General features: G+C 69.0%; 52 protein-coding genes, 1 tRNA gene and 1 other RNA gene (1 of these 54 cut by a window edge). 40 read left to right on the top strand and 14 right to left on the bottom strand.

From position 1 onward, the window contains the following. Window positions 1-251 precede the first annotated feature (251 nt). The 7 genes from RF646_RS07245 (at window position 252) to RF646_RS07215 (ending at window position 4,500) form a co-directional block, all read left to right on the top strand. Window positions 252-536 carry a hypothetical protein gene (locus tag RF646_RS07245; RefSeq protein ID WP_368835603.1) on the top strand — a complete coding sequence of 95 codons (285 nt, stop codon included), beginning with the start codon at window positions 252-254 and terminating at the stop codon, window positions 534-536. A gap of 375 nt (window positions 537-911) precedes the next feature. Further along, a complete protein-coding gene (locus RF646_RS07240) occupies window positions 912-2,537 on the top strand; it encodes a recombinase family protein (RefSeq protein ID WP_368835602.1) in 1,626 nt (541 codons plus the stop codon). 95 nt (window positions 2,538-2,632) lie between these two features. Next, a complete protein-coding gene (locus tag RF646_RS07235; RefSeq protein ID WP_094067118.1) occupies window positions 2,633-2,857 on the top strand; it encodes a hypothetical protein in 225 nt (74 codons plus the stop codon). Further along, window positions 2,829-3,239 (top strand): TadE/TadG family type IV pilus assembly protein, encoded by a 411-nt coding sequence (locus tag RF646_RS07230; RefSeq protein ID WP_240505730.1) that lies wholly within the window; start codon window positions 2,829-2,831, stop codon window positions 3,237-3,239. Before RF646_RS07235 ends, RF646_RS07230 begins: the two co-directional genes overlap by 29 nt. Beyond that, a complete protein-coding gene (locus tag RF646_RS07225; protein WP_368835601.1) occupies window positions 3,217-3,675 on the top strand; it encodes a hypothetical protein in 459 nt (152 codons plus the stop codon). The genes RF646_RS07230 and RF646_RS07225 overlap by 23 nt, the downstream gene beginning before the upstream one ends. 8 nt (window positions 3,676-3,683) lie before the next feature. Continuing rightward, the gene (locus RF646_RS07220; RefSeq protein ID WP_368835600.1) at window positions 3,684-4,256 is read left to right on the top strand and encodes a pilus assembly protein TadG-related protein; all 573 of its coding nucleotides are present in this window, start codon (window positions 3,684-3,686) and stop codon (window positions 4,254-4,256) included. Between the two features lie 106 nt (window positions 4,257-4,362). Next, window positions 4,363-4,500, top strand: a complete 138-nt coding sequence (locus RF646_RS07215) for a hypothetical protein (RefSeq protein ID WP_368835599.1) — start codon at window positions 4,363-4,365, stop codon at window positions 4,498-4,500. A gap of 192 nt (window positions 4,501-4,692) precedes the next feature. Here RF646_RS07215 and RF646_RS07210 read toward each other — a convergent pair whose 3' ends face one another. Together RF646_RS07210 and RF646_RS07205 are read right to left on the bottom strand one after the other, a co-directional pair. Then, window positions 4,693-4,854, bottom strand: a complete 162-nt coding sequence (locus RF646_RS07210) for a hypothetical protein (protein WP_156523380.1) — start codon at window positions 4,852-4,854, stop codon at window positions 4,693-4,695. A gap of 27 nt (window positions 4,855-4,881) precedes the next feature. Beyond that, window positions 4,882-6,054, bottom strand: coding sequence for a glucose-1-phosphate adenylyltransferase family protein (locus RF646_RS07205; protein ID WP_368835598.1), 1,173 nt, complete (start codon window positions 6,052-6,054; stop codon window positions 4,882-4,884). An 80-nt stretch (window positions 6,055-6,134) separates the two neighbouring features. On the opposite strand from RF646_RS07205, the gene prfB reads away from it, so the two are divergent. Together prfB and smpB are read left to right on the top strand one after the other, a co-directional pair. Beyond that, complete coding sequence (gene prfB, locus RF646_RS07200) at window positions 6,135-7,253, top strand: peptide chain release factor 2 (protein ID WP_368835597.1); 1,119 nt, start codon at window positions 6,135-6,137, stop codon at window positions 7,251-7,253. 110 nt (window positions 7,254-7,363) lie between these two features. Then, on the top strand, window positions 7,364-7,852 hold the full coding sequence (gene smpB / locus RF646_RS07195) for an SsrA-binding protein SmpB (RefSeq protein WP_055085472.1): 489 nt from the start codon (window positions 7,364-7,366) through the stop codon (window positions 7,850-7,852). Between the two features lie 10 nt (window positions 7,853-7,862). Here the strand turns inward: smpB and RF646_RS07190 are convergent, their stop codons facing one another. Continuing rightward, window positions 7,863-9,674, bottom strand: a complete 1,812-nt coding sequence (locus tag RF646_RS07190) for an ABC-F family ATP-binding cassette domain-containing protein (protein ID WP_368835596.1) — start codon at window positions 9,672-9,674, stop codon at window positions 7,863-7,865. Between the two features lie 205 nt (window positions 9,675-9,879). Between RF646_RS07190 and ssrA the strand changes: the two genes are divergently transcribed. The 3 genes from ssrA (at window position 9,880) to RF646_RS07175 (ending at window position 12,108) form a co-directional block, all read left to right on the top strand. After that, window positions 9,880-10,247, top strand: a transfer-messenger RNA (tmRNA) gene (ssrA, locus tag RF646_RS07185). 199 nt (window positions 10,248-10,446) lie between these two features. Next, a complete protein-coding gene (locus RF646_RS07180; RefSeq protein ID WP_368835595.1) occupies window positions 10,447-10,959 on the top strand; it encodes a DUF3237 family protein in 513 nt (170 codons plus the stop codon). A 330-nt stretch (window positions 10,960-11,289) separates the two neighbouring features. Further along, the gene (locus RF646_RS07175; protein WP_368835594.1) at window positions 11,290-12,108 is read left to right on the top strand and encodes a hypothetical protein; all 819 of its coding nucleotides are present in this window, start codon (window positions 11,290-11,292) and stop codon (window positions 12,106-12,108) included. Between the two features lie 73 nt (window positions 12,109-12,181). On the opposite strand, the gene hisN is transcribed toward RF646_RS07175, so the two are convergent. Genes hisN through RF646_RS07155 form a run of 4 tightly spaced genes read right to left on the bottom strand, consistent with a single transcriptional unit; the run spans window position 12,182 to window position 16,007 of the window. Continuing rightward, window positions 12,182-12,988 (bottom strand): histidinol-phosphatase, encoded by an 807-nt coding sequence (gene hisN, locus RF646_RS07170; RefSeq protein ID WP_144930673.1) that lies wholly within the window; start codon window positions 12,986-12,988, stop codon window positions 12,182-12,184. 4 nt (window positions 12,989-12,992) lie between these two features. Further along, window positions 12,993-14,108: a ribosome small subunit-dependent GTPase A gene (gene rsgA / locus RF646_RS07165; RefSeq protein ID WP_368835593.1), complete on the bottom strand. Its 1,116-nt coding sequence runs from the start codon at window positions 14,106-14,108 to the stop codon at window positions 12,993-12,995. Window positions 14,109-14,112: 4 nt separating this feature from the next. Further along, window positions 14,113-15,453, bottom strand: coding sequence for a 3-phosphoshikimate 1-carboxyvinyltransferase (aroA, locus tag RF646_RS07160; RefSeq protein WP_368835592.1), 1,341 nt, complete (start codon window positions 15,451-15,453; stop codon window positions 14,113-14,115). 17 nt (window positions 15,454-15,470) lie between these two features. Beyond that, a complete protein-coding gene (locus RF646_RS07155; RefSeq protein WP_035964701.1) occupies window positions 15,471-16,007 on the bottom strand; it encodes a DoxX family protein in 537 nt (178 codons plus the stop codon). Between the two features lie 210 nt (window positions 16,008-16,217). Here RF646_RS07155 and RF646_RS07150 point away from each other — a divergent pair, with 210 nt between their 5' ends. Beyond that, a complete protein-coding gene (locus RF646_RS07150; protein WP_368835591.1) occupies window positions 16,218-16,898 on the top strand; it encodes a sigma-70 family RNA polymerase sigma factor in 681 nt (226 codons plus the stop codon). Window positions 16,899-16,901: 3 nt separating this feature from the next. Next, window positions 16,902-17,168, top strand: coding sequence for a mycothiol system anti-sigma-R factor (gene rsrA / locus RF646_RS07145; protein ID WP_064845835.1), 267 nt, complete (start codon window positions 16,902-16,904; stop codon window positions 17,166-17,168). Between the two features lie 454 nt (window positions 17,169-17,622). Here the strand turns inward: rsrA and RF646_RS07140 are convergent, their stop codons facing one another. Beyond that, the gene (locus RF646_RS07140) at window positions 17,623-18,222 is read right to left on the bottom strand and encodes a GDSL-type esterase/lipase family protein (protein WP_144998073.1); all 600 of its coding nucleotides are present in this window, start codon (window positions 18,220-18,222) and stop codon (window positions 17,623-17,625) included. A 131-nt stretch (window positions 18,223-18,353) separates the two neighbouring features. Beyond that, window positions 18,354-22,304 (bottom strand): multifunctional oxoglutarate decarboxylase/oxoglutarate dehydrogenase thiamine pyrophosphate-binding subunit/dihydrolipoyllysine-residue succinyltransferase subunit, encoded by a 3,951-nt coding sequence (locus tag RF646_RS07135; protein ID WP_368835590.1) that lies wholly within the window; start codon window positions 22,302-22,304, stop codon window positions 18,354-18,356. A 235-nt stretch (window positions 22,305-22,539) separates the two neighbouring features. Between RF646_RS07135 and RF646_RS07130 the strand changes: the two genes are divergently transcribed. The 4 genes from RF646_RS07130 (at window position 22,540) to RF646_RS07115 (ending at window position 26,920) form a co-directional block, all read left to right on the top strand. Next, window positions 22,540-23,997 carry a GuaB1 family IMP dehydrogenase-related protein gene (locus tag RF646_RS07130; RefSeq protein ID WP_144930681.1) on the top strand — a complete coding sequence of 486 codons (1,458 nt, stop codon included), beginning with the start codon at window positions 22,540-22,542 and terminating at the stop codon, window positions 23,995-23,997. Between the two features lie 115 nt (window positions 23,998-24,112). Beyond that, window positions 24,113-25,072 (top strand): metal ABC transporter solute-binding protein, Zn/Mn family, encoded by a 960-nt coding sequence (locus RF646_RS07125; RefSeq protein WP_144998079.1) that lies wholly within the window; start codon window positions 24,113-24,115, stop codon window positions 25,070-25,072. 4 nt (window positions 25,073-25,076) lie between these two features. Then, complete coding sequence (locus RF646_RS07120; protein ID WP_368835589.1) at window positions 25,077-25,928, top strand: metal ABC transporter ATP-binding protein; 852 nt, start codon at window positions 25,077-25,079, stop codon at window positions 25,926-25,928. Continuing rightward, entirely contained in the window at window positions 25,925-26,920 is a 996-nt protein-coding gene (locus RF646_RS07115; RefSeq protein WP_367403771.1) for a metal ABC transporter permease, read from the top strand. Before RF646_RS07120 ends, RF646_RS07115 begins: the two co-directional genes overlap by 4 nt. Here the strand turns inward: RF646_RS07115 and RF646_RS07110 are convergent. Then, entirely contained in the window at window positions 26,842-27,792 is a 951-nt protein-coding gene (locus tag RF646_RS07110; RefSeq protein WP_368835613.1) for a diacylglycerol kinase family protein, read from the bottom strand. The genes RF646_RS07115 and RF646_RS07110 overlap by 79 nt on opposite strands. A gap of 5 nt (window positions 27,793-27,797) precedes the next feature. Then, the gene (locus tag RF646_RS07105) at window positions 27,798-28,259 is read right to left on the bottom strand and encodes a Fur family transcriptional regulator (RefSeq protein WP_064845348.1); all 462 of its coding nucleotides are present in this window, start codon (window positions 28,257-28,259) and stop codon (window positions 27,798-27,800) included. Window positions 28,260-28,364: 105 nt separating this feature from the next. Between RF646_RS07105 and RF646_RS07100 the strand changes: the two genes are divergently transcribed. After that, the gene (locus RF646_RS07100) at window positions 28,365-29,027 is read left to right on the top strand and encodes an MBL fold metallo-hydrolase (protein WP_368835588.1); all 663 of its coding nucleotides are present in this window, start codon (window positions 28,365-28,367) and stop codon (window positions 29,025-29,027) included. A 46-nt stretch (window positions 29,028-29,073) separates the two neighbouring features. Then, window positions 29,074-29,502: an HIT family protein gene (locus RF646_RS07095; protein WP_368835587.1), complete on the top strand. Its 429-nt coding sequence runs from the start codon at window positions 29,074-29,076 to the stop codon at window positions 29,500-29,502. A gap of 79 nt (window positions 29,503-29,581) precedes the next feature. Here RF646_RS07095 and hrpA read toward each other — a convergent pair whose 3' ends face one another. Beyond that, complete coding sequence (gene hrpA, locus RF646_RS07090; RefSeq protein WP_368835586.1) at window positions 29,582-33,709, bottom strand: ATP-dependent RNA helicase HrpA; 4,128 nt, start codon at window positions 33,707-33,709, stop codon at window positions 29,582-29,584. A 165-nt stretch (window positions 33,710-33,874) separates the two neighbouring features. On the opposite strand from hrpA, the gene RF646_RS07085 reads away from it, so the two are divergent. Genes RF646_RS07085 through RF646_RS07070 form a run of 4 tightly spaced genes read left to right on the top strand, consistent with a single transcriptional unit; the run spans window position 33,875 to window position 37,115 of the window. Continuing rightward, a complete protein-coding gene (locus RF646_RS07085; protein ID WP_368835585.1) occupies window positions 33,875-34,861 on the top strand; it encodes an ABC transporter substrate-binding protein in 987 nt (328 codons plus the stop codon). Between the two features lie 5 nt (window positions 34,862-34,866). Further along, complete coding sequence (locus tag RF646_RS07080) at window positions 34,867-35,826, top strand: ABC transporter permease (RefSeq protein WP_368835584.1); 960 nt, start codon at window positions 34,867-34,869, stop codon at window positions 35,824-35,826. A 4-nt stretch (window positions 35,827-35,830) separates the two neighbouring features. Next, window positions 35,831-36,739: an ABC transporter ATP-binding protein gene (locus RF646_RS07075; protein ID WP_368835583.1), complete on the top strand. Its 909-nt coding sequence runs from the start codon at window positions 35,831-35,833 to the stop codon at window positions 36,737-36,739. 4 nt (window positions 36,740-36,743) lie between these two features. Continuing rightward, the gene (locus RF646_RS07070; protein WP_064845341.1) at window positions 36,744-37,115 is read left to right on the top strand and encodes a hypothetical protein; all 372 of its coding nucleotides are present in this window, start codon (window positions 36,744-36,746) and stop codon (window positions 37,113-37,115) included. Window positions 37,116-37,212: 97 nt separating this feature from the next. On the opposite strand, the gene RF646_RS07065 is transcribed toward RF646_RS07070, so the two are convergent. Beyond that, window positions 37,213-37,288: transfer RNA gene (locus RF646_RS07065), tRNA-Arg, on the bottom strand. A gap of 123 nt (window positions 37,289-37,411) precedes the next feature. Between RF646_RS07065 and argS the strand changes: the two genes are divergently transcribed. The 9 genes from argS to RF646_RS07020 all read left to right on the top strand — a co-directional run bounded on the left by argS (window position 37,412) and on the right by RF646_RS07020 (window position 49,826). After that, entirely contained in the window at window positions 37,412-39,082 is a 1,671-nt protein-coding gene (argS, locus tag RF646_RS07060) for an arginine--tRNA ligase (RefSeq protein WP_318541250.1), read from the top strand. Between the two features lie 4 nt (window positions 39,083-39,086). Then, on the top strand, window positions 39,087-40,517 hold the full coding sequence (lysA, locus tag RF646_RS07055; RefSeq protein WP_368835582.1) for a diaminopimelate decarboxylase: 1,431 nt from the start codon (window positions 39,087-39,089) through the stop codon (window positions 40,515-40,517). Window positions 40,518-40,687: 170 nt separating this feature from the next. Continuing rightward, entirely contained in the window at window positions 40,688-42,004 is a 1,317-nt protein-coding gene (locus RF646_RS07050; protein ID WP_052160870.1) for a homoserine dehydrogenase, read from the top strand. Window positions 42,005-42,066: 62 nt separating this feature from the next. After that, a complete protein-coding gene (gene thrC, locus RF646_RS07045; protein WP_144998093.1) occupies window positions 42,067-43,176 on the top strand; it encodes a threonine synthase in 1,110 nt (369 codons plus the stop codon). 95 nt (window positions 43,177-43,271) lie between these two features. Continuing rightward, window positions 43,272-44,234 (top strand): homoserine kinase, encoded by a 963-nt coding sequence (thrB, locus tag RF646_RS07040; RefSeq protein WP_240505590.1) that lies wholly within the window; start codon window positions 43,272-43,274, stop codon window positions 44,232-44,234. Between the two features lie 291 nt (window positions 44,235-44,525). Next, window positions 44,526-46,661, top strand: coding sequence for a transcription termination factor Rho (gene rho / locus RF646_RS07035; protein WP_085106353.1), 2,136 nt, complete (start codon window positions 44,526-44,528; stop codon window positions 46,659-46,661). 48 nt (window positions 46,662-46,709) lie between these two features. Continuing rightward, window positions 46,710-47,816: a peptide chain release factor 1 gene (prfA, locus tag RF646_RS07030; RefSeq protein WP_368835581.1), complete on the top strand. Its 1,107-nt coding sequence runs from the start codon at window positions 46,710-46,712 to the stop codon at window positions 47,814-47,816. Between the two features lie 6 nt (window positions 47,817-47,822). Then, window positions 47,823-48,689, top strand: coding sequence for a peptide chain release factor N(5)-glutamine methyltransferase (prmC, locus tag RF646_RS07025; RefSeq protein ID WP_368835580.1), 867 nt, complete (start codon window positions 47,823-47,825; stop codon window positions 48,687-48,689). Between the two features lie 108 nt (window positions 48,690-48,797). Further along, the gene (locus RF646_RS07020) at window positions 48,798-49,826 is read left to right on the top strand and encodes an L-threonylcarbamoyladenylate synthase (RefSeq protein ID WP_368835579.1); all 1,029 of its coding nucleotides are present in this window, start codon (window positions 48,798-48,800) and stop codon (window positions 49,824-49,826) included. Window positions 49,827-49,953: 127 nt separating this feature from the next. Here the strand turns inward: RF646_RS07020 and RF646_RS07015 are convergent, their stop codons facing one another. Then, window positions 49,954-50,922 (bottom strand): NAD(P)-dependent oxidoreductase, encoded by a 969-nt coding sequence (locus RF646_RS07015; protein WP_085106384.1) that lies wholly within the window; start codon window positions 50,920-50,922, stop codon window positions 49,954-49,956. Window positions 50,923-51,166: 244 nt separating this feature from the next. Here RF646_RS07015 and RF646_RS07010 point away from each other — a divergent pair, with 244 nt between their 5' ends. The 7 genes in view from RF646_RS07010 to atpB are tightly spaced (at most 30 nt apart) and all read left to right on the top strand, a layout consistent with a single transcriptional unit that may run on beyond the window. Beyond that, the gene (locus tag RF646_RS07010) at window positions 51,167-52,099 is read left to right on the top strand and encodes a glycosyltransferase (protein WP_131332675.1); all 933 of its coding nucleotides are present in this window, start codon (window positions 51,167-51,169) and stop codon (window positions 52,097-52,099) included. After that, window positions 52,086-52,943, top strand: a complete 858-nt coding sequence (locus RF646_RS07005) for a glycosyltransferase (RefSeq protein WP_368835578.1) — start codon at window positions 52,086-52,088, stop codon at window positions 52,941-52,943. The genes RF646_RS07010 and RF646_RS07005 overlap by 14 nt, the downstream gene beginning before the upstream one ends. Window positions 52,944-52,969: 26 nt before the next feature. Beyond that, window positions 52,970-54,928, top strand: coding sequence for a polysaccharide biosynthesis protein (locus RF646_RS07000; RefSeq protein WP_368835577.1), 1,959 nt, complete (start codon window positions 52,970-52,972; stop codon window positions 54,926-54,928). Next, on the top strand, window positions 54,925-56,055 hold the full coding sequence (locus RF646_RS06995; RefSeq protein WP_368835576.1) for a glycosyltransferase family 4 protein: 1,131 nt from the start codon (window positions 54,925-54,927) through the stop codon (window positions 56,053-56,055). Before RF646_RS07000 ends, RF646_RS06995 begins: the two co-directional genes overlap by 4 nt. After that, window positions 56,052-56,645, top strand: coding sequence for a hypothetical protein (locus RF646_RS06990; protein ID WP_368835575.1), 594 nt, complete (start codon window positions 56,052-56,054; stop codon window positions 56,643-56,645). The genes RF646_RS06995 and RF646_RS06990 overlap by 4 nt, the downstream gene beginning before the upstream one ends. Further along, a complete protein-coding gene (locus RF646_RS06985) occupies window positions 56,642-57,022 on the top strand; it encodes a hypothetical protein (protein WP_368835574.1) in 381 nt (126 codons plus the stop codon). Before RF646_RS06990 ends, RF646_RS06985 begins: the two co-directional genes overlap by 4 nt. A gap of 30 nt (window positions 57,023-57,052) precedes the next feature. Continuing rightward, window positions 57,053-57,402, top strand: the 5' end (the start) of a protein-coding gene (atpB, locus tag RF646_RS06980) for a F0F1 ATP synthase subunit A (RefSeq protein WP_144930710.1). It continues 442 nt past the right edge of the window; only the first 350 of its 792 coding nucleotides appear in the window; the start codon lies at window positions 57,053-57,055; its stop codon lies beyond the right edge, outside the window.

The following is a 57,402-nucleotide window of genomic DNA, read 5'->3' as shown; positions in this document are numbered from 1 at the left end:
GGGGGTATGGGGGTCTGTTCAATGGATAGGGACCCACCGGCCACCCAGGAAGGGGCCGAAGGCTTTTCGTCCAGATTTTCTAACTCCCCCCCCTGGTGTCCGTGGCCGTGGTGTTTGCCGTGGTCACGGGCACCGGCGTGGGGAGGCTCACCCGCCGAAGGTTCTTGCCAGAGGGCAAACCTGAATATTTCCATGGAAACTAACGCGGCGAACGCGCCGCGCACCGACCACCAGGAGCACCCGGAGGAATCATGACGAAGAAGCGCAGCACACAGCCGACCACCGAGGCGAGCACGGTCGCCCACTGTCTGTGCGGGTGCGGGCAGGAGGTCACCCGCCGTTACAAGCCTGGCCATGATGCGCGGCACGCTTCGGCGCTGTTCCGTGAGTGGGAGGCCGCGAGCGCACCACAGCGTGTGATGGTGGCCGAGCGTGCGTCGCAGGTGCTGAGCCCCGCGCTGATGGCGAAGTTCCGCGCCTCTGCCGCGCGCGCCCAGGCCAAGGCCGAAGCCCAGGCCCGGGCGGTGGCGAAGTGAGGGTTATGACCGTAAAGCGCGCACGTTGCGCATGCGTGCAATCTGGGTGTACAAATGAGACCAGGCGTGAAAGAAGGAAGGCCCCGCGTCAACGAGACCTTCCTCCTTGTTGCACCCGCCTACTTCTTGGGCGTGGTCTTGAACGTCGTGTCCGGGTGGGACTTCGCGTACTTGGCCGTCACGAACCTCCCGGTCTTGGCGCTTTGGTAACGGCCAGACGATTTCTTCGCCATATGATTTCACCTCCTGGGGGTGGGATCGGAGGGTCGAACGTTTGTTCGAGCCGACAATATTATACCCACCCTGCTCACAGAATGTGCGCGGGGTATTGGTATTTCTCTAAGGGCGTAATCCCCCCTGGTTCGGGGGTGTCCCATGTCTAAGCGGGCCGTCATCTATCGCCGGGTATCCACCGTCGGGCAGGTTGAGGGCACCAGCTTGGGGGAGCAGCTGGCCCGGTGCCAGACCTACGCCGACGAGAACGGCCTGGCCGTGGTGCGGGACTACTGCGACGCGGGGCTGTCCGGCGCTTCCCTGGACCGCCCACAGTGGCGGGAGATGCTCGCCGCCGCCGTTGCCGGTGAGTTCGAGGTCCTGCTGATCCTGCGCCTGGACCGCTTCGGACGCGGCACCGCCTTCGCCGGGGAGATCGAACGGCTGATCGCGCTGGGCGTGGACGTGGTCTCGGTGGACGGTGGGATGGACTACACCACCGACGAGGGTTCCCTGATGCTGGGGATCAGTAGCACCATCTCCGGCTACGAACGTCGCCTGACCTTCCGGCGCACCAACTCGGGCCGTCGTGCCAAGCTCCGCAACGGTGGTTCCTATGCCGGTGGTGATGTGCCGTACGGCTATGAGGTGGCAGGGCAGGGGCGCGAGTCTCGCGTGGTCCCGAGCATCCGGGAGCGTGAGGTGCTGGCCCTGGCCTATGACCGGATCGTGAACCAGGGGGTGAGCACCCCAAAGGTCTGCGAGGAGCTGGACCGGCTGGGGTACCGGCCACGCAAGGCCGCGCGATGGTCGCCTCAGGTTCTGCGTCGCGCGTTGCGTCACCGGGTGCTGGTCACGGGCGAGAACTGGTGGGGTTTGCCCGCCGAGCAGGACGACACTGCCCGGGCCTCCGGTCGTGACACGAAGGTGACCGCCGACGGCACCCCGGCCTACGGCGAACCGATCAAGGTCGCCTACGGGAACCCGATGTTCTCCCAGCAGGAGTGGGAGGCACTACAGGCCGCGCTGGACGGCAAGCAGGCCAAATACAACCCGGCGGGGGAGTACAGCCGCACCGCGCAGTTGCTTACGGGCCGGGTGCGCGCGGTGGACTGCGACCGGACCTACACCGGGGTGGACCTGCGGAAGGCCACCAAGGGGCGGCAGTCGCACGTCTACCGGTGCGGGGGTCGTCGTACCTCACTGCCGAAGGAGCAACGGTGCTCCCATTCCCAGCTGGACGGGCCGTTGCTGGACCAGAAGGTCTGGGAGGAGGTCGTGGGGTTCCTGGGGGACCGTGAGCGGTTGGAGGCCATGGGCCGGGACTGGCTGGCCGGGCAGGAGGTCGAACCCACCCAGCTGGCGCACTTGGAGCAACAGTTGGCGCGCCTGACTGCCCAGCGCGAGCGCGCGGTGGACCTGCTGTTGGAGTCCACTCAGCTGACCGAGACCCTCACCGGGCGGGTGGCGAAGCTGGACGAGCAGATCGGGCAGTTGCGCTCGCAGATCGCCGGGGCGCAGGCCACTCAGCAGGAGAGGCAACAGCGCCGCGCCCAGGTTAGTGACGTGCTGGCGGTGGTGGCCCAGGCTCATGAGTGGCTGGCCGGGATGGGGCCGCAGGAGCGGGCTGAGGTGGTGCGCCTGCTGGATGTCCGCGTGACGGTGGAGGGGGTGTACCGGGGCTACCCGGTGGGGCTGGCGGTGACCTTCGAAGCGGATGGCCTTGCCTTCTCCGAAACACCGGAACCGGCGCACTCGTCCCGGTCGTGTTCTCCATCCTGCCGTTGAGCGTGATGTTCGCGGTGTTCCCCGGACTCGCGGTCCTGGACCTGGGGTTCTGACGGATCGGCTCCCGAACCCACTGACGACACAAGGAGAAAATCATGAAACACCTGATGCGCTGTCATGCGGCCACCGTGTGGCTGCTGACCGTCTCCCTGCCCGCCCGGCTCGCACCGAGTGATGACCACCCGGATCGGGGGGACGTACCCGGCTGGGTCATGCTTACGCTCATGTCCGCGGTGCTGGTGGCGGGGTTGTTGCTGATCGCCCGGCCCGCCTTGGAGGGGCTGTTCCAGGATGCCATCAACCGCGTCTCGGGCCTCTGACCCCGCGCTCGACCTGGACGCCGGCAACGCGGTGGCCGAATACGTCATGGTCCTCGCGCTCGCGATCGTGCTGTTCGGCCTCATTCTGCAGGTGGGATTCGCGCTGCACGTGCGCAACACCCTGATCGACGCCGCCGCGGCCGGGGCCCGGTACGCGAGCCTCGCGGACCGCACCGACGAGGACGGCATCGCCCGCACGCGCGGGATCATCACCGACACCGTGGGCGCGAGTTATGCGCGGGACATCTCCGTGTCCCGTACCAGCGTGGGGTCACTGCCGGCGGTCGAGATCCGTGTGGTCTCGCCCCTGCCGGTCGTGGCCACGCTGGGCCCGCCGCGCGCGCTGGAGGTGAGTGGGCATGCGGTCGACATGGATTCGTGAGGTCCTCGCGCGGCGCGGTTCCGGGGACGATCCGGACCGGGGGAGCGCGATCGTGGAGTTCATCGGACTGGGCCTGCTATTGCTCGTGCCCGTGATGTACCTGGTGGTCACGGTGGCCCGGGTCCAGGCGGGTTCCCTCGCCGTGGTCGCGGCGGCGGACCAAGCGGCTCAGGCCGTGTCTGTTCTCGAGGCCAAGGGCCTCAATCGCGTAAGGGTGCATGACGTCGCCGCTGTCGCGGCCCAGGATCACGGTTTCAACCCGCGGGACCTCGCTGTCACGGTGAGCTGTTCGGACGGGACGTGTGAGACACCCGGTTCGGTGGCGCGGGTCCACGCCACCGTCACCGTGGAGCTCCCCTTGATGCCGGGGTTCGTCACGGCCAGGATCGCCACGCTGTCCTCGGACGTCACCGTGATCGCGGGGCGGTACTCATGATGCGCGCGATGCTATCCAGCCTCGACGTGATGCGGCCCCTCATCGGTATCGCGACTGCGCAGATCGACGACCTCGACGGGCCGCGGCTACACGAGTGCCCGGCGCAGGGGACGAGCCAGGACCGCGATGAACCGCATCGTGCGAACCCCGAGGATCCTGACTCCGGACAGACCACGATCGTGCTGATCGGTTTCGCCCTGGTGACTCTGCTCCTGGTGGTCACAGTCATGGCGATCACCAGCGTGTACGTGGGGGAGCGGCAACTGCAATCGCTCGCCGATCGGGCGGCGGGGGCCGCCGCGGACACGTTCACGAACGTGGACCGCTCCGGTTCGGGTCCGCCCACACCCATCCTCACGAACGGGGCGGTGGCCGCCTCGGCCACGAGTTACCTGGGGACCGTGGGGGCTTTCCACGATGTCAGCGGGCTGTCCCTCGCGGCGCCCACGGGATCGGCGGACGGGACGACCGCCCAGGTCACGCTCTCGGCCGTGGTGCATCCGCCGGTGGTCAACGTATTCATCCCCGCGGGTGTCCCGATCAGCGCCACGGGGGACGCGCGAGCCGTCATGCAGCGGTGATTCACCTCACCCGGTTTGCCGTCTGACCAGCGGTTTCACAGGTGACGTGTTGTGTACCGTTGACGCGTCACTGGCGGAGTTACTTTCAGCGATAAGTAAGACTGCCATGACCGACGCTCCGACCACCACGATCGACACCAGACGCGCAACCTCCTGGGCCGTCGTCCAGCACGACGGTGCTCCCTCGGTGTCCGTGGGCCTCCTGATCCTGCGCCTGGGCCTGATGCTCCAAACGGCCCGATGACGGGTGCCGTCACGAGTGACGCTCCGCCATGAGCGAGGCCCCGCTACAAGCGAGGTGTCGCTATGAACCACGCACCGCTCGGAGCACGGCCACGCTACGCGTGAGGCACCGCACTGAACGAAGCACCGATATGACGAAGACACGGCCGGGAGATTCCCGGCCGTGCCTTCGTCACATCGCAGTAGGCATGACTCAGCGGCGCAGCATACGCAGCAAGCGACGGGCGGTGGCCACCCGGCGGTATGCGGCCACGGGAGGCACCACGCCGATGAGGCGGCGGGTGGCCTGGCGGCGCACGGTGGAGCGCAGCACCTGACGCAGCACGGGGCCCAGGGTGGATCGGGAACGGCTCATGACAAGACGACCTTTCGAAGGAGGGGATCAGTACTGTTCATGGTTCCGCGGCAGGACCGCGGAGGTGTCGAACGCTTCTCGCTGGCTCACGGTACCGGTGCGGTCGATCACCGTGACGTGCTGCGCGGAACCGCGCTGCGAACCGCCGGTGATGTCCGCACCCGAATCGGCGACCACGTTGATGAGCTCCACCGTGGGACCCACGTGCACGTCGTCGAGCAGCACGGAGTTGCGCACCACGGCCCCGGCCTCGATCACGCAGTTCTGGCCGATGATCGAGTGTTCCACGGTGCCGGCCACCCGCGCCCCGGGGGCCACGTACGAGCGGGAGACCGCGGCGTCGTCGGTGATGAACGCGGGCGGGGGAGCAACCTGGCCGCTCCAGATGGGCCATGCGGGATCGTCGAGGGTCGCGCCGTCGCCGTCGATCAGCTGCATCTGCGCGGTCCAGTAGGACTGGACGGTCCCGAGATCCATCCAGTACCCCAGGTGTCGGTGCTCGACCACCCGGTGGTGTTCCAGGACGTAGGGGATGAGGTCCTCGCCGTAGTCGCCCAGCTCGCCCAGTTCGGACTGCAGGGTGTCCAGCGCCGACAGCAGCACGTCCGTGGAGAAGAGGAACATCTCACCGGCCACAAGGTTGCCCTTGGGCTCCTCGGGCTTGTACGCGAACTCGGTAACCTGGCCGGCTTCATTGGTGCGTACCACGCTGTAGCGGGAGGGATCCTCGGGGACCTCGGTGGTGACCATGGTCAGATCAGCGCGCTTGGTCAGGTGGGTGTCCACGACGGACCGGAAATCGATCGTGTAGAGGTGGTCCGCGGAGAGCACGAGGACCAGATCCGGGTCCGCCTCACGGATGATCCTGCTCTGGCGGTAGATGGAGTCCGAGTTGCCGCTCGCGAAACCCTCGCCGTGGGACCCCTCGTAAGGCGGCAGGATCTGCAGCCCGCCGTGGGAGCGGTCCAGGTCCCACGGGCGACCGCCGGCCATGTAGGCGTTGAGGTCGTGGGGCAGGTACTGCTGCACCATCCACACGTCCGGGATGTGCGAGTGCGCCAGGTTGGACAGGGACACGTCGATCAAGCGGTACGTGCCGCCCACGGGCAACGCGGGCTTGACCACGAAATCGGTCAGGGCGCCCAGTCGAGACCCCTTGCCTCCCGCCAGGATGAGTGCGAGTACGGTGGGGCGTTCCATCGGCGGGCTCCTCAGCAGCGGTGTCGCAGGGAATCCTACCGGCTCACGGACCCGGGGGCCATGACGTAAAGTGATGTGTCATGGCCTCCATTGACTACGCTGCAGAAATCCGTGCCCTCCGAGCCACCTACGACTCCGTGGCGGCGGTCAGCGACGTCGAGTCCATGAAGAAGCAGATCGCCGTCCTGTCCGAGCAGGCCGCGGCCCCGGACCTGTGGGACAACCCGGACGAGGCCCAGAAGGTCACCTCGCAGCTCTCGCACCAGCAGAGCAAGCTGGACCGGCTCAGGAAGATCTCCGGGCGCATCGACGACCTCGAGGTCATGGTGGAACTCGCGGAGGAAGAGGACGATCAGGACACCCGGGACGCCGCCGCGGAGGAACTCGAGTCCATCCGCAAGGCGCTGTCCGAACTGGAGATCCAGACCCTGCTGGCCGGCGAGTACGACGAACGCGAGGCCGTGGTCACCATCCGCTCGGGCGCCGGTGGTGTGGACGCCGCGGACTTCGCGGAGATCCTCATGCGCATGTACCTGCGCTGGGCGGAGCGCCACGGGTACCCCACCAAGGTCCTGGACACCTCCTACGCGGAAGAGGCGGGTCTGAAGTCGGCCACGTTCGAGGTCAAGGCGCCCTACGCGTTCGGGACCCTGTCCGTGGAGGCGGGTACGCACCGGCTCGTGCGGATCTCTCCGTTCGACAACCAGGGGCGGCGCCAGACGTCCTTCGCCGCGGTGGAGGTCATCCCGCTCATCGAGTCCGACGACACGATCGAGATCCCGGAGTCCGAGCTGAAGGTGGACGTGTTCCGCTCCTCGGGTCCCGGTGGTCAGTCCGTGAACACGACCGACTCCGCGGTGCGCATGACCCACATCCCCACGGGCATCGTGGTGTCCATGCAGAACGAGAAGTCGCAGATCCAGAACCGCGCGGCCGCGCTGCGCGTGCTGCAGTCCCGCTTGCTGCTGTTACGCCAGCAGGAAGCGGACGCCAAGAAGAAGGAGATGGCGGGGGACGTGAAGGCATCCTGGGGTGACCAGATGCGCTCGTACGTGCTCAACCCCTACCAGATGGTCAAGGATCTGCGCACCAACTACGAAGAGGGCAATCCCAGTTCCGTGTTCGACGGCGGGATCGACTCGTTCATCGACGAAGGCATTCGCTGGCGCGCGGACGCCCGCCAGCACAACGAGGACTAAGGGCTCCACGCCGCACGACGACGCCGCCCCGCCCGGCAGGTGCCCCGCGCACCCCGGGCCGGGACAGCGGCGTCGTCCCCGGCGGGACCCGGTGAAGGAAGAACAGGCCGATGGCCAAGAAGAACGCTGATGACGGCCGCCAGATCGTGGCCAACAACAAGAAGGCGCGCCACGACTACAACATCTACGACACCTACGAGGCCGGACTGGCGCTCATGGGGACCGAGGTGAAGTCGCTGCGCATGGGACGGGCGTCCCTGGTGGACGCGTTCTGCCAGTTCGACAACCGCGGCGAGCTGTGGCTCGAACACGCCCACATCCCGGAGTATCTGCAGGGCTCGTGGACCAACCATTCCGCGCGGCGGCGGCGCAAGCTGCTGTTGCACCGCTCCGAGCTGGATAAGATCGCGGGCAAGACGCGCGAGGCCGGTTACACCATCATTCCGCTGTCCCTGTACTTCGTGCACGGCAAGCGCGTGAAGGTGGAGATCGCGGTGGCCCGCGGCAAGCGCGAGTACGACAAGCGTCAGACCCTGCGAGAGAAGCAGGACAACCGCGAGGCCCAGCGCGCCATGCGCTACCGCAACATGCGCGGTTGAGCCCTTCGACTCACGGCGTCCCGGCCGGTACCTCCAGTGCGAGGTGCCGGCCGGTCCAGTTCCTGCGCAACCAGCGATCGTGGGAGGCCACGAGCACGGTCCCCGGGTAGTCGGGCACCGCCGCCTCGAGCTGCGTGGCGAGCACGAGTGAGAAGTGGTTGGTGGGCTCGTCCAGCAACAACACCTGCGGCGGGTCCGCGAGCAGCACCGCCAGGGCGAGCCGACGCCGCTGTCCCACGCTGAGCTCACCGACCCGCCGGTTCTCGTCCCGCCCGGCCAGCAGACCGAACGTCCCGAGAGGAACGGTCTCCGCGCGATCCTCTCCCACGAGCTCATGGTAGATATGGGCCGCCGTGTGCTCCGGGTCGGCGCCGGGCAGTGTGGCGTCCTGGTCCAATAACCCCACGCGTACGCCGGGTGCGACGTGCACGGAACCGCGCGTGGGTTCCAGTCGCCGGGCGAACAGGCTCAGCAGGGTGGATTTGCCCACACCATTGGAACCCGTGATGAGCCACGACTCACCCGCGCTCACGGTCAGGGACACGGGTGCCATCCGTCCCGCGACCTCGGCCGCGGAGGCGGTCAGTACCGGACCCGTGCGGTGCAGTGCGGCTTCCGATCCGGACAAACCCGCGGTGAGTCCCTGGAAGTACAGCTCCCGGGGTGGCTTGCGGATCTGCTCGTCCTCGACGGTGGCCAGGCGGGTCCGCGCGTCGTTGACCCGTCGGGAGACCACCGTGGCGTTGCGGTCCGCGTAGAACTTCTTCGCCGCACGACCCTCCGTCTTGGGGGACCGGTCGCTGTGGCCCACGGTCTGCTGCTCCCGCACGGCCGCGCGGAGCTTCTTCAGTTGCGCCTGTTCGTCCCGATACGTGCGTTCCCAGCGCTCGCGGGTATCCATGCGGGCGAGCACGTACTGGGAATAGGTGCCGCCGAAGCGGGTCACGCCGATGCCCGTCCCGGTGCCGTCACCCACGAGATCGGAGGTGACGGCATGCGGTCGGGGTGCGGGGTCCAGGTCCACGAGCGAGGTCACGGCGGTGTCCAGGAATGCGCGGTCATGGCTCGCCAGCAGCACCGGTCCGTGCCACGACCGCAGGGTCGCGCGCAGGAAGTCCGTGGCGGCGTCGTCCAGGTGGTTCGTGGGTTCGTCGAGCAGCAACACGTCCGGGGTGGAGAGCAGCAGCCAGGCCAAGGACAGCCGTGAGCGCTGTCCGCCGGACAGGGCACCCGTGGGCCGGTCACGACCCACGCCTCCCAGGCCGAGCCCGCCCAGAGTGACGTCGATGCGGGTGTCCACGTCCCACGCGCCGATCCGTTCGGCAGTGTCCAGGGCGGCGGCGTACGCGGTGGCTGCGCCCTCGTCCTCCGGGGCGCGGGCGAGGGCGTCAGCTGCGCGGTCGACGACGGATGCTGCGTCCCGCACGGTCCGCACCGCTGCCTCCACCGCTTGGGCCACGGTGTCGTGCGGCGCGAAGGGGGGTTCTTGGTGCAGCAGGCCCACGCGCAGCGAATCGACGGGGCCGACGGCGCGGACCTCACCGGTGTCGGGCGCGCGCAGGCCCGCCATGATGCGCAGCAGGGTGCTCTTGCCGGAACCGTTCTCTCCGATCAGACCCGTGGGATCACCCGCGGTCACGGAGAAGCTGATGTCCGTGAGCACCCGGTGGGAGCCGTAGGAGGCGGAGATGCCGGACACGCGGATGTGCGCGGCCGTATTAGGGGTGGCGGGAGAATGCGGGGGATGAGCCATGGGTGTCCTCGGATAGCCGGGGTCCCCGCCGGGCAGCGGCCACGGGCGCGGGGAGGTCGAATGGCTCATCGGAACATGCGTTACACCCTAGGGCATCCCGCGGGGGAGGGCCAGGGTAGGGCAGCACGGGTGGAGCCGGCGCGGTCCGAGGAGCCCGGTCCGCGGCCCCTGCCGATTTGACGGTGTGGCTAGGGTGGGCGTAATCTGATGTGTCCATGAGCGGGCGAGTCACTGAGATCCGCTGGCACGTGGAAGCTCATTGAAAAATGAATACGGGGATGATCGGTTTCGACGATGTGAGTTGAGACAGGGGAAGCGGGTCGAGGACGCAGAGTTATCTCGTAAACGCTCTCTGTAAAACAATAAGTGCCAAATCCAAGCGCACTGACTTCGCTCTCGCTGCGTAAGTAGCGACAGCAGTCTGGCAGCCCAGGTTCACCTTCGACCTGGATCCTGCCATCAGCTAGAAGGTCACTGCTGCGGACGCAGGTTACGGGCGTTCGTGGGACTCTTACGTAACTGAGTTCGGCGGTCACTCGTGTGCGAGATGACCGGAACTGAGAAACCTGTAAGCACACTGCACCCGGAGAAGCCCTGACAATGCTGCATCGGACGGGGGTTCAATTCCCCCCATCTCCACTGTCGTCCTGTCCCAGGACGTGAGAAGACCCTGAACCAATGGTTCAGGGTCTTTTTGTTTGCCTGAGCCCGGGAACATCTGAGTCCCGAAAAAGCACGCGGCCGATGGCTCCGAGTGCGTTATCGGGACATATTTGTGTCCAGGGGTCCGCGTTCGGAGGGGCAAGCACGGGAGCCCGGCGGACCCGAGGCCCATGTCCGCATGCGTGCCCGACCGGCGGGAGTCCTCGGGCCTAGGGTGGAGGCAGGACGGACCCCACAGTCCCCAGTCCTTCGGCACGCGTTCACCGTGCGGGTGGAAATGGCCGCACCCCTGACCGTGGGCCGGACCGCCGCCGGGACACGCAGGGTCGCACCGATCACCGGCGGCGCAGTGACCGGTCCTCGCGGCTCCGGGCGTGTGCTGCCCGTGGGAGCCGATTACCAAGTGGTTGGTACCGAGATCCCCTGGCTCGAGGCCAAGTACGTCCTGGAACTCGCCCACGGTCACCTGGTCTACGTGGACAACCGCGCCGTGCGGGTGACCAGCGCGGAGGACTCCCGGGCCATCGCTCAGGGGATCCCGGTGGACCCACAGCGGGTGTACTTCCGATGCGCGCCCGTGCTCACCGCGGACGAGGACGGGCCGTGTGCGTGGCTCAACCGCACCGTGTTCGTGGGATCGGGGGAGCGGGACCCGGACTGTGTCCGCCTGGAGATCTCTGCGGTGCATTGAGGCGTGGAGAAGTGCGGTGAGGTGGGCCGACCTTACCTGGGGGCGGAGGTCCCTGGCAGGGACCTTCCGCACCTTGCAGCGGTGGTCCCGGGCCTGTGCAGTCCGCACATGGAACGAGGACCAGGACCCACGCCCGCGTCCCGGGAACGTCTGTGCTGCGATAAAACCGTGTACCGGCCGGTACATGTGCGTGGTGCAGCACAGTGGTTCAAGGCGGCCGGAAGGGGCGTGCCCGAGCGGGGTGGGCTGGGGCGTCCCCCGGTGTTCCCGGCGCGATGTGGAAGACTTGAGCCGGAAACCCATCATCGAAACCGAGAGGTAGGCGCTTCCATGAGTGAGCGGTCCAACGATCAGTCGGGTTCGTCCTCGGCCTCCCACCGGGACCAGCCGCAGTACGGTCAGTACTCCGACGGCCGGGTTCAGAGTGCGGGCGGGACGCAGCAGCCCGAGTACCGCCAGTACAGCGATCCGTCCGCTCAACAGGGCGGCCAGGGCTACGGGAACAACGCCTCCCAGGCCGGCGGCTACGGCACCACCGGCCAGTACGGCACGTCCGATCAGTACGGCTCGTCCAACCAGTACGGCGGTGACGACCAGTACGGCCAGTCCGGTCAGCAGTCCTATGGCGGCCAGGCTTACGGTAATCATGGCTACGGCAACCAGGGCTACGGCGCCGGCGGCTACCCCCAGCAGGGTTACGGCGTCCAGGGCCAGGACACCCAGGGTGGCTACCCCACGCACTACCAGAACGAGTACAACCAGGGTGGTTACGACAACCAGGACGGCTACGGCAACCCCTACGCTCTGGTGCCGGGCCGCGGGCTGGGCATCGCCTCACTGGTGCTCGGTATCCTGGGCATCCTCACGTTCTGGCTCGCCGGTCTGGGCGGTGTACTGGGCCTCGTGGGCCTGATCCTCGGCATCATCGGCGTGGTCAAGATCCGTAAGTCGCGCCGTGGTTCCCCGGCACTCGCGGTCGTGGGCATCGTACTCTCCGCACTCGCGCTGCTGGGAGGTATCCTGATGGCCGTGCTGTTCGCCTGGGTCTTCGGTCAGGCCGCCGACTGCATGGACCTCGCGGTGGCCGGAAACGACGCCGCGTACCAGGAGTGCGTGGAGAACGCCCTCAACGATTCCTTGAACTCCTGAGGTCCCCGCGGGTGATCCCGCCCCTCGGATGAGACGAACGAGCCCGGTGTCACGCACGTGACACCGGGCTCGTTCAGTCCTGGGGGGCGCCGGTACCGAGGACGTCCAGAGCGGCGTCGTGCAGGAGACCGTTGCTGGCCAGGGCGTTGTCCCCGAAGGGACCGTCCTGCCCGGCCAGGGACGTGAAACGCCCGCCGGCCTCGGTGACGATGGGCACGAGCGCGGCCATGTCGTAGAGGTTGAGTTCGGGTTCGCACGCGAGGTCCACCGCGCCCTCGGCGACCATGCAGTAGGACCAGAAGTCCCCGTAGGCCCGCGTGCGCCACACGGAATCGGTGAGCTCGATGAACTGCTGGCGTACACCCAGATCCCGCCATCCGCTCAGGGACGAGTAGGACAGCGATGCGTCCGAGAGCTGGGTGACTGAGGAGACCGACAAGCGCGTGGCCTGCGAGAGTGAGCGCCCCGTGAAGGCCCCCGACCCGGCGGCGGCCCACCAACGGCGGTTGAGCGCCGGCGCGGACACCACGCCCAACACCACCTCACCATCCTCGATCAAACCGATCAGCGTGGCCCACACGGGTACGCCGCGCACGTAGTTCTTGGTGCCGTCGATCGGGTCGATCACCCACTGGCGGCCGCCCGAACCCGTGGTCCCGAACTCCTCACCGATTACGGCGTCCCGATTGCGTACGCGCCCCAGTTGCGCGCGGATCACTTGTTCGGCCTCGCGGTCCGCGTCCGTCACGGGTGTGAGATCGGGTTTGGTCTCCACGGTGAGGTCCTGGGACTTGAACCGTTTCATGGTCAGTCCGTCCACGGAATCCGCGAGGATGTGGGCCAGGCGGAGGTCGTCCGTGTAACTGCTGGGTGCACGCATGCGTCTACGTTATCGCTTGTCCGAGCTGCTTCTCGCTGTCCCCCCGCTGTGTCTGCCCGCGCGACGCCGCGAGCAATCTGCGTAGCGATTCGAGCCGCTGCGGGGCCGCCGGGGAGGCCCCCGGGCGGTGCACCCACGCGTCCAGCGCGCACCCGGGGGAATCCTCCGTGTGCAGGCACCCGCGAGGACAGTCCGCGGTGGCGGGGACCAGGTCGGTGAACGCGTTGAGCAGTTCCTCCTCGGGCACGTGGGCCAGACCCAGGGAACGGATCCCGGGGGTGTCCACGACCCAGGTCCCGGGGCGGGTTCCGGGCACCGTGAGGGCACGCGCGGAGGACGACGTGTGCCGGCCACGGCCCGTGACGTCGTTGACGCCGCCGGTGGCCCGCTGCGCTCCCGTGAGGGCGTTGACCAGCGTGGACTTGCCCACGCCGGAGGGCCCCAGGAACACGCTCACATGACCGTTCAGCAACGACCGCAACCGCTCGAGGGAATCGGGGGACACGGCCAGGGACTCCTCGTGGATGCCGGCCTCGGGCCGTTCACCGCGGTCGGTCGCGCGCTGCGTGCTGAGGGTGATCACGTCCAGGTCGTGGAGGTAGTCCAGGAACTCCGTGGGATCGGCCAGATCGGACTTGGTCATGCACACCACGGGGGTGATTCCCGCGTCCCATGCCGCCACCAACCCGCGGTCCACGAATCCCGTGCGGGGGGTGGGAGAGGCCGCCGCGAGCACGAGTACGAGCCGGTCCGCGTTCGCCACGATCACGCGTTCCACGGGATCGGTGTCATCGGCACTGCGACGCAGCACGGTGGTGCGCGGTTCGATCCGCACGATGCGTGCCAGGGTGTCCGGGGCACCGGTGACGTCACCCACGACGCCCACGAGATCCCCGGGCACGATGGGCCGGCGCCGCAGCTCCTTGGCGCGCACGCACGTCACCGTGCGCGGTTGTTCCTCGTCCTCTCCCACCACGCACGTGTACCGGCCGCGGTTCACGGCCACCACACGTACGATCACGGCGTCCTCGTGCGTGGGTCGCTGCTTGGTGCGAGGGCGGGAGCCGCGCTTGTTCGCGCGGATCCGGACGTCGGACTCGTCCCAGGTCCTGCGGGCCACTGCGTCAGGAACCCCGCCGCACGAGGCGGTCCCACATGCCCGGGAAATCGGGAAGCGTCTTGGCGGTGGTGGCGACGTTCTCCACCCGGATCCCGGGCACGCGCAGGCCCAGGATGGCTCCCGCGGTGGCCATGCGGTGGTCGTGATAGCTGTGGAAGACTCCGGCGTGCAGCTCAGCGGGGGTGATCAGAAGTCCGTCCGCGGTCTCCTCCACGTTCCCACCCAGCGCGTTGAGCTCGGTGCGCAACGCGGCGAGCCGATCGGTCTCGTGCCCGCGCAGGTGGGCGATACCGCGCAGCACGGAGGGGCCGGTGGCTAGCGCGCAGATCGCGGCCACGGTGGGCGCGAGCTCGCCGGCCTCCGACAGGTCCAGGTCCACCCCGGCGATCTCGTCCGGGCCGGTCACGGTGAACGTGCCGCCCTGCACACGGACGTCCGCGCCGAACAGGGGCAGGATCCGCCGCCACTGGTCCCCGCCCTGCGTGGTGTGGGCGGGCCAGTCGGGGATGCTCACGGTCCCGCCCGTGACCACGGCCGCCGCCAGGAACGGTCCGGCGTTGGACAGGTCCGGTTCCACGGTCACGTCCAGGCCGGCGACGTCGCTCGGGCTGACCCGCCACGCGGCGTCACCGATGCGCTCGGCGGCCACACCGGCGTTGCGCAGCACGGACACGGTCATGTCCACGTGCGGTAGAGAGGGCACACCGGAGCCGCCCTCGTGGTGCAGTACGAGCGGGGAGTTGAAGCGCACCGCGGAGAGCAGTAGCGCGGAGACGAACTGGGACGAGCCGCTCGCGTCGATCGTCACGGTGCCCCCGGTCACCGATCCGGTGCCGACGACGCGCAACGGCAGCGTGCCCCGGCCGTCGTCCTCGACGGACACGCCGAGCTCGCGCAACCCCGCGATCACGGGACCCATGGGACGGACGCGCGCTCCGGCGTCGCCGTCGAAATCCACGACCCCGGAACATAGCGCCGCCAGGGGCGGGACGAAGCGCATCACGGTACCCGCAAGACCGCAGTCCACGGCCACGGGCCCGGTGAGAGTATGCGCGCGGGGCAGGGGGGTGATCCGCAGATCCGGACCGAACGGCCCCGGGTCCGGCAGCGCTTCGATCACCGCGCCCAACTGCTCGAGCGCGGTGATCATGAGCCTGCTGTCACGCGAGTGCAACGGCTTGCGCAGCACGGACGGTTCATCCGCGAGGGCCGCGAGGACCAGATACCTGTTGGTCAGGGACTTGGAACCGGGGACGGCCACCGTGCCTCTCACGGCGGCCCCCTCCGAGAAGGGGGCCCGCCAGTGAGCGGGATCCAGGGCTTGCGGTTCGCCGTTGCTCGGCATCACGTGGCGCGGTGCTCCTAGTTGGAAACGGCGTCCTGGACGGCCTTCTCGGCCTGCTCCAGCTTCTTCTTGGTGTCCTTGCCGACCTTGACCGCGTTCTTGCGGACGTCGTCGGCGAGGTGGCTCGCGCGCCACACGAGGGACGGGTTGCCCGAAGTGTCCACGGCTGCGATCATCACGGCACCCAGCAGGGACACGTTCTTGAGCAGGTCCGACCGGCGGGCGGCCTTGCCCTCGGCGGTGCTCGCGTCCGCGGAGCGGTATTGGGTGTAGCCGTTGAGCGCGGTGGTGCCGAGCAGCACGGTGGACGACAGACGCGGGAGCTTGCTCGCGGCGAGCAGCGACGCCGCGACGACCTGGGCGGCGGCGATGCCCTGCGCGACCTGAGCGCGGTTGGCAGTCACGGGGCGCACCTGCGGGGCGGCGCTCTCGAGGGCCTTGAGGACCGGGTCCAACTGCTTCGCGGCAGCGGACGAGTTGCGGAACGCGTTGACGCCCCCGGCGATGTAACCGGTGGCGAGCAGCGGGCGGGCGAGACGACGAACAATGCTCATGGTTCTCCTCCTTACGGCCCCGGCATCTCCGGGTACGCACTGTAGCCATCCTATCGGCCCGAGTTCGCGCCGCCGCCGGGAATACTGGCACGGCGCGTGCGTGTTATCCACGGTGTACAGAAGCGCCACATATGTGACGTAACACTCGGCAACGACCAGGGAAGTGGGTGACGGCGGAGGATGACGGCCCCCACCTTAGACTGGGACGTGATGAACGATCAGCGAACTCACGATTCCCATCCGGTGGAACACCCCGAAGAGGTGCCCTCCGGAGCGGAAACCACTCAGCAGCGCCGTGAGCGTTTCGAACGCGACGCCATGCAGTACGTGGACCAGCTCTACGCCGCGGCATTGCGCATGACCCGCAACCCGTCCGATGCCGAGGACCTAGTGCAGGAGGCCTACACCAAGGCGTTCTCCGCGTTCCACCAGTACAAGCCGGGGACCAATCTCAAGGCCTGGTTGTACCGGATCCTGACCAATACGTACATCAACCTGTACCGCAAGCGGCAACGCGAACCGCGCCAGGCCAACACGGACACCGTGGAGGATTGGCAGCTGCACCGCGCGGAGTCGCACACCTCCACGGGACTGCGTTCTGCCGAGGTGGAGGCGTTGGACCACCTGCCGGACTCGGACGTCAAGCGAGCCCTGCAGGAGTTGCCCGAGGAGTTCCGCCTGGCGGTGTACTTCTCGGACGTGGAGGGATTCGCATACAAGGAGATCTCCGAGATCATGGACACGCCCATCGGAACCGTGATGTCCAGGTTGCACCGTGGCCGCAAGCTTCTGCGCGAGAAACTGGGCGACTACGCCCAAGAACGAGGATTCGACACGTCCAAGGTCCAGAAGAAGACCAAGGACGGCGCACGAGCGAAGGATCGAGGCTAGAGCATGACCGCGAAACCGTGTCACAACGGCTGCACCGACGAACGCATCCAGCGGATCTACGAGTACCTGGACGGGGCACTGACCACCGAGGACCTCGCGGAGATCCACGAGCACCTCACGGACTGCGCCGACTGCGAGCGCGAGTACAACCTGGAGTGCGTGATCCGCTCCGTGGTGAAGCGTTCGTGCTGCGAGACCGCGCCGGACGAGCTCAAGCGCTCGATCCTCGCGCGCATCGACGCCCAGTGCAACGAGCACCCCGCTGCCTGAGGACCGGGCGGCGCCGGTACCGGGCGGGATGAGTCGCCGGCGGCGCCCAGCGGCGTGAGTGCTCAGCCGCGCAGGGACCCGGGGAACGAAGTACCCGGTGACGCGGATCCCTCGGACAGAGCGAAGCCCCCGTGACCGATGACGGCCACGGGGGCTTCGTGATGCGTTCGCCGAACCTCAGGAATTGGGCCGCTTGCCGCGGTTTGCCGAGTTCTTGCGACGATCCTTGCGCTTACGTCCACGCTTGCTCATGATGTACCTCCTGCGATGATTGGCTGGGACATCGTCTGTCAGTATCTCACATTCCGGGCGGTGCTCATGCCACCGCTCCGGTGCCGCCCATGCCATAGGGGTGCCCCCGGACCCTGCGGCCAGCGCCACGGGTGGTGTCACCCGGAGCCGCCGCCCCGCATTGCGGCGGTCGCCGCGGTCGCCACGGCGAGAGGCGAGAGCCTCAGCGCGGCTCGGGCAGCTGCAGCCAGTCGTACCACCCGCGGTGCAGCACAAGCCACGCGATGAGCCCGTAGCCGGCCTGACCGGGGTTGCCGTGGTTGGCGGCGAGGTCCTTGCGCCACTGCTCGTGGTGCTGCAGGGGGTTGAACGTGTCCACGTACACGTGGTTGCGCCGCGTGGTCACGTCCCCGTAGGCCGCGGAGAGGTCCGCGATCTTGCGGTTGCGCTGCGGGTCCAGGGTGGGCGGGGGACCCACCACGAGCACCTTGGCGTTGTTCTGGGTGGCCTGGTCCACGATGTTGGCCATGTTCAGCCGGGACCGGGCGGAGGTGATCCCCAGGTCGATGTCCAGGGCGGACGGTGCGATCACCAGACGGTTGTCGCACGCGGGATCGAAGCGGCGGGAAGCCTCCGCGAACCAGTGGTCGTTGAGGGTCTCACTGCCCTGACCAGGTGCGGCGAGATTGTAGGCGTCCACGGGAACCACGTCTCGGGGGGTGCGAGCCATGACTCGTCCGAACCAGCCGAGCGCGCGGGGGTCGTCCACGCCGGCCAACAATTCGTCTCCCACGGCCACAATGCGGATCCTGCGTTGGTCCACTCTTCTTACATCCTTCGCTAGCTGGGACCCGGGGGGCCGTCTCGCGACGGCCCCCCGGGCGGATCATGCCCGGTGATCGGGCGGGGGCGTACGACGCCGCGCAGCTCGCGGTACCGTGCGCCGGGCGGCACTCACTCGCCGCGAGCGAACGCCTGCTGCACCAGGGTCTCCAGCTCCGCCGTGTGGCGCTTGGCCGAGCCGTTGGCGGGGGAGGCCGAGGCGGGGCGGGACGCGAGCGTGACCGGGCGGTCCAGCTGCGGCACGAGGTTCACGGCCATGAACGGCCACGCACCCTGGTTGGCGGGTTCGTCCTGAGCCCACAGGATCCGGGCCTCCGGGTAGCGCGCCAGCTGTTCCTTGATCTCGTCTACGGGCAGCGGGTAGAGCTGCTCCACGCGCACGATCGCGGTGGAGTGGTCGTCCGACTTCTTCCGCTGGGTCACGAGGTCGTAGTACAACCGACCGGAGACCAGGATGACGTCGGTGACCTTGGCGTCGTCGAGCCCGGCGGTGTCCGGGATGACCGTCTGGAAGCCGCCCTGCGTGAACTCCTCCACCGGGGACGCCGCGGCCTTCAGGCGCAGCAGCTGCTTGGGCGTGGCCACGATCAGCGGCCGGCGCGGGCGCGAGTACGCCTGGCGGCGCAGCAGGTGGAAGTGGTTGGCCGGGGTGGAGGGCTGGGCCACGATCATGTTCTTCTCCGCGCACAGCACCAGGAAGCGCTCGATGCGCGCGGAGGAGTGGTCGGGTCCCTGGCCCTCGAAGCCGTGCGGCAACAACATCACCAGGTTGGAGCGCTGACCCCACTTCTGTTCCGCGGAGGAGATGAACTCGTCCACGATGGTCTGCGCACCGTTGGTGAAGTCACCGAACTGCGCCTCCCACACCGTGAGCGCCTCGGGGCGTTCCACGGAGTAGCCGTACTCGAAGCCCAGCACGCCGTACTCGGAGAGCAAAGAGTTGTAGATCGAGAACCGTGCCTGGTCCGCGGAGAGGTGGTTCAGCGGGGTCCATTCGGCACCGTTCTCGGCGTCGAAGAACACCGCGTGGCGCTGCGTGAACGTACCGCGGCGCACGTCCTGACCGGACATCCGCACCGGGACACCGTCCATGAGCAGCGAACCGAAGGCCATGAGCTCGCCCATGCCCCAGTCGATCCCGCCCTCGCGCGTCATCTCGCGGCGCTTCTCTGCGAGCTTGTGCAGCTTGCGGTGCATCGTGAAGCCCTCGGGCAGGTCCACGTAGGCGTCACCGATGCGGTGGGCCGCTTCCTCGGAGATGGCCGTGGTCTTGGGCACGGACACCCCGGAATCGGCCTGCTGCGCGGACGGCCGCTCGATGTTGGCGATCGCGGCGGCGTCCCCGGTCACGAGCGGGACCGTGGAGGTCTGGGCCTCATGGGTCTCGGCGAAGACCCGCTCCAGGCGCTCCTGGTAGTCCTTCAGGGCGCGGTCCGCTTCTTCCTGCGTGATGTCCCCGCGGCCCACGAGGTTCTCGGTGTAGACCTTGCGCGTGGAGCGCTTGCCGTCGATCAGGGAGTACATCAACGGCTGGGTCATTGAGGGGTCGTCGCCCTCGTTGTGCCCGCGGCGGCGGTAGCACACCAGGTCGATCACGACGTCGCGCTGGAACCGCTGGCGGTACTCGAACGCGAGCTGCGCCACACGGGACACGGCCTCGGGATCGTCCGCGTTGACGTGGAAGATCGGGGCCTGCACGGTACGCGCGACGTCCGTGGAGTACGTGGACGTGCGGCCCGCAGAGGGTGCGGTGGTGAAGCCCACCTGGTTGTTGACCACCACGTGGATGGTGCCACCCACGTTGTAGGCCTCGAGCCCGGACATCTGCATGACCTCGTAGACGATGCCCTGTCCGGCCATCGCGGCGTCACCGTGGACCTGGATGGGCAGCACGGGGTACTCACCGTTACCCTCCGGCCCGGCGCCCAGCACGTCCGTCTTGGCGCGGGCGATGCCCTCGATCACCGGGTCCGCGGCCTCCAGGTGGGAGGGGTTCGCGGCCAGGTACACCTGGGTCTCGTTGCCGTTGTCGGAGGTGAACACGCCCTCGGTGCCCAGGTGGTACTTCACGTCACCCGAGCCCTCGGCGGCGCGCGGGTCCTGGCTGCCCTCGAACTCGCGGAACACCTGGGCGTAGGACTTCCCGGCAATGTTGGTCAGCACGTTGAGGCGGCCGCGGTGGGCCATCGCGATGCCCACACCCGCGAGGGAAGCATCCGCGGCCTCGGAGATGATCGCGTCCAGCAGCGGGATCAGCGACTCGCCGCCCTCCAGCGAGAAGCGCTTCTGACCCACGTACTTGGTCTGCAGGAAGGTCTCGAAAGCCTCGGCGGCGTTGAGCCGCTCGAGGATGTGGAACTGCTCCTCGCGCGCGGGCTTCTGGTAGTCACGCTCGAGCTTGGACTGGAACCATTCGCGCTGCTCGGGCTCCTGGATGTGCATGTACTCCACGCCCACGGTGCGGCAGTAGGCATCCCGCAGCCGACCCAGGATTACGCGCAGCGTGAGCAGGCTCTGGCCGCCGAAACCGCCGGTGGGCCACTCGCGCTCCAGGTCCCACAGGGTGAGCCCGTAGGTGCGGATGTCCAGGTCCGGGTGCTTGCGCATCACGTACTCGAGCGGGTTGGTGTCCGCCATGAGGTGACCGCGCACGCGGTAGGAGTGGATCAGCTGCTGGATCCGGGCGACCTTGTTGATCTGGATCTCGGGGTTGACCTGGTTGTCCACGGCCCAGCGGACGGGCTCGTAGGGGATGCGCAGGGCCTCGAAGATGTGGTCGTAGAAGTCCTCGCCGCCCAGCAGGTAGTGCTCCACGAGCTTGAGGAACTCACCCGAACCGGCGCCCTGGATCACGCGGTGGTCGTACGTGGACGTCAGGGTGATGACCTTGGAGACCGCGTTGCGCGCGATCGTGCGGGGGGAGGCACCCTTGTACTCGGCGGGGTAGTCCAGCGCACCCACGCCGATGATGCACGCCTGGCCCTTGGACAGTCGCGGCACCGAGTGCACGGTGCCGATGCCACCGGGGTTCGTCAGGGACACCGTGGTGCCCGCGTAGTCCTCCATGGTCAGCGCGCCATTGCGCCCGCGCTTGACGATGTCCTCGTACGAGGTCCAGAACTGCTGGAAGGACATCTCTTCCGCACCCTTGATGTTGGGCACCACCAGGTTGCGGGAACCGTCCTTGTTGGGGATGTCGATCGCGATCCCGAAGTTCACGTGCGCGGGATGGACCGCGGCGGGCTTGCCGTCCACCTCGTCGTAGATCACGTTCTGGGACGGGAAGTTGGCGAGCGCGCGGATCACGGCGTAGCCCACGAGGTGGGTGAAGGACACCTTGCCACCGCGGTTACGGGCCAAGTGCGAGTTGATCACCAGGCGGTTGTCGATCAGCAGCTTGGCGGGCACCGCGCGCACCGTGGTGGCGGTGGGCACGGTCAGGGAGGCGTCCATGTTGGCGGCCACGGCCTTGGCGGGACCGCGCAGCTTGACCACGGTGTCCTCGGCGGGTTTGTCCTGGCTCTTGTCCTTCGCACGGTCCTCCGGCTGCGCCCGGATGGGGCGCTTGGTTCCGGAGCCCTCGCTGGTCTCGGTCTCGGTGTCCACGCCTTCGGGTCGTCCCTTCGCCTTGGATCCGGTGGTCGACGGCGCCGGGGACTTGGCCCGCTGCGCCTTCCTGGGCGCCTCCGCGCCGGCACCGGAGGTGTTCTGCTCGGTCTTGGACGCGGTTGACGCCGTCCCGGAGGCGGGCTTGTTCTCGCCGAACGTCCCGGAAGCGGCCTTGTCCGCGGACGTCTTGGCGGCGGCGTCGTCGCGCCGTACAGCGGGACGATCACCCCCGGACGTCCACGCAGCCGCCCCCTGGGACGGGGCGGCTGCTGAGGTCTTGGTGTCGGACGTCTGGGTATCGGACTGGTCGTCGCCGGCCATCTGTTCGAAGATGGGCCACCACTTCTTGTCCACCGAGTTCTTGTCCGCTTGGTACTTGTCGAACAACTCGTCCACGAGCCATTCGTTGCCGGCAAATTCTTCAGGGATAAGGTGACGCGGCTGGTCTGGCACTAGTGATACGCCTCTTCCATCTGTGCTGGGTGTCCCGGGCGGCGAGCTGGTCCTTGCGGCCCTCGTGTGGCTCCCACGGAGCTTACCGGCCGCGGGACTTGCGAACTGGCTTCGCGCACGCAAAGCCGTACCGGTTTTTCAGTCTAGTGAGGCATCTGGACGGTTGCCACCTACCCGCCCGCCCGCGGGTGCGCCCCGCCCGCCGGCTCGCGGCGAGCACGTAGACTCTCCTCTTGTGCGATTCCTGACGACACCCACCACGGACCTGACCTATAATGACGTCTTCCTGGTGCCCTCGATGTCCCGGGTGACCTCCCGGTTCGACGTCGATCTGGCCCCCGCGGACGGTACCGGTTCCACCATCCCGCTCGTGGCCGCGAACATGACCGCGGTGACCGGGCGGCGCATGGTCGAGACCATGGCCCGGCGCGGCGGTCTGGGCATCCTGCCCCAGGACATCCCGCTGGACGTGATCGCGGAGGTGACCTCGTGGGTCAAGCAGCGCTCGCCGCGCTACGAGACCCCCGTGGTGATGCACCGCAGCAACACCGTGCACGACGCCCTGGGGATCATGCACAAACGCCCCCACGGCGTGGTCATCGTCGTGGACGCGGACGAGCACTACGCCGGCATGGTCCTGGACTCCGACTGCCGGGACGTGGACCGCTTCACCCAACTGGGGGACCTGGCGCATTCGGAGGGCCCCGAGTTCCAGGACAGCGACTTCCCCGTGGACTCCGACCCGGAGGTGTTGCGCGCCGCCTACGAGACGATGTCCGCCGCGCGCGTCAACGTGGCCCCGGTGCTGCGCGGACGCGAGGTCGTGGGCATCCTGACCCACCAGGGCCTGGTGCGTTCCACGATCTACGCACCCGCCCTGGACGACGACGGCCGGTTGCGCGTGGGTGCCGCGGTCGGAATCAACGGGGACGTCTCCGGCAAGGCCGAGCAACTGCTCGAGGCCGGGGTGGACGTCCTCGTGGTGGACACCGCCCACGGTCATCAGATCAAAGCGTTGGAGGCCGTGTCCGCCGTGCGGGCCCTGGACCCCCGGGTCCCGATCGTGGCCGGCAACGTGGTCACCGCGGACGGCGTGCGGGACCTCGCGGGCGCGGGTGCGGACATCATCAAGGTGGGCGTGGGCCCCGGGGCCATGTGCACCACGCGCATGATGACCGCCGTGGGTCGCCCCCAGTTCTCCGCCGTGGTCGAGTGCGCGGAGGCCGCGGCCGATCTCGGCAAGCACGTGTGGGCCGACGGCGGGGTCAAGCACCCGCGCGACGTCGCCCTCGCGCTCGCGGCCGGCGCGAGCCAGGTGATGGTCGGGTCCTGGTTCGCGGGCACGCACGAGAGCCCCGGTGAGATCAACATTGACGCCAACGGGCGCGCCTACAAGGAGTCCTTCGGGATGGCCTCGGCGCGCGCCGTGCGCCACCGCACTGCCGGGGAGGACCGCTTCGCGCGGGCCCGCAAGGCCCTGTTCGAGGAGGGCATCTCCAACTCCACCATGTACCTGGACCCCCAGCGCCCCGGCGTGGAGGACCTGCTGGACCACATCACCTCCGGGGTGCGTAGCTCCATGACGTACGCCGGTGCGGCCACGCTCGAGCAGTTCGCGGCGCGCGCCGTGGTGGGCATCCAGTCCCAGTCCGGGTACGACGAGGGCCGCCCCCGCTCGGAGTCCTGGGCCTGAGCGGCCCGTTCTCACCACGCCCCTTATTGAGAATGGCTCATGATATGCTCACGCACGGCTACATGACATTGATTCTCATTGGTGGGAGCCGGGGGTCGGACGAGGGAGATGGACGATGACCGCAGGGCGCAGCGTGCGCAAGGGTAGGACGAGCGTGTTGGGCGCGGGCGTGGTGGTGGGTCTCGCGCTCGCCGGGTGTTCGAGCGGGACCGCGTCGGACGCGCAGGGTTCGCCCGGTGCGGGGAAGATCGCCGTGGTCACCTCCACGAACGTCTACTCGGACCTCGCGTCCCAGGTGGGTGGCGACAAGGTCTCCGCGACCCCCGTGATCGACTCGAGCGCCCAGGACCCCCACTCCTACGAGGCCACCCCCCAGGACCGGCTGAAGGTGGAGAAGGCGGACGTCGTGGTGTGCAACGGGGGTGGGTACGACCAGTTCATGACCGATCTGGCCTCCGACGGCCAGCACGTGGTGGACGCCGTGGAGGCCTCCGGTCTGCAGCGAGAAGAGGACGCGCACGACGACCACGACCACGGCTCCGGACACCACCACCACGGCGACTTCAACGAGCACGTGTGGTACGACGTCGAGAGCATGCAGATGGTCGTGGACCGCATGGCCGAGCAGCTCGGCCAGGTGGACCAGCAGAACGCCGAGTACTACCGGGACAACGCCGCGCGCGTGAAGAACGAGCTCGGCACGGTCGAACAGAAGGTCGAGGGGATCAAGGCCTCGGGCGGATACATCGCGACCGAGCCTCTGCCCGGGTACCTCCTGCAAGACGCCGGCCTGCACGACGAGACCCCGCAGGCGTTCACCGAGGCCATCGACGCCGGCTCCGACGCCGCACCCGCGGTGCTCAACGACACCCTCGGGCTCGTCAAGGGCAGCGACGTGAAACTGCTCGCCCTCAACAAGCAGACCTCCACGGGGCAGACCGACCGGTTGCGCTCGGCCGCCGGGGACGCCGGCAAGCCCGTGGTGGAGTTCACCGAGACCATCCCGGACGGGCTGAACTACCAGCAGTGGATGACGCAGAACGCGGACCGCGTGGCCCACGCGCTCCAGAAGTAGGGACATGAACGCGCCCCAATCAGCACCCGAGGTGACCACCCGTTCCGGGGCCGACGACGCCGTCGTCCGGCTCAGGGACGCGCGCCTGGCCGTCGGGGAACGCACCCTGTGGTCCGGTCTGGACCTGGACGTCGCCCCGGGGGAGTACCTCGCGGTCCTGGGCTCCAACGGGACCGGCAAGACGAGCTTCCTGCGCGTGCTGCTGGGACTGTTCCCGCTCACGAGCGGGACCGTACGCGTCAACGGGACCCGTCCGCGGGCCGCCTCCGCCCGCGTGGGGTACGTGCCCCAACAGCGCGGCTTCCCGGCTCGCACGCCGCTGCGGGCCCGGGACCTCGTGGCGCAGGGCGTGGACGGGCACCGCTGGGGGATCCGACTGCATCCGCGCCGCGTGCACCGCACCGTGGACGAGTTGCTCGAACGCGTGGGTGCCACCGACTACGCCGACGCCCCCGTGGGCGTCCTGTCCGGGGGCGAGCAACAGCGCCTGCGCGTGGCCCAGGCGCTCGCTGCGGACCCCACGCTCGTGCTGTGCGACGAGGCCCTGCTGTCCCTGGACCTGCATCACCAGCACGTGGTGAGCGAACTCGTGCACGAACAACGTGAACGCAGCGGGTGCGCCGTGGTCTTCGTGACCCATGACGTGAACCCGATCATCGAGCACGTGGACCGGATCCTCTACCTGGCCAACGGCTCGTTCCGGATCGGCACGCCGGACCAGGTGCTGCGTTCGGACGTGCTCTCCGAGCTGTACGGGACCCGCGTCGAGGTGCTGCGCAGCAACGGTCGCATCCTCGTGGCCGGGCGCCCGGACAGCTCCCACCACACCGATTCCCCGGAGGAGCTGATCCTGTGAGCCTAGCCGCGATCGACTGGAACTCATTGTTCGGTTCCGTGTTCGTCTTCGACAACTACGGCGAACTGCTGTCCCTGCTGCGCAACTCCGTGTGGGCGGGCGCGGTGCTTGGCTTGGTGGGCGGGCTCGTGGGCACGTTCGTGATGATGCGCGATCTCGCGTTCTCGGTGCACGGGATCGCGGAGCTGTCCTTCGCCGGTGCCGCCGCGGCCCTGTTGGTCGGCTCCGATGTGGTCACCGGGTCCCTCGTGGGGTCCGTGCTCGCCGCGCTCATCATGGGGTTCATGGGCCTGCGCGCGCGGGAGGGCAACTCGTTCGTGGGCGTGCTCATGCCCTTCGGCCTGGGGCTCGGGATCCTCTTCCTGTCCCTCTACGAGGGCAGATCCTCCAACAAGTTCTCCCTGCTCACGGGCCAGATCGTCTCCGTGTCTTCCCTGCAGTTGACGTCGATGATCGTGCTGTCCGTGGTGGTGCTCGCCACGCTGCTTGTGATGTGGCGGCCGCTGACGTTCGCGAGCACGGACCCGCTCGTGGCCCGGGCCAAGGGGCTGCCGATGCGCTCGTTGGCGATCGTGTTCATGGTCGTGCTGGGGATCTCGGTCGCGATGTCCGTGCAGATCGTGGGCGCGCTGCTCGTGCTCGCGCTTCTGATCACCCCGGCCGCGGCGGCCATGAACCTCACTTCGAGTCCCGCGCGCACCGTGGTGCTCTCCGTGGTCTTCGCCGAGCTCGCCATGGTGGGCGGGATCCTCCTGGCGCTGGGCGGCAACGTCCCGATCAGCCCGTACGTCACGACCATCTCGTTCGTCGTGTGGCTCGTCTCGCGGTGCGTGCGCGCGGTGCGTGAGCGCTCGTCGTCGTATCGCCGTTCGACACCGCGGTCGACGACGCCGCTCGGCGCCGGTCGCGCGGTTCAGAGCAGGACGCGCACCGCGGCGGGGAGCACCTTGAGCGAGGCGGGCAGCGGACCCAACCGTTCGCCGTCGCCGTAGGCCGCGTCCCGCGGCTCGGAAGGGATACCGTGGGCCGCGACGGTCGCGGCCGTGGCGGGCACCACGGTGACCTCCCGCAGGGATTCGTGCGTGCCCAGGAACAAGCGGGGGAATAGCCACGCGAGCCGCAGCGCGCCCACGTCGGAGACCATGAACAGCTCACCCGAGCCGTCCGTGGGATCCGCGCGGGGAACGATGGTCAGCCCGCCCCCGATCGACGAGGTGTTGGTCAGCGCCAGGAAAGTCAGCGTGCGGTCACTCACGTGGCACGCGCCGTCCGGGCCGGTCCAGCTCAGGTCGTAACGCCGCGCGCGCATGGCGACGGCCTCCACGGCGAGCGCGGCGACGTACTTGACCGAGTGCGTGACGCTGGACCAGCGGTTGGCGCGCGCGTTCACGCGGGCGTCGAGGCCGAGGCACACCGCGGTCGCGCACACGTGGTGGCTGCCGTCCGCGCACGTGACGTGGACGAGGTCCATGCTGCGTTCGGGGGACTCGAGTCCGCGCAGCACCCGGCCCGCCGCGCGTTCGACGTCCCCCACGGGTACACCGTGGAACCGGGCCAGATCGTTGCCGGAACCGGCCGGGATCAGCCCGAACGGGAACTCGACGCCCTGCTCGCGCAACCGGTTCAGTGACTGCAGGACCAGGTGGACCATGCCGTCTCCGCCGACCGCGACGACCGCGGCGATCCGGGTGGACGCGTCGCGCAGGGTCTTGGTGAGATCGCGGGAGAGGGCCTGGGCGGTGGCCGCGCTGAGCGGTCGGGGGTCGTAGCCGCCGGCCCGCAGGATGCCCACGGCGCGCTCGCACGCGTTCCGGCCCACGAGGGAGGCGCCGTTGTGGACGAGCAGGATCTCGCGGCGTGACATCCGGGTCACCGGGCGGGTTTCGCGGTTTCTCGGGCGTCGGAGGACTCGACGCGGCCCCGGGCCCCGCACTCGGCACAGATCCCGGAGATCTCCACGGTGTGGTCCACGTCCGCGTAACCGTAGCGGCGCGCGGTCTCCTCCGCCCATGTCTCGACGTCCGGAGCCTCGAGTTCCACGGCCGCGCCGCACGAGCGGCACACGATGTGATGGTGGTGGTGCTCTGCCTCGCACCGGCGGTAGATGGCCTCGCCCTCGGCGTTGCGCAGCACGTCCACCTGACCCAGCTCGGCCATGGACTGCAGGATCCGGTACGTGGTGGCCAGGGACACCGACTGTCCGCGATCGCGCAACAGCCGGTGCAGGTCCTGCGTGGAGATGAAGTCCTCCAACCCCTGCAGCGCGCCGGTCACGGCACGGCGCTGCTTGGTGTTGCGAACCTCCGCGGTTCCGGTGGTCTTGGTGCTCAACCCAGGTGTCCTTTCCGCGAGCGGTCGTCCGGGACATCTTAACGTGCGGCGCGGACATGCACAGGCGGCGTCGTCACGGCCGGACCGAGCCGCTAGGGTGAAGCCATGTTGCTGACCAAGTTCACCCACTCGTGCGTGCGCCTCGAGAAGGACGGCGCGGTGCTCGTGATCGACCCGGGCACGTTCTCCGAGGTCGAGGAGGCACTGCGCGGAGCGGACACGGTCCTCATCACCCACGAGCACCCGGACCACTACGACGCCGAGCGGCTGGGCGTCGCCCTTTCGGTGGATCCCGAGCTCACGGTGCATGCCCCGGGCCAGGTGATCGAGAAGCTCGCGGAGCACATCACGGACACGGACCGGTTGCACGCCGTGTCGGCGGACACCACGTTCACCGCGGGGCCGTTCTCCGTGGCCACGTACGGGGGTCAGCACGCACTGATCCACCCCCTCATCCCCACCATCGCCAACGTGGGCTACGTGATCGACGACGCCGTGTTCCACCCCGGGGACTCCTTCACCGTCCCGCACGGGCTCACCGTTCCCACGGTCCTGGTCCCGTTGCACGCCCCGTGGTCCAAGATGTCCGAAGTCATCGACTTCATCATCGCGACCCGCGCGCAGCGGGTGTACCAGATCCACGACGCGCTGCTCTCCGAGACCGGCTTCGGTGTCGTGGAGAAGCAGGTCAAGCATTTCTCGCAGGTCTACGGGACCGAGTACCGGCACCTGGACACTCGCGAGAGCGTGGAGCTCCGCACCGCATGACCCATCCGGCCACCAGCCGGTTCCACCCGACGGAAAGGACATCACCGTGAGTTCAGTGTTCACCAGGATCATCGAGGGCGAACTGCCCGGCCGGTTCGTCTGGGCGGACGAGCACTGCGTGGGCTTCCTGTCCATCCAGCCCCTGTCCCAGGGCCACGTCCTGGTGGTCCCGCGCCAGGAGATCGACGGGTGGGTGGACCTACCCGTGGAGCTGGCCATGCACCTCATGAAGGTCAGCCAGTTCATCGGCAAGGCCATCGACGCCGCGTTCACGCCCAAACGGGTGGGGCTCATGATCCAGGGCTTCGAAGTGCCCCACACCCACCTGCACGTGTGGCCCACCAATTCGATCGAGGAGTTCGACTTCGCCCAGGTGGATCAGGACCCGGACCCCGCGGTCCTGGACGAGTCGGCCCGCCGGATCCGCGAGGCCCTCGAGGCCCAGGGCCACCGTGACGAGGTCCCGCAGCAGTAGCGACCGACGGCCTCGCTCACGGGCACCGGCGGCGGGTGCAATGCACCCGTCGCCGGCGGGCTTTAACCGCCGGTGTCGCTCAGCCGAGCTCGCGCAACCGCTTGCGGATCCGCTTCTCCGACACCGTGTGCGCGGTGTCCAGTTCCTGCGCGAAGAACGAGATGCGCAGTTCCTCGAGGTCCCAGCGCACGGCCCGCAGCGCAGCGGGCATGGGTACGGTCGAGGGGACGGCGTCCACCGCGGCGCGGTACTCGGCCTCGAGATCGTGCACGGTCTGCATGGCCACGGCGTCCCGCTGCAGGTGGCCGGAGAGTTTGTCCAGGCGCACGTTGATCCCCGCGAGGTAGCGCGGCACGTGCTGCAGGGCCCGCCACCCGGTGCGGGCCACGAAGCCGGGATGGATCAAGCGGGAGAGCTGCTCGGACATGTCCTTGAACGCCGCGACCGCCCCGAGTGACCCGGGTTTCTTCAACCGTTTGCGCACGGTGTTGGACTCGGTGAGCGCGGTGGTCACGAGCGCGGTGACGGCGAAGACCGTGTCGATCAGCTCGGCGCGTACGTGCTCCGCGACCGCCCGGAACTGGTCCCGCGTGAACGGCGGCTCCTCGGGTACCAGCCGGTCGATCGCGGCGATCGTGCAATCGGTGATGAGCGCCTCGACCGAACCGTGGGGGTTCTGGGTGAAGATCAACCGTTCCTTCTGGCTCAGGTGGTCCACCACGTAGCGGTGCACGGACGGCAGGGTCCGGTGCAGCAGGGCGATCACGCCGTCGCGTTGCGCGGCGCGCTGTTCCTCCGCGTCGCTCAGGATCCGCAGGTCCACGCGGGGTGGCTGCGAAGCATCGGTGTCCCGCACCGCCACGAGTGTGGGGTATCCCGTGACCCTCTGACCCGCCACGGTCGTCTCCACGCGGCGCGGAGGATCGGGTTCGGGCCACGCCGTGAGGTCGGTGCGTTCCAGCGAGGCGGCCTGGGGTGCGCCGGATCCGGGGGAAGTCCCTGAGCCCGGTCGCGCCGAGCCCCGCTTGCCGCGACCGCGACGGGCCGCGGCGGCGTCGTCACCGGACGAGGCCGAACCCTCGGTGCTGCCCCGAGCGGCGTCGTACAGCTGGGCCGCAGCGCCCCCGAGGGACTCGGCGAGCGCCGCGCGGACCTTGGGCCGCAACCGCTGTTTGAGCTCCGTGAGGTCGTCGCCCCGGCCCAGTACCGAGTTGCGGGCGTCGCGCACCTCGAAGCGCATGCGCAGGTGGGCGGGCAGGGCCTCCGGGTGGAAGTCCGAGGCCTGGACGGGGTGGCCCCGCAACCGCCGCAGAACGGTGGCCAGGGACTCCAGGAGAGAATCGCGGGCCGGATCGAACTCGGCGTCCAGGTGCTTCACGGCGGTGACGGCGGTGTCCGGGGCGGGCACGAAGTTGCGCCGCACGGCCTTGGGCAGCGATTTGATCAGCGCGGTCACGAGCTCCACACGCAGCCCGGGGATGTGCCATTCGAACTGCTCGGGGGCCAGTCGGTCCAGGAACAGCACGGGGACCCGCACCGTGACGCCGTCCGCGGTCTCCGCCCCGGGCGCGAATTCGTAGTCCAGGTCCAGACTCAGCTCGCCGTCCGGGGATGCCACGGTCCAGGACCGCGGGAAGGAGGCCGTGTCCAGCTCCGCGACCTCGGGCGCGATCAGGTCCTCGGGAGTGAGGTCCAGCAGGTGCTCGTCCCGCTGGCGGGCCTTCTTCCACCACGCATCGAAATGCCGCTGGGAGACCACGTCCGCGGGCACGCGCGCGTCGTAGAAGTCGAACAGCACCTGGTCGTCCACGCGCAGGTCCTTGCGGCGCATGCGGTTCTCGAGCTCCTCGACCTGGGCCAGGGCCTTGCGATTGCGCTTGACGAACGTGTGGCGGGTCTGCCAGTCGCCCTCCACGAGCGCGTGGCGGATGAACAGTTCCCGGGAGAGTTCGGGATCGATCCGGGAGAACAACACGGGCCGCTCGGACACCACGGGCAGCCCGTAGAGCGTGACCTTCTCGTACGCCATCACGGCCCCGCGGGAACGGGACCAGTGGGGTTCAGAGTAGCTGCGCTTGACGAGCTGCGGCGCGATCTCCTCGGCCCACTCGGGCTTGATCGCCGCGTTGGTGCGCGCCCACAATCGGGAGGTCTCCACGAGCTCCGCGGACACGAGCCAGTCCGGGGACGTCTTGAACAGGGCCGAGCCCGGGAAGATCGCGAACTTGGTCCCGCGCGCGCCGCGGTACTCGCGCGTGCGTTCGTCCCGCACGCCGATGTTGCTCAGCAGCCCGGACAGCAGGCTCTTGTGCACGGCCTCCTGGTGCGAGGCGACGTCGATCTCCCGGGACGCCCCGGCATCGATCCCCACCTGGCGTGCGATCTGTCGCAACTGCGCGTAGAGGTCCTGCCACTCGCGGATCCGCAGGAAGTTCAGGTACTCACGTCGGCACAGCTTGCGGAACTGGGACGAGGACAGCTCGCTCTGCTGCTCCTGCAGGTACTGCCACAGCAGACCGTAGGACAGGAAGTCGGAGGTCTTGTCGCGGAAGCGCGCGTGGAACTCGTCCGCCGCCTGGCGCTTCTCGAGCGGGCGTTCCCGCGGGTCCTGCACCGTGAGCGCGGCCGTGAGCACGAGCACCTCGCGCACGCACCCCCGGCGCTGCGACTCCACGATCATCCGGCCCAGTCGTGGGTCCACCGGCAGCGCGGCGAGCACCTCGCCCGTGCGGGTCAGCGGACCCCGCGGTCCGCTCTGCCGACCGCGGCGGCGCCCGGACCGCGAGCGCCGCCCCCGGTGCCCGTCACGCGCGGACGACGACGCCGCGTCGTCGCCCGCGTCCGCCGCGCCCGAGCGCAGGGCACCGAGTTCGCGCAGCAGCACCACGCCGTCCTTGACCGCGCGCGCATCGGGTTTCTGCACGAACGGGAACTGGGTGATGTCGTGGGGTTGCTCCACCACGCCCACCGAGATCATCTGCAGGATGACCGCAGCGAGGTTCGTGCGCAGGATCTCCGGGTCCGTGTACTCCGGCCGGGACTCGAAGTCCTCCTCGGAGTACAACCGGATGCACACGCCGTCGGACGTACGCCCCGAGCGCCCCGCGCGCTGCCGCGCCGACGCCTGGGAGATGCGCTCGATGGGCAGGCGCTGGACCTTGGTGCGCGCCGAGTACCGGGAGATCCGGGCGGTGCCCGGGTCGATCACGTACTTGATGCCCGGGACCGTGAGCGAGGTCTCGGCCACGTTGGTCGCGAGCACGATCCGGCGGTGCGAGGACGGCGCGAACACGCGGTTCTGTTCGGCCATGGACAGCCGCCCGAACAGCGGCAGGATCTGGGTCCCGGCCAGGGAGCGGTGCGAGTCGATGACCTTGTGCAGCGCGTCCTGGGCATCCCGGATCTCACGCTCGCCCGCGAAGAACACGAGGATGTCCCCGCGGGGTTCGCGCGAGAGTTCCACGACGGCGTCGCACACGGCGTCGATCGGGTCGCGGTCCTCGTCCACGAGCCCGTCGCCGGTGTTGTCCTCGTCCTCGCCGCCGTCCCCGCTGCGCTCCTGGGCCAGTGGCCGGTAGCGGATCTCCACGGGGTAGGTGCGCCCGGAGACCTCGATGATCGGGGCGGGCTCTGGGTCGGCGTCCGGGTGCTGCGGGTCCGGCAGCACGAAGTGCTCGGCGAAGCGTTGCGGGTCGATCGTCGCGGACGTGATGACGACCTTCAGGTCCGGGCGCTGGGGGAGCAGTCGCTTGAGGTAGCCCAGCAGGAAGTCGATGTTGAGGGAGCGCTCGTGGGCCTCGTCGATGATGATCGCGTTGTAGCGCGACAGCTGCGGGTCGTGGCCGATCTCGGCCAGCAGGATGCCGTCCGTCATGAGCTTGATCCGCGAGTCCTTGCCCACCTCGGACGTGAAGCGCACCTGGTAGCCCACGGTGTCGCCCACGCGCTGCCCGAGTTCATGGGCGATGCGCTCGGCCACCGAACGCGCCGCAATCCTGCGCGGCTGGGTGTGACCGATCAGACCGCCGTCCCCCAGACCCAGCTCCAGACACATCTTGGGCAGCTGGGTGGTCTTGCCGGAACCGGTCTCACCCGCGATCACCACGACCTGGTGATCGCGGATCGCGGCCATAATGTCCTCCCGGCGCGCGCTGACGGGGAGGTCGTCCGGGTACACGATGCGGGGCTGGATGCGGGGCTCAGTCATGTCAACGGAAGAGTCTACGGGCCCCGGCCGACACGCGCCCACGGGCCGCTGCGGGAGCCCGACGACGCGCCCGATTGTCCGCACATGTGAGCTGCGTCTCTTTTTCGACCGATTGTTAGATAATATCCACTCATCATTGATCCTCGGGGAAAGGAATTACCCGTCATGAAGCGTTTACTCCCGGTCGCCGCCGTGGCCACCACCGCGGCGTTGCTGCTCACAGGTTGCGGATCCGACAACGGTGGGCAGTCCGGTGAGACCATGAAGGTCACCGTGGGCATCTCGCAGTTCGTGGAGCACCCCTCGCTCGACGCCGCCCGCGAAGGTTTCGTGCAGGCCCTCAAGGACGGCGGCTACACGGAGGGTGAGAACCTGACCCTGGACGTGCAGAACGCCTCCGGCGACCAGGCCACCGCGACCAACATCGCCTCCAACTTCGCGTCCTCCAACGACGATCTGATCCTGGGCATCGCCACGCCGTCCGCCCAGTCCCTGGCCCAGGCCGTCACGGACAAGCCCGTCCTGTTCACCGCGGTGACCGATCCCGTGGACGCGGGGCTCGTGAACTCCATGGATGCGCCCGGCGCCAACGTCACCGGCACCACGGACATGAACCCCGTGGCCGAGCAGATCCAGCTCATCAAGAAGCTCAAGCCTGGCGCCAAGTCCGTGGGCATCATCTACAGCTCCGGTGAGACCAACTCCCAGGTGCAGGTGGACGAGGCCAAGAAGGCCGCGCAGGCCGAGGGTCTGAAGGTTGAGGAGAAGACCGTGACCACCACGGCGGAGGTGGCCCAGGCCGCCGAGTCCTTCGACACCGACTCCATCTACGTGCCCACCGACAACAAGGTCGTAGCCGGGCTCGAGGCCGTGATCTCCGCGGCGGAGGCCAAGAAGATCCCGTTGATCGCGGGTGAGGGCGACTCCGTGGAGCGCGGTGCCCTGGCAACCCAGGGGATCAACTACACGGACCTGGGCAAGCAGACCGGTGAGATGGCGGTGCGCATCCTCAAAGACGGCGCCAAACCCGGCGAGATGGCCGTGGAGTCCCAGAAAGAGACCAAGCTCATCATCAACGCCAAGGCCGCCAAGGCCATGGGCGTGGAGATCCCGCAGAGCCTGCGGGACCAGGCCGACCAGGTCATCGAGTAACGCCGGTGATCGCTGGAATCGAACTGGGGCTGATCTACGCGATCATGGCCCTGGGCGTGTACCTCACGTTCCGCGTGCTGGACTTCCCGGACCTGACCGTGGACCAGTCCTTCACGAGCGGGGCGGCCACCGCGGCCATGGTGATCCTGCACGGCGGCAGCTCGTGGTTCGCGACCGTCGTGGGCTTCGTGGTCGGCGCCTTCGCCGGTCTGATCACCGCGCTGCTGCACACCAAGGCGCGAATCAACGGGTTGCTCGCGGGCATCCTGACCATGACCGCCCTGTACTCCGTGAACCTGCGGCTTATGGGTGGCAAGGCGAACCTCGCGCTGTTGCGCGAGGAGACCGTCTTCACGCCCCTGCGCGAGGCCGGGCTGCAGGGGACGGTCGTAGGAGTGCTGTTGTTGTTGGTCGGTGTGCTGCTCGTGAAGCTCGCACTGGACTGGTTCCTGTACACGGACGCCGGCCTGGCCATGCAGGCCACGGGTGACAACCCGGAGATGATCCGTTCTTTCGGGGTGAATACGGACCGGCAGAAGATCCTCGGTCTGTGCCTGTCCAACGCCCTCGTGGGCTTGTCCGGTGCCCTGATCGCGCAGTACCAGGGCTTCGCGGACATCGGCATGGGCATCGGCATGATCGTCGTGGGCCTCGCCTCCGTGATCCTCGGCCAGGGCATCTTCGGCACGCGCACCGTGGTGATCGCCACGCTCGCGGTGATCCTCGGCTCGGTGCTGTACCGCCTGGTGATCACCGTGGCGCTGCAGGCGGGACTGAACCCCTCGGACATGAAGCTGATCTCCGCGGTGCTCGTGGTGATCGCGCTCGTGCTGCCGCAGCTCGGCGTGTACAAGCGGTGGAAGCGCCACCGCACCCTCAGGGCCGCGCAAGCGGTGCAGGCGGACGTGCGATCCCGCGCCCGGCGCACCGTGGACGCCGGTGTGTCCGGACGAACGGGAGCGTGATCGGATGTTGAACGTACAGGACGTGCGCAAGACGTTCTTCGCCGGGACGGTCAACGAACGCGTGGCGTTGAACGGGGTGAGCCTCACGGTCAACCCCGGGGACTTCGTCACGGTCATCGGCTCCAACGGTGCGGGCAAGTCCACCCTGCTCAACACGGTGTCCGGGACGATCATCCCGGACAGCGGCCGGATCATGGTGGGGGAGCGGGACGTCACGCGGCTTCCCGAACACCGCAAGGCCACGTGGATCTCCCGGGTGTTCCAGGACCCCATGAAGGGATCCTCGCCCACCCTGAGCATCGAGCAGAACATGGCCATCGCGCAGCGCCGCGGTCGCTCCCGTGGTCTCGCGCGCGGCGTCACCCGCGCCCGACGCCACGAGTTCGAGCAGGAGCTCAAGACCCTCGAACTGGGTCTGGAGCACCGGCTGGGGGCCAAGGTGGGGTTGCTGTCCGGCGGGCAACGCCAGGCGCTGTCCCTGCTCATGGCCACGTTCTCCGCACCCGAGATCTTGTTACTGGACGAGCACACGGCCGCACTGGATCCCCAGCGTGCGCAGCACGTCACGGAGATCACCGAGCGGATCGTGAACGAGCGTCACCTGACCACGCTCATGGTCACGCACAACATGGACCAGGCCCTGCGGCTGGGCAACCGGCTCATCATGATGCACGAGGGTCGCATCCTTTTCGAGCTGGACGCGCAGCAGAAGGCCAAGGCGACCGTGGCGGATCTGCTCGCCGAGTTCCGCAAGCTGCAAGCGGCCACGGGCGAACCCGCCCTGGATGACGCTACGCTTCTGGAGACAGCTCGCAGCGCCGAACCGGCCGGTGCCCCGTCCCGGGGTGCCCCCGCCCATGGCGCCCCAACGGGTGGTTCCTCCGCTCCGGGGGTGTCACCGGAAGGCCATTGATCGTATGAAGCAGCCCCACCGCAGACAACGTTTCACGTCCGTCATCACCGCGGTGGGGCTGCTTTTGTTGTTCGTGTGTTGTTTCACCCTCCCGGAGGCACTCGTGGCCATGAGCCGAGCCGCGGCGGACCACGGGGGAGAGCCCTTGAACACTCGCGGGTGGACCATGATCGCGGTGGGTTTCGGAACCCTCGCGGTGGGTGGCCTGCTCACGATCGTGGGGGTCGTGCTGCGGCGCACGGCTCCACCCCGCCCGGTGGAGGAGGACCAACTGCTCGAAGAGCACTACGGCAGCGACTCCGTGGTCAATGAGTACGACCCACTCGAGCTGAACCCCCACCTGAGGACCCGCGAGCAGCGCCGCGGTCACCGCTGACCCGCTAGCTCGAACCACCCGCGATCCGGGTGCCGGCCCCGTAGGGCGTGGGGGTCCCCAAAATGGGAAAATGCCCTCCCCGAGGGGAGGGCATTCGTGGTGCCCGCGACAGGATTCGAACCTACGACCTTCTGCTCCGGAGGCAGACGCTCTATCCACTGAGCTACGCGGGCGTGCGGTGTCACAGGACCCGAGAACGAGGCCCGCGACGACAACTCGACGATACTACCAGGTCGCGCGGGCGCACCAATCGGCGCGGATCGAGCGGGGTGCTCCCGCGCCGTTACACTGGCACAGTGACTCCTGAAGAACTTTCCTCCGCTGTGTCCGCATGCCTGCAAGACGCCGTGGCCGCCGGTGAACTGACCCCGGTGGACGGCGCCGAACTCCCGCACGCGAAGGTGGAGCGACCCAAGAACCGTGAGCACGGGGACTGGGCTACCACCGTGGCCATGCAGGTGGCCAAGAAGGTGGGCCGTTCCCCCCGGGACGTCGCGCAGATCCTCTCCGAGCGCCTGTCGGCCGTCCCCGGTGTGAAGACGGTGGACATCGCCGGTCCGGGCTTCCTCAACGTCACACTCGACGCCGCCGCGGCCGGTGAGCTCGCGCAGTCGATCGTGGAACAGGGGCGCGCCTTTGGGACCGCGGATACCCTGTCCGGCACGACCATCAACCTCGAGTTCGTCTCCGCGAACCCCACCGGTCCGATTCACCTGGGTGGCACGCGGTGGGCCGCCGTGGGTGACTCCCTGGCCCGGATCCTGGATGCGCAGGGTGCCTCGGTCGTGCGGGAGTACTACTTCAACGACCACGGCAACCAGATCGATCGCTTCGCCCGTTCCCTGCTGGCCCGTGCCCGCGGGGAGGCCGCCCCGGAGGACGGCTACGGCGGGCAGTACATCTCCGAGATCGCGGACGAGGTCCTGGCCCAGCACCCGGACGCCCTGGAGTCCGAGGACCCGCAGGAGGTCTTCCGCGCCGCGGGCGTGGAACTGATGTTCGCCCAGATCAAATCCTCGCTGCACGATTTCGGCGTGGACTTCGACGTCTTCTTCCACGAGAACTCGCTGTTCGAGGACGGCCAGGTCGAGAAGCTGCTCGACCAGCTGCGTTCCTCGGACGCGCTGTACTTCGAGGACGGAGCGTGGTGGCTGCGCTCCACCGACCACGGGGACGACAAGGACCGCGTGGTCATCAAGTCGGACGGTCACGCCGCGTACATCGCGGGGGACATCGCCTACTTCAAGAACAAGCGGGACCGCGGTGCGGACCTGTGCATCTACATGCTCGGCGCGGACCACCACGGCTACGTGGCCCGGCTCAAGGCCGCGGCGGCCGCGCTCGGGGACTCCCCGGACGCCGTCGAGGTGCTGATCGGTCAGATGGTCAACCTGGTCAAGGACGGCACCGCGGTGCGGATGTCCAAGCGCGCGGGCACCGTGGTGACCATGGAGGACCTCGTGGAGGCCGTGGGCGTGGACGCCGCGCGGTACTCGCTGACCCGCTATTCCGTGGACTCCAACATCGACATCGATTTGGACGTGCTGACCAAGCGCTCCAACGAGAACCCGGTCTTCTACGTCCAGTACGCCCACGCACGCACGTGCGCTGTGGAACGCAACGCCCACGCCGCCGGTGTCGCGCACACGGACGAGGCCGGCGCCGCCCGGTTCGACGCGTCCCTGCTCGAGCACCCGCGTGAAGCGGACCTGTTGGCCGCGCTCGGACAGTACCCGTCCGTCGTCGCCCAGGCCGCGGCCCTGCGCGAACCGCACCGCGTGGCGCGCCACCTCGAGGCCCTGGCCGGGGCGTACCACCGCTGGTACGACGCGTGCCGGGTCACCCCGCAGGGCGACGACCCCGTGGCGCCCGTCCACCACACCCGCCTATGGCTCAACGACGCCGTGCGCCAGGTCCTCGCCAATGGGCTGGACCTGCTGGGCGTCTCCGCTCCCGAAAGGATGTGATCCCATGACCGAACTCGCTCCCGCCCACCCGCTCGCCCCGGCCTGGCTGCAGGTCCCCGCGGACCCCGCGGCACTGGACCCCGTGGTCTTCACGTCCCAGTACGCCCGGGATGACACGGGGTGCGTCACCGTGGATTCCGTGCCCGTGACCGAGATCGCCGCGCGCCACGGTTCCCCGAGCTACGTGGTCTCTGAACGGACCTTCCGGGACCGCGCCCGCGGTTTCCGCGAGGCGTTCGAGGCCGCCCTGAATCCTCTCGGCGTGGAACTCGAGGTCTACTACGCCTCCAAGGCCCTGCTGAACACCGCCGTGGCGCGGTGGGCCACGGAGGAGGGCCTCAATATCGACACCGCCTCCGGCGGGGAACTCGCCGTGGCGCTCGCCGCGGGTGTGGCCCCGGGCCGGATCGCGTTGCACGGCAACAACAAGTCCGCGGAGGAACTCGACCGGGCCCTCGAGGTGGGCGTGGGACGCATCGTCGTGGACTCGCTCGCCGAGATCGAGCTCGTGGCACGGCTGGCCCGCGACCGCGGCACCCGCGCGCCCGTGATGATCCGCGTGACCCCGGGGGTGCACGCGTCCACGCACGAGTTCATCGCGACCGCCCACGAGGACCAGAAGTTCGGACTCTCGCTGAACCCCGTGCAGGAGGGGGAGGACTCTCTCGCACTCGTGGCCGTGGCTGCATGCGTTCACGCCTCCGATGCACTGGACCTGCGCGGGCTGCACTGCCACATCGGATCCCAGATTTTCGCGGCGGAGGGCTTCGGTCAGGCCGCCGAGCGCGTCTTCGCGCTGCGCGAGACCGTGGCCGAGCGCTGGGACGTGACGCTGCCCGAGATCGACCTGGGTGGCGGCCACGGTGTGGCGTACACCGCCGCGGACAGCCCGCGCGAGGTCGCCGCGATCGCCGCGGACCTCGCCCCGCTGCTCACCTCCGTGCTCGAGTCCTCGGACCTGCCCACCCCGCACCTGTCCTTCGAACCGGGCCGGTTCATCGCCGGACCCTCCGGGTGCACGGTCTATACGGTGGGCACCGTCAAGACGGTCACGGTCAGCCCGGGCGTGCAGCGCCGGTACGTGTCCGTGGACGGCGGCATGAGCGACAACGCCCGTCCCGTGCTCTACGACGCCGACTACACCGCTGTGCTCGCCAACCGCGTGTCCGAGGAGTCGCCCGTGCTCTCGCGCGTGGTCGGCAAGCACTGCGAGTCCGGTGACATCGTGGTCAAGGACGTCTACCTCCCCGGGGACGTCACCGCGGGTGACCTGCTCGTGGTGCCCGTGACCGGTGCGTATTGCTGGTCCCTGTCCAGCAATTACAACTGGCTGCCCCGCCCGGGGATCGTGGCGGTCGCACCGGACGGTGCCACCCGCGAGATCGTGCGCCGCGAGTCCCTCACGGATCTGCTCGCCCGCGACACCGGGGTGTGAGCCGCCCGGCGCGGTCGAGGTACGCGAGCGACGTCGCACCCCGCCACCGCGCCGGACGCCGCCCCGCCGCGCCCGCCTCGCCGCGCCCACCGGGCCGCGACCGCCCGCGGGGCGCGGCCCCACCCATTGACACGCCCCGACAGCAAGCCCCCAACAGAACACCAGGAGCCATGAACACTTCACCCGCAACCGACCGCGAGACGCCCGTGCTGAAAGTGGGCCTGCTGGGTGCCGGCACCGTGGGTTCCCAGGTGGCCCGCGTGCTGCTCAACCACGCCCACGAGCTGGCCCTGCGCAGCGGCGTGTGCCTGGAGCTGAGCGGCGTGGCCGTGCGCAATCCGCAAGCCCCGCGGGACACGGAGCTGCCCGCGGAGCTGCTGACCACGGACGTGGACGCGGTGATCGACGCCGCGGACGTGGTGGTGGAGCTGACCGGCGGGATCGAACCCACGCGCACGCGTGTGCTGCGTGCCCTGAACGCCGGGAAGTCCGTGATCACGGGCAACAAGGCGCTGCTCGCCGAGCACGGGCGCGAACTGCACGACGCCGCGGCGGCGTCGGGCGCACAGTTGTCCTACGAGGCCGCGGTGGCCGGCGCGATCCCCATCGTGCGCCCCATGCGCGACTCGCTCGCGGGGGACCGGGTCAACCGTTTCTTGGGCATCATGAACGGGACCACCAACTTCATCCTGGACCAGATGGACACCACGGGGGCCGCGTTCGACGACGCCCTCGCGCAGGCTCAGGAGCTCGGCTACGCCGAGGCGGACCCCACCGCGGACGTCGAGGGGCACGACGCCGCCGCCAAGGCCGCCGTGCTCGCGTCCCTCGCGTTCCACTCGACCTACACGATCGCGGACGTGCACTGCGTGGGGATCACGGGCATCACGGCGCAGGACGTCGCGGCCGCCCGCGAGGCGGGGTACGTGATCAAGCTGCTGTCCGTGGGCGAGCGCTGCGGTGACGGCGTGAATCTGCGCGTGAACCCCGTGATGATCCCGCGCGACCACGTGCTCGCGGGTGTGCACGGCGCGTACAACGCGGTGTTCGTGGAGGCCGCGAACGCGGGTTCCCTCATGTTCTACGGACAGGGCGCGGGTGGTCACCCCACGGCGTCGGCGGTGCTGGGCGACCTCGTCTCCGCGGCGCGCGCGATCGCGCTGGGAGCTCAGGGCATCCCGCTCGACGCCTACGCGGCGCTGCCCGCCGTGAGCATGGACGACGCCACCACGCGGCTGTCCATCACGGTGGCCGTCACGGACCGACTGGGTGCGCTCGCGCAACTGGCCCAGGTGTTCGCGGACCACGGGGTCTCGATCTCCACGATGCTGCAGATCGAGGACCCGGACGCCCCCGGGATGTCCCAGCTGCGGCTCGTGACGCACAGCGGCCGACACGCGTCCCTCATGGCCACGGTCGCGGCCCTGCGCGAGCTGGACGTGGTGCGGGACATCGTGTCCGTCACACCGGTGGAAGCCGGAGAATAATTCTTGAGCGCCCCGCGCACCACGCGGCGCGGGGCCACGAGTCGAACCGAGGAGCACGCGGCATGGCACACGTCTGGCAGGGCGTCATCAACGAGTACAAGGACCGGTTGCCGGTCACCAAGCAGACCGAGGTCATCACCATGGGAGAGGGTGGCACCCCTCTGATCCAGGCGCGGGCGCTGTCCGAGCTCACGGGCTCCACGGTGTGGCTCAAGTTCGAGGGCATGAACCCCACCGGTTCGTTCAAGGACCGCGGGATGACCATGGCCATCACCAAGGCCAAGGAGTCCGGGGCCAAGGCCGTGGTGTGCGCGTCCACCGGCAACACGTCCGCGTCCGCGGCGGCGTACGCCAAGCAGGCCGGGATGCGCAGCGCGGTGCTCGTGCCGGAGGGCAAGATCTCCATGGGCAAAATGTCCCAGGCCGTGGCCCACGGCGCGGACATCATCCAGATCGACGGCAACTTCGACAACTGCCTGGAGGTCGCGCGCAAGCTCTCCGAGTCCTACCCGGTCTTCCTGGTCAACTCCGTGAACCCGTACCGGATCGAGGGTCAGAAGACCGCGGCCTTCGAGGTCGTGGACACACTGGGCGACGCCCCGGACATCCACGTGCTGCCCGTGGGCAACGCCGGGAACATCACGGCGTACTGGAAGGGCTACCGAGAGTACGCGCAGGAGACCCCGGCCACCTCGGGTGAGACCCTGCCCGCGGTGTCCACCCGCACGCCCGCCATGTGGGGCTTCCAGGCGGAGGGTGCCGCACCTCTCGTGCTGGGCCATCCCGTGACGGAACCGGAGACCATCGCGACTGCGATCCGGATCGGCAACCCCGCGTCCTGGGACACGGCCATCGCCGCGCGTGACGAGTCCGGCGGGCTCATCGACTCCGTGAGCGACGTCGAGATCCTCGAGGCCCACCGCTGGCTCTCGTCCCGCGAGGGCGTGTTCGTGGAACCGGGCTCCGCGTCCGGAGTGGCGGGTCTGCTCAAGAAGGCCCGGGCCGGGGAGGTACCCAGGGACGCGACGATCGTGGTGACCGTCACGGGCCACGGCCTGAAGGACCCCCAGTGGGCGATCAAGGGCGCCGAGGCCGAGGACCCCACGGCCGCCGAGCCCAAGCGCGTGGCCTTCGACGTGGTCTCCGTGGCCTCGGCCCTCGGCCTGGAATGACCGGCTCCGCCGTGAATAACGCACCGTTGCACGCCACCCGCACCGACGCGCCCGACACCGACAGCGCACCCCGCACCGGGAGCGTGCCGGGCGCCATCACGCCCGTGGGTACCACCGTGAGCGTGCGGGTCCCCGGCTCCACGGGCAACGTGGGGCCGGGCTTCGACTCGCTCGGTCTCGCGCTGGGTCACTACGACACCGTGACGCTCACGCGCATCGAGCGCGGACTCGAGTTCGACCTCTCGGGGGAGGGCGCGGCGGGCGTGCCGCGCGGTCCCGAGCACCTGGTGATCCGTGCCATGCAGGCCGCGTTCGACGCCGCCGGGGCCGGTGAGCTGCCCCCGCTGCGCTTGCGCGCCCACAACGCGATCCCGCACGGCCGGGGCATGGGCTCGTCGGCCTCCGCGGTGGTCGCCGGTGTCCTCGCGGCCAACGCGCTGCTCCCCGCGTCCCACCGGCTCTCACCGGATGCGGTGCTGCAGGTGTGCTCCCACATGGAGGGACACCCGGACAACGTGGCCCCCACCCTGCTGGGTGGTCTGACGATCTCGTACGAGGACGAAGGCCGTTTCCACAGCGTGCCCGTGCGCGTGCACCCGGACGTGGTCCCCGTGGTCGCGGTGCCCGACTTCGAAGTCGCCACGTCGGTGGCCCGCGGGCTGCTGCCGGAGATGATCGCGCATCGAACGGCGGCCGTGAACGCCGGCCGCGCGGCGCTTCTGGTTGCGGCCCTGGGCGAACGGCCCGAGCTGCTCGTGCCCGCGACGTTCGACCTGCTGCACCAGCCCTACCGCGCACAGGCCATGGCACCGAGCTGCGAGCTCATGACCCGATTGCGCGACCTCGGTCACGCCGCCCTGATCTCGGGTGCGGGCCCCACCGTGCTCACGCTCGCGAACGGCGCGGAGCACGCTGGGCGCGTGGCTGCGGCGATCGAGGAGATCGCGGCGGACGCGGCGTCGTCGGCGCACGAGTACCAGGGGCGAACGGTGACGTGGCGTGTTCATGTCCTGCGGGTGCCCGAAGAGGGTGCTAAAGTGAGCGTATCCACGCAATAGGCCCCGGGTTCGCGTCCGTGCCGGACAGTGCAGCCCCGCAGCCGAGCCTCGTGCGCAGTTCCTCAACGCAGGTGTTCGACCGCGTCGCCTCTCTGCGATCCTCTTCCGCGTAGACCAGCCACCTCTGTAATGTGGCGTCCCGGCTCCGCGGGAGATTCGGGGGACTTCATTGCTGATGACGCGCGCCTCCGGCGCGCACTTTCGTGGCCCGCCGCGGGTGGCCCACACCATCATCGTCGGGTTGCTGGCGATCTGAGTGCCGCAACCCCCATCGAGTCAGAAGGAAGCTTCGTGACAGAAACCACCGCCCCCGAACAGGGAACGGACACCTCGAACGCCCAGAGCACCGGTCTGTCCGGGCTCAAACTCGCGCAGCTGCAGGCCCTCGCGGCCCAGTTGGGCATTACCGGCGCGCGTCGCATGCGCAAGTCCCTGCTGGTCGAGGCCATCGAGGCCCACCAGCGCGGGGGCGCCGTCGCCGAGCGCGACAAAGCCGTGGAGGCCAAGATCGAGCAGACCGCTCGCAAGGCCTCCCAGCGCCACTCCTCCGACGCTCCGCAGTCGTCCTCCGCCGACGACGCTCCGGCCGCCGCGTCCGCGGACGCGGCGTCGTCGGACTCCTCCTCGAAGCCCCAGGAGGGCTCGGAGGGCGAGAACGGCGAACAGAACGTCCCGCGGCAGGGCGGTTCGCGCCGTTCCCGGCGCGCCACGGCCAGCGGCACCGGTGAGCACGGGCGCTCCGGCCAGGACCGTTCCGCCCAGAACCAGCAGGACAAGGACCAGGCGGAGAAGGGCCGGGACGAGTCCGGGCAGGACTCCGCCCAGGGCTCTGACGACTCCGGCAACGAGTCCGGGCGCGGCCAGCGCAACCAGCGCGGTCGCCGCAACGAGAAGTCCGAGCAGAACGGCTCGTCCCAGGACGAGAACCGGCGCGAGAACAAGCAGGGTCAGGTGGACGGTTCCCGCCACGCCAACCACCAGAAGGATTCCAAGGACAACGGTCAGGACCGGGACAACCGCCGTGACTCCAAGGGCCAAGGCGGTTCCAACGATTCCGGTGACCCCAAGGACGGTGGTCAGGACAACCAGAACCGCAACGACCGGCGCAACCGCAACAACAACGATCGCAACAACGACGGTGAGGGCAACTCCCGCCGCAACCGGCGCAACCGCAATCGCAACGACCGTAACGATCGCAACGACCGCAACGACCGCAACGAGCGGCGCAACCGTCGCAACCGGCACAACGGTCCGGACGTGGACGACGTCGAGATCACCGAGGACGACGTCCTGCTGCCCGTGGCGGGCATCCTGGACGTGCTCGACAACTACGCGTTCGTGCGCACCTCGGGCTACCTGCCCGGCCCGTCGGACGTGTACGTGAGCCTCTCCCAGGTCAAGAAGAACAACCTGCGCAAGGGCGACGCGATCGTGGGTGCCATCCGTGCTCCCCGCGAGGGCGAACAACACAACAACTCGCGCCAGAAGTTCTCCGCGCTCGTGCAGCTGACCACGGTCAACGGCCGCAAGCCCGAGGAGAACAAGGACCGGGTCGAGTTCAACAAGCTCGTCCCGCTGTACCCCCAGGAGCGGCTGCGCCTGGAGACCGAGCCCAAGAAGATCGGTCCCCGCGTGGTGGATCTCGTGGCCCCGATCGGCAAGGGCCAGCGCGGTCTGATCGTTTCCCCGCCCAAGGCCGGTAAGACGCTCATGCTGCAGTCGATCGCCAACGCGATCACGACCAACAACCCCGAGGTCCACCTCATGATGGTGCTCGTGGACGAGCGCCCCGAAGAGGTCACGGACATGCAGCGCACGGTCAAGGGTGAGGTCATCGCCTCGACCTTCGACCGGCCTGCGGACGACCACACCACGGTCGCGGAGCTCGCGATCGAGCGGGCCAAGCGCCTGGTGGAGATGGGCATGGACGTGGTGGTCCTGCTGGACTCCATGACCCGCCTGGGCCGCGCGTACAACCTCTCGGCACCGGCGTCCGGCCGCATCCTCTCCGGTGGTGTGGACTCCGCCGCGCTGTACCCGCCCAAGAAATTCTTCGGCGCCGCGCGCAACATCGAGAACGGTGGCTCGCTGACCATCCTCGCGACCGCGCTCGTGGAGACCGGGTCCAAGATGGACGAGGTCATCTTCGAGGAGTTCAAGGGCACGGGCAACATGGAACTGCGCCTGTCCCGTCAGCTCGCGGACCGGCGGATCTTCCCGGCCGTGGACGTCAATTCCTCCGGTACCCGCCGCGAGGAGAACCTGCTGTCCGCGGACGAGATCAAGATCATGTGGCGGCTGCGCCGCGTGCTCTCCGGTCTGGAACAGCAGCAGGCCCTGGAACTGCTCACGAGCAAGCTGCGGGATACCCAGTCCAACACCGAGTTCCTGCTGCAGGTCCAGAAGACCACGCTGGCCGGTCACTAGGAACCCGCGAGCACCGCGTTCCACCCGTCGATCCCAGGAGAGCACCGTATGTCCGACCCCGTTCAGCCGCTGCTGGATGAGCACGCCGAGCTCCAGCGCGCCCTGGCGGATCCCGCCGTCCACGCGGACGCGAGCAAGGCCAGGAAACTGGGTCGGCGCTACTCCGAACTCAACGGCATCGTTGAGGCGCATCGCCGGGTGGAACGCATCTCCGAGGACCTGGGCGCCGCGCGCGAGCTCGGGAGCGTGGATCCCGAATTCGCCGCGGAGGTCAAGCCCCTTGAGGACGAGCTTGTCGTGGCGCGCGAGGAACTGCGCCGCAAGCTCATCCCGCGGGACCCGGACGACGGCCGCAACGTAATCCTCGAGGTCAAGGCGGGTGAAGGCGGGGACGAATCCGCCCTGTTCGCCGGGGACCTACTGCGCATGTACATGCGCTTCGCAGAACAGTCCGGGTTCAAGACCGAGATCCTCTCGTCAACCCCCACCGAACTGGGCGGCTACAAGGACGTCCAGCTCGCGGTCAAGGGGTCCTCCTCCGATCCGGCCGAGGGCGCGTGGGCCCGGTTCAAGTACGAGGGCGGGGTGCATCGCGTGCAGCGGGTGCCCGTGACCGAGTCCCAGGGGCGCGTGCACACGTCCGCTGCGGGGGTGCTGGTCTTCCCCGAGGTGGTCGAGCCGGACGAGATCGACATCAACCAGAACGACCTCAAGATCGACGTCTACCGGTCCTCGGGTCCGGGTGGGCAGTCGGTGAACACCACCGACTCCGCGGTGCGGATCACGCACGTTCCTACGGGCATCGTGGTGTCCATGCAAAACGAGAAGTCCCAGCTGCAGAACCGTGAGGCGGCCATGCGCGTGTTGCGCGCCCGGTTGCTCGCGCACCAGCAGGAACAGATCGACGCCGAGAACGCCGCGGCCCGCAAGTCGCAGGTGCGCACCGTGGACCGTTCGGAACGCATCCGCACCTACAACTTCCCCGAGAACCGCATCGCGGACCACCGCACCGGGTACAAGGCCTACAACCTGGACCACGTCCTGGACGGCGCATTGGAACCCGTGATCGCCTCCGCCGTGGAACTGGACGAGAAGCACCGGTTGGAACAACTGGGTCAGGACTCCGCACAGCACGGGTCCGTGGGCGGGAAGTAACTTCCCGTGGCCACGACTCTCGCCCAGGCGATCGCGTGGGGCCGGTCCCGGTTGCTTCGCGCGGGTGTGGCCTCCCCGGACGTCGACGCCGTGTTGCTCGCCGCCCACACGCTGGGCCTGGGCCGCGGGGACACCGAAGCGCGGGCCATCCTGGGCGCGCCGGAACCGCACGGGTACCGCGACCTCGTGGAACGCCGCGCACGGCGTGAGCCCCTGCAACACATCACGGGCACGGCCCCGTTCCGTAAGCTCGAGCTCGCGGTGGGTCCCGGGGTCTTCGTCCCCCGCCCGGAGACCGAACTGCTCGTCCAATTGACCCTGGATCTGGTGCGCGTATGGCGCGGGGCCGGCGAGACCCACCCGGGGGTCATCGACCTCGGGACGGGCAGTGGCGCGATAGCCCTGGCCGTGGCGAGCGAGGATCCCGCGAGTAGGGTCACCGCCGTGGAACGCGAACCGGCCGCACTGGAGTGGACCCGGCGCAATCTGGCGGGCTCCCGCGTGCGCTTGCTCGAATCCGACTACCGCGATGTCACGGTCGAGTCGGCGGGGCGGTTCTGCGTGGTCGTGACCAACCCACCCTACGTCCCGGACGGTGAGATCCCGGAGGATCCCGAGGTACGCGATTACGATCCACCCACGGCGCTGTACGGCGGGGACGAGACCGGGATGACGTTCCCGTGCGCCGCGATGGACACCGCCGTGCGGATCCTGCGTCCGGGCGGTTCGTTCGTCATGGAACACGCCGAGTCCCAGGTCGCGGCCGTCGCCCGCGCCCTCGAGGACCGGGGGTTCCGGGACATCCACACGCACCACGACCTGACCGACCGCCCGCGGGCCACGACCGCCACGCTGCCGGGGCCGGGGGGCTGAGAGACCGGGCGCCGCAGCGCCGTCGTGCCGGGAGACGTACCGTGAACGGGACGGCCGGGTGCGCGGAGCACGGGAAGAACACGAAACACGTCAGCAGAGGAGTTGCTCGTGAGTGAGATCCGATCCTGCGGGACCCCGCAGGAACTCGAAGCGGCCGTGACCGAGGCCGCGGGCGTCGTCGCGGACGGCGAATGCCTCGTGCTGCCCACGGACACCGTCTACGGCATCGGCTGCGATGCGTTCTCGGCGCCCGGTGTCCAGGGACTGCTGGGCGCCAAGGGCCGCACGCGGGAAATGCCCCCGCCCGTGCTGATTGCCCGCCCCGAGGTGATCGACGGCCTCGCGGACCAGATCTCCGACGACGCCCGCGCGCTCGCGCAGGAGTTCTGGCCCGGCGCCCTCACGATCATCTGCTGGGCCCAGCCCACCCTGGGCTGGGACCTGGGGGAGACCCATGGGACAGTGGCGCTACGCGTTCCCGACGACGCCGTGACCCGCGCGGTCCTCGAACGCGTGGGTCCCATGGCCGTGTCCTCCGCCAACCGGACGGGGATGCCCGCCGCGCGCACCGCCGAGCAGGCCCGCGAGATGCTGCAGGACCGCGTGGCGCTCTACCTCGACGCCGGTCCGCGGCCCGCGGGTGAGGTCCCCACCGGTGCGCAGGACGTGGCCTCGACCATCGTGGACTGCACGGGGGAGACGCCCGTGGTGCTGCGCCACGGCGTGATCACGCTGGCGCGGCTACGCGAGGTCGTCCCGAACGTGGACGGCGGCACCGAACCGGCAGCTCCGGCGACCGGTGAGAGCCCGGAGGCGGCCGCTGCAGCCGGCGGTGCCGGCGCGGCGGTCTCGGACGACGACGCCGCGGCGTCGACACAGTCCGCGCGTCAGAACCCCGAAGCGAATGCACCGGAATCGTTCGGCGAGGGCGCGGCCCTCTCGGCCGGCTCGACTTCCGCGGACGAGGACCTCGTGACCGACCTGGTCCGCAGTTCCCCCGCGGAGGCCCGTCCGTTCGTGGACCAGGGACGGGAACGCACACCGGACACCGAGCCGCGCTGGGACGGGACCGGGGCACTGAGCATGGAGGAGGCGCAGCGGCTCGTCGCCGGGGAACCCGAGAACCACGGGGCCTGAACAACAGGCGACTTGACGAGACGATCCCCGCACCATCCCATGACGGGTACGGTGCGGGGATCGTTCTGTCAGCGCGGGAGTGCTCCGGTCCGGGCGCGGCCGCGCTGCGAAGAACCCAACGCGCGGCTCAGCGACCCAGCGCGAGGTGCGCCTGGCGCAGCACCTCCTGCACGTGGGGCTCGGGGAGCACACCGTTCTCGTGGGCCCACCCGGGGACCTGGCGCTGACCGAACCACGTGACCTCCAGGCGGCGGATGAGCCCGCCGTAGCGGTAACCGGCAGCGGCCGAGGCCGTGCGCGCGGTCGCGATCACCGCCCGGCACACCCAGGACGGCAGCTGCAGGGGGTGGCGGCGTCCGGCGTCGCGCAGCACGGAACCGGTCGTGGCGCCCTCCCACGGTTGCAGGATCACGGGGGGCAGGACCTCAGGGAACTCGCCCACGGCCACCGTGAACTGCGCGAGGGCGGTCACGGAGGTCACGGGGGTGGGGGCGGAACCGTCCCCGGCGACCGAGCTCAGGGGCGAGGACGCGAACCGTGCGAGCATGCGCGTGGTGCGCCGCCCGCTGCCCATCACGGACGTCGCGCGGATGACGCTCAACTGCGGAGCGCCGGATTCCTCGCGCCATTGGGAGCGCAACCGGTAGAGCGCGGACTCGCCCAGGGCCTTGGAGAAGGAGTAGGGGGAGAACGGTGCGGTGCGGATGGACTCGTCCAGCACGGGTGCGTCGGCCTGCACGGACGCGGAACTCATGTGGATCACCCGGCGCACGCCCGTGCGGTGGGCGGCGAGCGCCACGAGGACGGGAAGCAGCGCGTTAGCCCCGGTGAGGGACTGCTGGTGCGTCTGATCGGGGGCGGCCAGACCGGCGGCGTTGACCACCACGTCCGCGCCGGCGAAGGAATCGGCCAGGTAGTCGATCACGGACTCGAGGCGGTGCGCGTGCTCAATGAGGTGGTGCACCGTGGTCGCGGGCGAGGCCAGTCGGGGGGTGGCCACCGGGGTGACCGGGATGTTCCGGGTCTGCAGGGCAGTGGTGATGGCGGAACCGATGAACCCCGTGGCCCCGAGAACGCGCCAGCTGTGAGCCGTCACTGTTGTGTCTCCTCCTGTGATGGTGTCTTCATCGTACGGTAGCGCCCCGGACCCGTTCTTAGTGGTCAGCCCGTGGTCGTCAGCACGGCACATCACCCGTACGGGTGACGTCGAGGTGGCGTCAAGGTACGCGTTGATAGACTCCCGGAGTTCACCGGCGTGCCGGGCGCCCGCGCGAGCGGCTGCGCGTGCGCCGCGGTCGAGCACATCTTCCTTGCACATCACGAGTCGTCCCGGGGGCGCCATGACCGAATCCACCGCGCGGGCGAGCGACCGTCCGGACGCGAACGTGAGCGTCGCGTGCGTCACGCAGGACCGCCCCGAGGACGTCGCGGCGCTGATCGACGCGCTGCGCGTCCAGACCGACCCGATCGCGAGTCTGTGTCTCGTGGACGCCGGGCGCACTGCCCTGGACGAGGCCGCGCTGGGGGAGCGGATCGGGGGAGCCTTCACGCTGCACTACCGCCGCTCCGTGGCCAATCTGGGCGGGGCGGGCGGATTCGCGCTCGCCATCCTCACGGCGCTCGCGAGCGGCGCGGACCAGGTGTGGCTCATGGACGACGACGCCCATCCCGAGGACCCCGAGTGCCTACACACCCTGCGCGAAACAGCGCGCGAGCGGGGGCTCGCCGTGGTGTCACCGCTCATCGTGGCGCCCCAGGACCACGACGCCCTCGCGTTCCCGTTCCGCTTGGACGGTGGGATCACCCACCGTCGCGCGGACCTGGAACCGCTGGGCTTCATCGATTCCTACGCCAATTTCTTCAACGGTGCGCTCATGGACGAGTCCGTGTTCTTCCGGGTGGGGTTGCCGGACCTGAAACTGTTCCTGCGCGGGGATGAGGTCGACTTCCTCGTGCGCCTGCGCAAGAGTGGGCTGCCGTTCGGCACGGTCACGACCACGGCCGTGTCCCACCCGCCGGGCTGGGCCGAGGAACACGTGGTGATCCCCGGCAAGCTGCAGGTGTTGATCCCGCCGGGGGAGTTCAAGCAGCGCCACTTCTTCCGTAACCGCGGGTACGTCTCGTGGCGTTACAAGCGCGTGGTGCAACTGGTCGCGGACGCGATCGGCTACCCCGCCCACTACGCGCGCCACCGTGATCTGCCCGGACTGGTGCGGTGGGCGCGGCTCTACGGCAACGGCATGCGCGGACGTGGTTTCGGTGGCCCTCGCTGACCCGCTGACCCCCGCGCAACTGCCGGCTCGGTTCTCGGTGCTGATCCCCGTGTACGCCGCGGACACCGCCGAGCGGATCCGGCGTGCGGTGGAGTCTAATTCGGTGGAGCAGACCCGCCCGCCCGCGGAGGTGCTGCTCGTCCAGGACGGTCCGGTGCCGGCGTCGGTCACGGCGGAGCTCGAGCGGCTCGCGAAAGAATCCCCGATCCCCGTCCGTGTGCTGCGGATCCCGGAGAACGGTGGCCTCGCCCAGGCGCTGACCGTTGCGTTGCCGCGGTGCGCGTACGACGTCGTCGCGCGCGCGGACGCGGACGACGTCTCCTACCCCCGCCGGTTCGAGAGGCAACTGCCCCTGATCGAGGACGGCGCGGACCTCGTGGGTGCGTCCATGCACGAGATCGGCGACGACGAGACTCGGCCCGTCGCGCTGCGCACAGCCCCCGTGGGGGCCGCGCGGATCGCCGCGGTGAGCCGATACCGCAACCCCATCTCCCACCCCACGGTCGTGCTGCGCCGCAGTGCCGCGCTCGCCGTGGGTGGTTACGAGGACGTCCCCATGGCCGAGGACTACTGGTTGTGGACGCGCATGCTCCATGCCGGGGCGGACGTGCGCAACGTGGCGGAACCGCTCGTGGGTTATCGCGTCTCCGCGGGCTCCTACGAACGCCGCGGCGGGTACCGCGTGCTGCGAGCCGAACTGACGTTGCAGCACCGGTTGCGCACCCTGGGCCACGTGGGGTTCCTACAATGGGCCGTGAACGTCATGGTGCGCGGCGGCTACCGATTCGTCCCCCTGAGGGTACGGGAAACGGCGTACCGGCTCATGGTGGGTCACCGCCACTGACCCGCACCCGAAAGGACTACGACTGCATGGTCACCCCCGCAAGCCCCACCCCCCGAGCGGACAAACCGGTCGCGTGGCTGTGGATCCAGATGATCTTGGATTCCGTCGCGTGGATCGTGGCGCTGTGGGTCGCGGCGTTCCTCCGGTTCGAGATGAACATGGAGCTCATCTCCGTGGGGGGCGTGATCATCACGTGCGTGGTGGCGGTCGTGCTGCAACTGCTCGTGGGCTTCTCGTTCGCCCTCTACAAGGGCCGGTACTCGTTCGGCAGTTTCGAGGAGGCCAAGCTGCTCGTGGTCGTGACCGTGATCGTCACGGCACTGCTCGAGGCCGTCCTGCTGGTCTTCGGTGTGGCCCTGTGGATCCCGCGCTCGCTGGGGTTCATCGCGTTCCCGTTCGCGTGCCTGCTGATGGCCGCGTTCCGCTACCTCAAACGCATGTACCAGGAATCCACGGCCAAGCCGGGTGAGCAGGCGCAGAACGTGGTGATCTTCGGTGCGGGCGCGCTGGGCACGTTCCTGGTACACCGCATGATGCAGGACCCCGCCTCCGGTTTCCTGCCCGTGGCCCTGCTCGACGACGACCCCGCCAAGAAGCACCTGCGCATCTCTTCCGTCCCGGTCATGGGCACGCTGCACGACGCCGCGTCCGTCCTGGAGCACACGCGCGCCGGCGTGCTGATCGTGGCCGTCGCGGACGTGGACCCCCGCACCATGCAACGCGTCTCGGAAGCCGTGGAGGGCACCGGGACCCGCGTGATGACCGTCCCGCCCCTGACCGAGATGCTCACCGGCGCAAACCAGAGCGTGGACCTTCGTGACATCTCCATGGAGGACCTCATCGGACGGCGGCCCGTGGACATCCACGTGGAGGCCATTGCGGGGTACGTGACCGGCAAGCGCGTGCTCGTCACGGGCGCGGGTGGGTCGATCGGTTCGGAACTGTGCCGCCAACTCGTGGGTTTCGAACCCGCCGAGCTGATCATGCTGGACCGTGACGAATCCGGATTGCAGGCCACCCAGATCTCCATCACCGGGCGTGGCCTGCTGGACGGCAACGACACCGTGCTCTGTGACATCCGCGATCCGGACGCGCTCACCCGGGTGTTCCAGGACCGCCGCCCCCAGGTGGTCTTTCACGCTGCGGCGCTGAAGCACGTGTCCCTGCTCGAGCAGTACCCGGACGAGGCGTGGAAGACCAACGTCATGGGCTCGCTGCACGTGTTGAGCGCCGCGGCCGCCGTGGACGTGGACGTGTTCGTGAACATCTCCACGGACAAGGCCGCCAACCCCACCACGGCGCTCGGTCACTCCAAGCGCGTGGCGGAGAAACTCACCGCGTGGATGGGGGACCGCACGGGCAAGCGCTACGCGTCCGTGCGCTTCGGCAACGTCTTCGGTTCGCGCGGGTCCATGCTACCGCTGTTCGCGGAACAGATCCGCCAGGGCGGGCCGATCACCGTGACCCACCCGGATGCCACCCGGTACTTCATGACCATCCCCGAGGCGTGTCAGCTCGTGATCCAGGCCGGTGCGATCGCGCACGGGGGAGAGGTGCTCATCCTGGACATGGGGGAGCCCGTGCGGATCCTGGACATCGCCCGCCGGTTGCGGTCGATGTCCGGACGCGAGGACATCAGCATCGAGATCACCGGGCTGCGCCACGGTGAGAAGCTGCACGAGGACCTCATCGGCACGGGTGAGACCGACGAGCGGCCCTTCCACCCCAAGATCTCCCACGCCAAGGCCGAGCGCCTGGATCCCGCGAACCTGGACCGTCACGTGTGGAAGGTGCGCGGCGGGATGATGTTCACGGGGTCCATCCCGCAGGTCGTGGTGAGCACCCAGCCCAAGGTCACGGACTTCTCCGTGCCGCGCGCCGCCGAGTGCGCCCCGGCCACCGGACCCCGCGCCGAGGACGCGGACGCTGACGGTGCGGACGGCGACGCCGCCCAGGGTCACACGGGCTGGAGGCGCCACGCATGAGCACCGTCCTCGTGTCCACCGCGTTCCTGCCCGCCCACGGCGTACCCACGGCCCCCGCGGTCGACACTGGCCCCGCCACTTTCACGGACGGCCAGGCGCTGAACCTGTTGTTGGCCCTCGCCCCGTGGACACTCGCCGCTGCCTTCGTGCTCTCAGTGCTCCTGCCGTTCGCGGTCAAGCCGTTGCTACGCCGGTGGGGCGTGATCGACATCCCGTCCGACCGGTCCTCGCACTCGCGGCCCGTACTGCGCGGGATGGGACTCGCGGTGGCCATCGCCCTGATCCTCACGTACGGGCTGTCCCTGGGGTTCGGTCTGATCCCCGTGGACCGCTCGCTCGCCCTGTCCGTGCTCGCCATGACCGCGGCCAGCGCGGCCCTGGGCTGGGCCGAGGACTACCGCGGCGTGTCCATCGGAGTCCGGTTGGGCATGCAGGCCCTCGTGGGCGCGCTCGGGACCGCCGCCATGATCGTGGCCCTGGGCATCCCCGCGTGGTGGTGGCCCGTGGGTGTGCTCGCGACCGTGGCCTACGTCAACATCGCCAACTTCATGGACGGTATCAACGGGATCTCCGGGCTGCACGGCGGCGTGGTGGGGCTGTTCTACGCGTGGGCCGGTGCGGCAAACGGGATGCCGTGGATGGTGTGCGCGGGCCTCGCGCTCGCCGGTGCGTTCCTGGGCTTCCTACCGTGGAACCTGGGGCGCGGTACGGTCTTCCTGGGCGACGTCGGCTCCTACGTCCTGGGCGGTGCCATCGCCGCGATCGCGATCGGCGCGTTCCTCTCGGGCGTCTACGTGGAGTACCTGCTGTCTCCGCTGCTGGTCTACCTCGCGGACACCGCCGTGACGCTCGTGCTGCGGATCCGCCGCGGAGAGGTCTGGTACACACCGCACCGGCAGCACGTCTACCAGCGCCTCACGGACGTGGGCCTGTCCCACGTGCAGTCCGCCACGGTGGTCACGACCGCCACGGCGTGCGTCAGTCTGATCTCCCTCTACGGTCTGCGGGCCGCGGGCACGGGTTCCGTGCTCGCCGGTGTGGCCGTGGTGCTCGTGATCGTGCTGTACCTCGTGTCCCCGGTGCTGCTCGACCGCGCCCGGAGCACCGCACGGAGTCTGCGCCCGTGACCCCTGACCGCGCTCCGCGTTCGTCGGCGGAATCCGCCGCGCACGACGCCGCCCGCTCCCGCCCCCCTTCCTACGCCCGGGGTGTGCGGGCCGGGGCCGTCATGTTCCTGATCCTGGGTGTGATTCTGCTTACACTTTCAGCCGTCGTGGACATGCTCTCGGCACCGCGCTCGGTGCTGCTCGGGGCGGGGATCATCGCGGTCAGCTCCGCAGCCACCGCCCTCGTGGCGGCTCAGATGTACCGCGTGGCACCAGCGGCCACGGCTCCCGCGCTCGCCGCGCTGTACCTCCTCAAGGTGCTCGTGCTGGGCTGGTTCCTGCTGTTCCTGGGGGCCCCGCCGTGGCTCGTCCCGCGCGTGTTCGCCGTGACCGTCCTGGTGTGTCTCGTACTCGCCCTGGCCGGTTTCACCGTGCTGACCCGCCGTGTCACCCGGCAGGACGCGCCCGAGCCCGCACCCCACGCGGCGTCGTCGGCCGTCGAACACGCCCACGACGACGCCGCTGCCGCCCCGTCCGTCCCTCCCGCCCGTGACTCGAGTGGCGGCCGGGCGGGGCACGACCGACCCACTCACGAAAGGCGAACGCCATGAGTTCCGCACCGAACGAGCCGGGAGAACGGCGCCCCAGGGACCTGCGGGGGATGTCAACGCGCATGCGGGACAACGCGCGCAAGGAAACCCTCCACACCGCGGGGGAGCTCGTGGAGCGTGGCGGTCTGGGTGGTGGGATCGCGGTCCTGCTGTACATCGTGGTCGGTGCGGTGTTTTGGAGTTTGGTAGGCTGGTTCCTGGATCACCTACTGGGAACTCGGTGGATTGTGATCGCGGGAGCTGTCTTTGGGGCGGCCGCCGGGGTGTACCTCGGTTATCTTCATATGAGGGACGCCTTGAACCGCAGTACCGCCCCGCAAAAGACCCCGTCGGAGACGAAGAAGTCATCCGGCATGGGCCCCGAGCCCAGAGTGTGACCGGTCTGGATACCGCAGAAAGGACCCGTATTGAACCCCGCCCTGAGGATTCCGGCCGAATTCGTGGCCCCGACCACGGAAGATGCGCATCTGCCCCCGTTCTTCGAAGTGGGTTCCTTCGCCCTCGGTAAGCACTCGTTGCTGATCCTGTTGTCGGTCGTTCTGATCGCCGCGTTCTTCATGTACGTGGTGCGGCGGCGAGCGCTGGTCCCCACCAAGGGCCAGTACCTGGGTGAGATGGGCTACGGGCTCGTGCGTAACCACCTGGGTCGCGACATCATCGGCGAGAAGGACTTCCGCCCGTTCGTGCCCCTGCTGTTCACCTTCTTCTTCTTTATCCTGGTGAACAACCTCTTCGGGTCCATCCCCGTCCTTCAGCT

Source organism: Kocuria sp. CPCC 205261 (assembly GCF_040981025.1).
Taxonomy (GTDB): Bacteria; Actinomycetota; Actinomycetes; order Actinomycetales; family Micrococcaceae; genus Kocuria; species Kocuria marina.
The sequence above is the reverse complement of the archived record's forward strand: the minus strand, read 5'-3'. Positions and strand labels throughout refer to the sequence as shown.

What these genes read in the sequence shown, in the direction of transcription:
- RF646_RS07050 (WP_052160870.1), top strand. Translation starts at nt 40,688, where the DNA reads ATGAACACTTCACCCGCAACCGACCGCGAGACGCCCGTGCTGAAAGTG.
- RF646_RS07220 (WP_368835600.1), top strand. Translation starts at nt 3,684, where the DNA reads ATGCTATCCAGCCTCGACGTGATGCGGCCCCTCATCGGTATCGCGACT.
- prfB (WP_368835597.1), top strand. Translation starts at nt 6,135, where the DNA reads ATGGCCTCCATTGACTACGCTGCAGAAATCCGTGCCCTCCGAGCCACC.
- RF646_RS07175 (WP_368835594.1), top strand. Translation starts at nt 11,290, where the DNA reads ATGAGTGAGCGGTCCAACGATCAGTCGGGTTCGTCCTCGGCCTCCCAC.
- RF646_RS07070 (WP_064845341.1), top strand. Translation starts at nt 36,744, where the DNA reads ATGAAGCAGCCCCACCGCAGACAACGTTTCACGTCCGTCATCACCGCG.
- RF646_RS07075 (WP_368835583.1), top strand. Translation starts at nt 35,831, where the DNA reads ATGTTGAACGTACAGGACGTGCGCAAGACGTTCTTCGCCGGGACGGTC.
- RF646_RS07210 (WP_156523380.1), bottom strand. Translation starts at nt 4,854, where the DNA reads ATGAGCCGTTCCCGATCCACCCTGGGCCCCGTGCTGCGTCAGGTGCTG.
- RF646_RS07150 (WP_368835591.1), top strand. Translation starts at nt 16,218, where the DNA reads ATGAACGATCAGCGAACTCACGATTCCCATCCGGTGGAACACCCCGAA.
- RF646_RS07180 (WP_368835595.1), top strand. Translation starts at nt 10,447, where the DNA reads ATGCGTGCCCGACCGGCGGGAGTCCTCGGGCCTAGGGTGGAGGCAGGA.
- RF646_RS07100 (WP_368835588.1), top strand. Translation starts at nt 28,365, where the DNA reads ATGTTGCTGACCAAGTTCACCCACTCGTGCGTGCGCCTCGAGAAGGAC.
- RF646_RS07120 (WP_368835589.1), top strand. Translation starts at nt 25,077, where the DNA reads ATGAACGCGCCCCAATCAGCACCCGAGGTGACCACCCGTTCCGGGGCC.
- RF646_RS07230 (WP_240505730.1), top strand. Translation starts at nt 2,829, where the DNA reads ATGCCATCAACCGCGTCTCGGGCCTCTGACCCCGCGCTCGACCTGGAC.
- RF646_RS07215 (WP_368835599.1), top strand. Translation starts at nt 4,363, where the DNA reads ATGACCGACGCTCCGACCACCACGATCGACACCAGACGCGCAACCTCC.
- RF646_RS07240 (WP_368835602.1), top strand. Translation starts at nt 912, where the DNA reads ATGTCTAAGCGGGCCGTCATCTATCGCCGGGTATCCACCGTCGGGCAG.
- thrC (WP_144998093.1), top strand. Translation starts at nt 42,067, where the DNA reads ATGGCACACGTCTGGCAGGGCGTCATCAACGAGTACAAGGACCGGTTG.
- aroA (WP_368835592.1), bottom strand. Translation starts at nt 15,453, where the DNA reads ATGCCGAGCAACGGCGAACCGCAAGCCCTGGATCCCGCTCACTGGCGG.
- RF646_RS07205 (WP_368835598.1), bottom strand. Translation starts at nt 6,054, where the DNA reads ATGGAACGCCCCACCGTACTCGCACTCATCCTGGCGGGAGGCAAGGGG.
- hisN (WP_144930673.1), bottom strand. Translation starts at nt 12,988, where the DNA reads ATGCGTGCACCCAGCAGTTACACGGACGACCTCCGCCTGGCCCACATC.
- RF646_RS07155 (WP_035964701.1), bottom strand. Translation starts at nt 16,007, where the DNA reads ATGAGCATTGTTCGTCGTCTCGCCCGCCCGCTGCTCGCCACCGGTTAC.
- RF646_RS07110 (WP_368835613.1), bottom strand. Translation starts at nt 27,792, where the DNA reads ATGTCACGCCGCGAGATCCTGCTCGTCCACAACGGCGCCTCCCTCGTG.
- RF646_RS07245 (WP_368835603.1), top strand. Translation starts at nt 252, where the DNA reads ATGACGAAGAAGCGCAGCACACAGCCGACCACCGAGGCGAGCACGGTC.
- RF646_RS07000 (WP_368835577.1), top strand. Translation starts at nt 52,970, where the DNA reads ATGGTCACCCCCGCAAGCCCCACCCCCCGAGCGGACAAACCGGTCGCG.
- RF646_RS07235 (WP_094067118.1), top strand. Translation starts at nt 2,633, where the DNA reads ATGAAACACCTGATGCGCTGTCATGCGGCCACCGTGTGGCTGCTGACC.
- smpB (WP_055085472.1), top strand. Translation starts at nt 7,364, where the DNA reads ATGGCCAAGAAGAACGCTGATGACGGCCGCCAGATCGTGGCCAACAAC.
- RF646_RS06985 (WP_368835574.1), top strand. Translation starts at nt 56,642, where the DNA reads ATGAGTTCCGCACCGAACGAGCCGGGAGAACGGCGCCCCAGGGACCTG.
- RF646_RS07225 (WP_368835601.1), top strand. Translation starts at nt 3,217, where the DNA reads ATGCGGTCGACATGGATTCGTGAGGTCCTCGCGCGGCGCGGTTCCGGG.
- hrpA (WP_368835586.1), bottom strand. Translation starts at nt 33,709, where the DNA reads ATGACTGAGCCCCGCATCCAGCCCCGCATCGTGTACCCGGACGACCTC.
- RF646_RS07190 (WP_368835596.1), bottom strand. Translation starts at nt 9,674, where the DNA reads ATGAGCCATTCGACCTCCCCGCGCCCGTGGCCGCTGCCCGGCGGGGAC.
- RF646_RS06995 (WP_368835576.1), top strand. Translation starts at nt 54,925, where the DNA reads ATGAGCACCGTCCTCGTGTCCACCGCGTTCCTGCCCGCCCACGGCGTA.
- RF646_RS07125 (WP_144998079.1), top strand. Translation starts at nt 24,113, where the DNA reads ATGACCGCAGGGCGCAGCGTGCGCAAGGGTAGGACGAGCGTGTTGGGC.
- RF646_RS07085 (WP_368835585.1), top strand. Translation starts at nt 33,875, where the DNA reads ATGAAGCGTTTACTCCCGGTCGCCGCCGTGGCCACCACCGCGGCGTTG.
- lysA (WP_368835582.1), top strand. Translation starts at nt 39,087, where the DNA reads ATGACCGAACTCGCTCCCGCCCACCCGCTCGCCCCGGCCTGGCTGCAG.
- RF646_RS07010 (WP_131332675.1), top strand. Translation starts at nt 51,167, where the DNA reads ATGACCGAATCCACCGCGCGGGCGAGCGACCGTCCGGACGCGAACGTG.
- prfA (WP_368835581.1), top strand. Translation starts at nt 46,710, where the DNA reads ATGTCCGACCCCGTTCAGCCGCTGCTGGATGAGCACGCCGAGCTCCAG.
- rsrA (WP_064845835.1), top strand. Translation starts at nt 16,902, where the DNA reads ATGACCGCGAAACCGTGTCACAACGGCTGCACCGACGAACGCATCCAG.